The sequence below is a fragment of the Roseivirga pacifica genome (assembly GCF_900111145.1).
Classification (GTDB): domain Bacteria; phylum Bacteroidota; class Bacteroidia; order Cytophagales; family Cyclobacteriaceae; genus Roseivirga; species Roseivirga pacifica.
In genome coordinates this window covers 1-57,671 of the sequence record NZ_FOIR01000004.1, presented here as the reverse complement: position 1 = coordinate 57,671, position 57,671 = coordinate 1, and the positions used below count along the sequence as shown (strand labels likewise).

The following is a 57,671-nucleotide window of genomic DNA, read 5'->3' as shown; positions in this document are numbered from 1 at the left end:
CCGCCACTCTTCTTGCAGCGCCATTATGTTGGAATCCTCAAACCGAAGTTCGGTTCTGCCTGTAAAAAAGTCGATGTCGGCTCCAATTTCGGCATAGTTGCCACTGCTTTCTTGGTTAATGTTTTGTCTAAAGTCAATATGGGTGCCATCCCAAACCGCCTCAACTGTTAGGTTCTCAGTTTCTGTTTTATCGCCATAATATTGTTTCTCAGAGAATAGGTAGCCGAGCATAAATACCTTCTCATTATTTCTCATGGCCTTGGCGTCAATATCTATTTCATTGCCTAAAAGCCTCACGTTTTTAACTTTTATTTCCTCTGATTGAGCATTGATAGTGAAATCCTCGGTGTTGGATCGGCTAAACTTCCCGTTTATGCTACTGTTTTCGGCCACAAAAATGGTGGAATCGAAAAGGTGGATGATTGGGCTAATGTTCTTTAAGTCTAGTTGGTAGCTTAGGTCGAATTGCTCGGTTGGCCGGCCCTCGCCTTTACTAAATAGATTAGATGCATCTAGCTGGCTCGAGAGCAGTAGCTCGTATTGCTGCCCTATGTTTTGCCACTCTTTTATGAGCGAACCATACTGAAACTTGCCGTCCAAGGTTAAGTCAATCGGGTCTGATTTTAGTTCTACAAAACGATTGTCGTCTGTCTTTTGCGAGATAAACCGAAGTGAGTCCATGGTTAGATCTCTTCCTTCGTATTTAAAAAGGGTATTGGATAGAAAGGCTTCACCAATCAGGTTTTCAATTTTAAGCCCTTCAATGTCTACATTAAAATCGGTTGAAAGCTGCATTGGGCGCTTGGCTAGTTTTATGCTGTCCAAGTTTGCTTTTGCCAAGGTTCCAGTAATGTTGATCATCTTGCTAGTATCGCGCAGGTCAATCGATCCGTTAGCAAAAAGGTCAAAATTGGGGTCTGAAACGCTTATTTCCCCAGAGAAGAAGGATTGTGCAAATGCTCCATCCGTATCGATATTGATGTATTGATAACCATTGATTCCGATTTTTGGAATATTGGCGACTAGATTGAATCGGGTTTCTTCCAATGTTACACCCTCTCCACTAATGCTTCCGTTTAGGTCCACTTTCTGAAACATTGGTTCTTCAATAAAGAAACCGAGATCAAAGTTTTGCATGGAGAGTTCTCCTCTGTATTCCGGAATGTCTTCCGTTTCTCTAATCTGCACGTTGGAGCTAATGTTGCCTATAGACGTGCGAAAGTCACCATCTGCTACAAAGTCATTTACAAGGCCATCGAATTGGCCATTGAAGTAAACTTGTCCAAACTTATCTGAGATCTGGAAGCTTCGGGTGCCTATCAGGTTTTGGATGTCGGTGGCTTTGAGCTCCGAGTTTTCAAAGTTTAGGTCGAAGAAGGTGGCATCAACATTTGGTAGGCCTTCAATGTCCATTGCCCCCCGTAGTTTAGTGTTTTTGCCAAGCGATATCTCGAATTTGTCTGACATAAAGCCGTTCACTTTCCCTTCGAAAAGTCCATTGATGCCAACCGCCTGATTGTACTTTTTGAATTCTGGGACAAAGTAGCTCAGTTCATCTGTGTGAATCACTGTTTCATTAAAATCGGCCTTTACATCAACGCTATCTACAAAGCTGCCCATGTAGGATGGCTTGTCGTGCCGAAACTCTATATGGTCTCTAATGCGAGTCTTGCCCATTTGCAAATCCAGATCCATAAAGGTGAGCCCCTTACTGCTGTTTCTGAAAAAGGTCTCCATTTTATCTATTTGCAGGCCCGTAACACTATCGCGGGTAGAAAGAGAAACTACATCAATCTCGAAAGTGTCCTGAACACTTTTGAGGTTTAGTAGGTCAGCATTAATGTCAAGCAGTTGGAATTGGTTGTAGTTAAACCCCGTTTTTACAGAGTCCTTCCGAGTGTCTGCAATACTAAAGCTCGATTCGAGCAGAGTTATCTTATCTATTACAAATGCAGCGGTATTGGCCGTAGTATCACCCGAAGCAGTAAGCGAAGTGATTTTTCTTGCCCAATCGTCAATGTTTAGGCCATTATCTCCGTTGTTACGCAGGTTAACATCAGCATTTCTTACCCATGCTTCTTTGGTTTTAATGTCCTTTTTACCAAGGATAGTGCGTAAATCGAAGGTTACGGCCACTTCCTCAATACCAATCATGGTAATGTCGTTCTGGTCGAAAATGCGTGCGCCTTCAACGGTAATGGAATTGAACCAACGAATATTGATGTAGTCTATTTCGGTATTGTAGCCGGTGCCCTCAGTTAAATAATTGGTGGCTTTATCCGTAATATAGTTTTGGATAGGGGGTAAGTGAATAAGGCCTACCGCTAGGCCTAAAAGAATAAAGGGAGTCAATACCAACCAGAGTATTGATTTGACAATCCGTTTTTTAATAACTTGCGACTTTTTAATCTTCACCGTATATGCCCACCTCGGATATCGTAATATTAGCCATTGAATCTTCTTGTGATGAGACTTCCGCAGCTATTATAGCTAACGGCAAAGTACTTAATAATTATATAGCTACGCAATCGGTGCACGAAATTTATGGCGGTGTGGTACCCGAATTGGCTAGTCGTGCGCATCAGCAAAATATTGTGCCGGTGGTAGACTTGGCTATGAAGAATGCCGGGATAAAAAAAGAAGACCTTTCGGCTATAGCCTTTACCCGTGGCCCAGGTTTGCTTGGTGCTCTGTTGGTTGGTGCCTCTTTTGCCAAATCTATGGCATTAGCATTGGGTATTCCACTGATTGAGGTAAACCACATGGAGGCGCACATTATGGCGCACTTTATTGAAGATCCTAAACCTAGCTTTCCTTTTCTGTGCCTAACCGTAAGTGGAGGCCATACACAAATTGTTTTGGTGGAAGATCATTTGAAAATGCAGGTGATTGGCGAAACAAGGGACGATGCGGTGGGAGAGGCTTTCGATAAGTCCGCTAAAATATTGGGGCTAGGCTACCCGGGTGGGCCAAAAATTGATAAACTGGCCAAGGATGGTAACCCTACCCGATTTAATTTCCCTGAAACAGAAATGCCAGGCTTCGATTATAGCTTTAGCGGAATAAAAACGGCCATTCTCTACTTTTTGAGAGATGAGGTGAAGAAGGATCCAGATTTTGTAGAGAAGAACTTAAACGATATTACGGCCAGTATTCAGCATGCGTTAATTAATATGTTGCTGCAGAAATTCAGAAAGGCTGCACGCAAACACAAAGTCAAGGAGGTTGCTTTGGCGGGTGGTGTTTCGGCCAATTCTGGTTTGCGCAATGCCCTGACCGAAATGGCTGCGAAGGAAGGCTGGCAAACTTTTATTCCCGCTTTTGAATATTGTACTGATAATGCTGGAATGATTGCCATGGCCGCGCACTACAAGTTTCTGGCGAATGAGTTTGTGGGGCAAGAAGTGAGCGCATTGCCGAGAATGAAAATTGGTATTAAGTGAAAAAAGTATTCAACCCAGGCGATGTAAAAGTGCATAAATGCACTGTAGAGCAGACGCATACGGCAACCTTCGATGCAGGAATGGTGCACCCAGTTTGCAGCACCTTTTTTCTAGCCAAAGAAATGGAATGGGCTAGCAGGCTTTTTGTGCTAGAGATGACCGAAGCCGATGAGGAGGGGATAGGCACCATGCTACAAATAGAGCATAGAAGCCCGGCCTTGGTGGGCGATCAACTCGAAATTAGTGCAACAGTAAACAGCTTTGACCGAAATGAACTGATTTGCGATATTTTGGTTAAAGTGGGGGATAGAATTATTGCTGAGGGAAAAACAGGGCAAAAAATTCTGAAGAAGGAAAAATTAAATCGAATATTCAGTAGTTTAGGCAGATAGATGGCAAAGCAGAAGGAAAGATTTTCTAAGAATATCAGTATTAAAAATAGAAAGGCGAGCTACGAGTTTGAGTTTATTGATGACTACGTGGCGGGCATGCAGTTGATGGGTACTGAAATAAAGTCGATTCGTGAAGGGAAGGTGAACTTGCAGGATGCTTACTGCTACTTTAAAAATGGTGAACTTTTTGTGAAGCAAATGCACATTTCGCCATACGTGCAGGGCACCCACTATAACCACGAAATTGATAGGGAAAGAAAGTTGTTGTTGAATAAAAGAGAGCTTTCGCGTTTGGAAGATAAGTCGAAGGAAAAAGGACTTTCTATAATACCTACTAAGCTCTTTATTAACGATAGGGGCTTTGCCAAACTGGCCATTGTGCTGGCGCGCGGTAAAAAACTGCACGACAAGCGCGATAGCATCAAAGAAAAGGATGTAAAACGAGACTTAGAAAGGATCAGGTTTTGATAGAAACAATTGGGTATGGAGTTATTCGGCTACCGCTAATTCCGGTTAGGTCTGAACCTGCCGATGCTGCCGAGATGATTACCCAATTACTCTTTGGTGAGCATTATCGTGTGCTCGAAATATCCGATAACAAGAAATGGGTTCGTATTCAGAATGCGGCTGATAACTACTTGGGCTGGATTGACAAGAAGCAGCACTACGACATATCGCGCGAATACTTTGACCAAATAAGCAATACGGAGTACCGAATTTGCACCGACCTTTTTTCTCCTGTGTTCTTTCAGAAAAAAAGATTGAACATCACTTTTGGTGCGGTGCTGCCATTGCTTAACAATCCGCTTTTTCGCGATGAGGAAAGCCTGGCCTTTAATGGTGAATCAAAAAGCCTTTTTCAAAAACTAGATGCTGAAGCTTTGGTGGAGTTTGCCAAAAAGTTACAGTTTAGTCCGTATCTGTGGGGCGGCAAGTCTCCGCTAGGCATTGATTGTTCTGGGCTAACACAGCTAGTTTACAAGGTGGCAGGCTTCGATTTGCCACGCGATTCTTCTCAGCAGATTTTGGAAGGTAAAGAAGTGTCTTTTGATGAGGCCAAAGCTGGTGACTTGGCATTCTTCACCAATGCGGAAGGTAAAATGAACCATGTGGGAATGGTTGTGGCACCCGGTGAAATAATTCATGCCTCGGGCTATGTGCGTATTGACAGATTGGATACAAAGGGTATCTTTAATGATGAACAAAAAGTGTATACACACACTTATTTTAAGTTAAAAAGATATTTGAAGGAATAATGAAACGCGTTCTCGTACTGAATCAGGATTACAGCCCTATCTCAGTTTGCTCTGCAGAACGCGCCTTCTTACTGCTCTATCTCCAAAAAGCAGAGCTTGTACATGACGATCCCGAAAACAAGATCCGCAGTATCAATACCGCCTATCCCATGCCCTCTGTAATTCGCCTGCAGCAATACATTAGCATTCCTTATAAAAGTGTGTTGCTGTCAAGGCAAAACGTGTTTAAGCGTGACTCAAACCAGTGCCTGTATTGTGGTAATGGTAAAGATCTAACCTTAGACCATGTTTTACCGAAATCGCGTGGAGGCCAAAGCACTTGGACGAACCTGGCCACAGCCTGCAAAAAATGTAACTCAATAAAAGGAGATAAAACCCCAGAAGAAGCAAAAATGCCTTTAGCACAAAAGCCTTTTAGACCAACCTATGTAATGTTCGTGCGCAACTTTAGTGGTTTTACTTCTAAAGATTGGCTGAAGTATTTGGGGGTGAATTAGGGTGCAGTAAAGTACTATTTTAGTCTTAGTCTGTCTGACAGCAGGCAGAAGTTTTTTTGGATTACACCAAATCTTTAAGAGCTATTTTAAAATGATGTTATGAGATATTCAATAGTGTTTTTTTATTGCTTCATTGGCGTGGTTAAAGGGTATAGTCAAAATTTTGAGCAATTAGCCTATACCTACTTTTGTGAAAATATTTATGGAAGTAAAATCAAAGAATTTGTGATTCCGCTTGAAAGAGATGATTCCAAAATATTCTTGTTACCACCATCAAACTTGTCTCCTGAATTTTATGAAAACGGGCTATTTAAAGGAGTTTCAATTTATGCCGATTTACGCATTTCAGAATTTAGTTTACCAAGGTTTAATAAAAGCTCATTAAACCTATATTTTGACGGAAATGAAGAGTCTGATGAATACCAGATGGAGAAAGGGTTTTTGGATTATTTTTTGAGTAACTCCAAAAAACAAGTTTCAACTAAGATGTTGTCAAAATTGAATGTTGCTGGTGTAGACTCTAGCGATCCTCAACAACTAGATAGCATCCTTGAGAGAGACTTTTTTTTATTGCGAATTGGTAGAAGTCTTAATTTTCAGGATAAGAACCTCGTTCAGCTGAACATTGATGACAATAGAGATAATTCAATCAAAATATATATATTATTTAATTCCAAAGCCGAAGTCTTAGAAGTTCACTATTAGTTTTCCCCCGCTAGTCTTAGCGTCACGCTGAGACCAATTCTTAAGTATTTAGATATCTTTTTATACCGGCAATTTATAAGGTTATGCAATATCTGGCTGGTAGAAGGCCGGTCTAAGTAGTCATCTTGGGTTGTACTAAACTGGCTGTACTTCAATTAGTTTGGTATGTAGTTATTTGTTATTTGAATTAAATAATTTAATATTTACAACAAATAACCAATCATCATGAAGCTTCACACACGCTTTTTGGCTGTTATGCTATTGGCCATTTGTTGCCTGTCTTCTTGCGAAGGACCTATAGAAGATGTTACTCCTGAAGATATGGAGTTAAGGGTTTCCACTCAGGAGCCTGTTATTGGTGAATCCACTGTTACATTCAAAGGAACATTAGAAAACTTACCACCAGATACTCAGGTAGAGTATGGGTTTATGTGGTATGCAAAAGATAATGATGAAGATGTAAAGCGGGTAGTAATTGGTAAGCGTGTGGTAAAAGGTGCTTTTCAATCTACGCTGGTAGACCTGCCAAAAGAGAAGGACTTGGTGGTTTGTGCTTACGTAATTAACTCGCACACCACTTGGGACGAAGAAGTAACCGGTGAAGAGCGCGACTTCTGGTGGAATCTTTAGTGTTTATGGTTTTACTTATGCTCACCCTGATTTTCTAAAGGGATGCCAATTATTTGTTTTAACTTCTCCGAATTAGCTTTAGTCCTCGGCCACCTGTCTTCCGTTATCTAGCTTCCGACTTCCGACTTCGGACTCCTGTCTTCCGTCTTCCGTCTCCCCGCTAATTCCTCCATCAACTACTTTATTTTCAAATAATTCCTTACCTTTGCACTCCATTTCGGGTGAAGTGGGCTTTTCGCACAGAAAAGTAATGTAAAACAAAAGGCCAACGGAGCGCCTTGCTCAGCCTCCGACTGGTGTAAAACCTAGAGCAACTGAATATCATGTCAGAAGAAAAAAAAGCGCCTGAAGCTGAAGTAGAAAACACAGCAGCTGAGGCAACCCCTGCAGCAGAAACTGCAAAAGCTCCTGAGAAACCTGCTAAAAAAGCCGCCCCTGCTCAAGAAGAGTTTGACTGGGAAGCGTTTGAAACAAAAGGTTTTGGTGAGGGCTACAACAAAAAGCAAAGAGAAGAATTAGCTTCTGTTTACGAAGAAACGCTTACTACTATTGAAGAGAAGCGCGTTGTTCACGGTAAAGTTGTTTCTATCAGCGATAGAGACGTAGTGTTGAACATTGGCTTCAAATCTGATGGTTTGGTGAGTTCATCTGAATTCAGAGATACTCCAGACCTAAAAGTAGGTGATGAAGTAGAAGTTTACATCGAAGAGCAAGAAAACGCTCAAGGACAATTGGTGCTTTCTAGAAGAAAAGCAAAGATTGTTCGTGCTTGGGAATTGATTCAGGATGCCTTGGAGAACGACAAAGTAATCGAAGGTTACGTGAAGAGAAGAACAAAAGGTGGTTTGATCGTAGACGTTTACGGTGTAGAATCATTCTTGCCAGGTTCTCAAATCGATGTGAAGCCTATCAGAGACTTTGATGTTTTTGTAGGTAAGAAAATGGAAGTAAAAGTTGTGAAGATAAACTACGCTAACGATAACGTAGTAGTATCTCACAAAGTATTGATCGAGAAAGATCTAGAGCAGCAAAAAGCTGAAATCCTTGAAAACCTTGAAAAAGGACAGGTACTAGAAGGTGTGATCAAGAACATGACCAACTTCGGTGTATTCATCGACCTTGGTGGTGTAGATGGTCTACTTCACATTACAGACATTTCATGGGGTAGAATTAACGACCCAGCTGAGGTATTGAGCCTTGACGAGAAAGTGAATGTAGTAGTACTTGACTTTGACGATGACAAGAAGCGTATCTCATTGGGTATGAAGCAGCTTACTGAGCACCCTTGGGATAAATTGGAAGCAACTGTTGAGGTTGGATCAAAAGTTAAAGGTACAATTGTTAATGTTGCCGATTACGGTGCATTCCTTGAGTTGTTCCCTGGCGTTGAAGGTCTAATCCACGTTTCTGAAATGTCTTGGTCTCAGCACTTGAGAAACCCTCAAGACTTCATTAGCGTTGGCGATGAGCTAGAAGCTGTTGTATTGACTATCGACAGAGAAGAAAGAAAAATGTCTCTTGGTATCAAGCAATTGACTGAAGATCCTTGGACTAAGCAAGATGTATTGACTAAGTACGGAGTAGGTACAAACCACACTGGTATTGTAAGAAACCTAACCAACTTCGGTCTATTCATTGAGCTTGAAGAAGGTATCGATGGTTTGGTACACGTTTCTGACCTTTCTTGGACTAAGAAAATCAAGCACCCATCTGAGTTTGTTAAGGTAGGTGATGAACTAGAAGTTCAAGTACTTGAGTTGGATATCGACAACAGAAGATTGGCACTAGGTCACAAACAATTGGAAGAAAACCCTTGGGATACTTTCGAGTCAGTGTTTACACCTGGTAGCACTCATAAATGTTCTGTGATTTCTAAGAACGACAAAGGCGCTACTTTGGAGCTCCCTTACGGTATCGAAGGTATCGCTACGAACAAAAACTTGAAGAAAGAAGACGGTTCTTACGCTGAAGTAGGAGAGACTTTGGACTTTGTAGTTGTTGAGTTCTCTAAAGAAGATAAGCGAATCGTTCTTTCTCACGTGTACACTTATGCTGCTCCTGCAGAGAAGTTGACTAAGAAGAAGCCTACAGGCGGTTCTGCTAAAGCTAAAGCTAAATTGAGAAACACTGGTGCAGAAGAAGTTGCTACACTAGGAGATCTTGATGCACTTTCTGCTCTTAAAGCTGAAATGGAAGATAACACCAAGAAAGCTAATGAGAAGAAAGCAGCTGCAGCTAAGAAAAAAGCTGAGCCTAAAGCTGAGGAAGCCTCTGAAGAGGAGTCTAAAGAAGAGTCTTCTGAGGAAGAAAAATAAGATAAAGCTACATAAAGCTTAGAATTGAAAGCGCCCACTGGTTGGGCGCTTTTTTTATGTGTTTAAAACTGAATGAATTACTGAAAGTAATGCCTTTTTTACTACAGAAAGGTTTGTGCTATAAGGGTAATTTAATACCTTTGCGCTTCGCAAATGGCGCTGTGGCCGAGTGGCTAGGCAGAGGTCTGCAAAACCTTGTACAGCGGTTCGAATCCGCTCAGCGCCTCAACTTATCAAAAGCAACCTCAAAAGGGTTGCTTTTTTTGTTTTGGGGCGGCTTTCGTTAGGTTTAGCTTACTTCTTGTTTTTCGTCTTGAAGAGCTGTTCTAAAGGCTAAAAGCGTTTCTATTCTGAGGGAAAGTATGCGGGTACTTCTTTCTCTTTACTAGTGCAGAAGAGAAGGGGAGAGGAGTTATATAAGGACTGTCCTTCTTGTGTTTTTAGTCTCTTCCGTAGGTAAGTAGGAGTGGTTTAGTGCTGGTTGTTCAATGATAATAATGGTTTTCCATTGGTCAGATGTTCAATAGGGGCTAATATCAGGTTTTCAGTTGGTTAGCTATTTGTATATGACGTTTATCCCAGAAATCTGCGCTATCTCCCTTGTATCGGCTTTTTAGCTTTCATTTAACTTAAATTCTACTTGCTTATTTCAAAAGGTTTCAAATAGCCCTTATAAGGGCTTTATTTATATTTGTTCTAAATAAGAATTGATCCTATTTATTTGATGTAACTACCTGATATAAAGGAGTATAAAAGAGCTTTCGTGGAAACTTATCACCCGTTTTTGTCGCAGATATTTTGTTTGAAAAACGGGCTTCCAATACTACCTTTGCCAACAGATTTGAAGGAAAAGTCCGTCCGTGATTAAAACTACGAATTACATGTTAGCAAAAAGGATTATAGTACGCTTCGCGGCAGCATGCTTGTTTGTATGCTGTTTTGTTTTTTCTGGGGTGCAAGCCTACGCCCAGAGAGATGCCGTACCTACTGATGAGGCGATCATTGCAGAAGGGGAGAAACTCTTTAGCGAATGGGCGTGTAACACTTGTCACAGGGTAGATCAAAAACTTGTTGGTCCAGCCCTTAAAGGTGTTTACGACAGAAGAAGTATTGATTGGATTTATCAGTTCGTTCAGAACTCTCAGCGTTTAATTGCTTCGGGCGATGCTCAGGCAAACGCTATTTACGAAGAGTTCGGTGGTTTGCAGATGCCGTCTCACGATTTGACAGACGATCAGGTTTTGTCAATCATGGCTTATGTGCGCCACACAGAGGAGAATCCTCCTGCTGCCGCAGCTGCTACCGATACTGCTGGTGACGGAACACAGGTTGCTGCCGAAGGCGGTATCCCTTCTAAATACTTGAACATTATTATAGGTGCGCTCATTGTGGTGCTAGTGCTTATTCTTATAGTGCTAGGCCTAATCATTGGTGTGCTGAAGAAATATCTTCAGGATAAAGCTGATTTGGACGAGGAAGACCAAGAGGTGGTGAACGAGAAGTTCGACCTTATGGCCTTTGTAAAAAGCCCAACAGTAATTGGTATTATTACCTTCTTGGTAATTGTATTGGCTGCCAAAAACGTAATCGATGGTTTGTATACTGTAGGTGTACAGCAAGGTTATCAGCCAACGCAACCAATTGCTTTCTCTCACAAAATTCACGCTGGTCAGTACGAAATCGACTGTCAGTACTGCCATACTGGTGTTGAGATTGGCAAGAATGCCAACATTCCTTCAGTAAACATCTGTATGAATTGCCACAGCGCTATTAAGACGGATTCTCCTGAAATTCAAAAACTTTATGCTGCTCAAGAAAGCGGAGAGCCTATTGAGTGGGTAAGAATTCACAACCTTCCTGACTTGGCTTACTTTAATCACTCTCAACACGTAAATGTGGGTGGTATTGCTTGTCAAACTTGCCACGGTGAGATTCAGGAAATGGAAGTGGTAAAACAACATGCTCCATTAACTATGGGATGGTGTATCGACTGTCATAGAAACACTAGCCTTAATACTAAGGGCAATGGTTACTACGACAAGTTGGTTGAGCTACATAACTCAAACGCTGCTACACCTATGAAAGTGACCGATATTGGCGGACTTGAATGTGCTAAGTGTCACTATTAATTAAAGAATTCTCGATTTCTGATTGATATAAGATGAAAGAAAATCAAAAGACCTACTGGAAGGGAATTGAACAACTAAAGAACGATCCTGAATTCGTTAAGAAGAATGAAGGTGAGTTTCCGGAGTATCTTCCAATTAATGAGCAAAGCTCTGAAGCTAATGGCCGAAGAGACTTCTTAAAGTTAATGGGATTTGGTATCGCAGCAGCTTCTTTAGCAGCTTGTGAGGCTCCGGTAAGAAAAGCTATCCCTTACTTGAACAAACCAGTTGATGTTGACCCTTCTGTACCTAACTACTACGCTTCTACCTATGTAAATGGTGGAGATGCCGTAAGTGTTGTGGTAAAAACAAGAGAAGGTAGACCAATTAAAGTTGAGGGTAACAAATATTCATCAGTATTTAAAGGTTGTACATCTTCTCACGTAGAAGCTTCTGTACTTTCTCTATACGATAAAGAGCGTTTAGTAGGGCCAACAAAAGGCGGTGCTGAAGTTGATTGGAATACTTTAGATAAAGAAGTAACTGCTCAGCTAGGTAAAATTGCTGCTTCAGGTGGACAGATCAGAATTGTGAGTAACACAGTTTTGAGCCCAACTACTAAAAAGGCAATCGAAGAATTTAAGGCGAAATACCCAACTACGCAGCATGTAGCCTACGATCAGGTTTCTGCGTACGGAATCACTAAGGCTAACGAAGCTTCGTTTGGTCAGGCAATTGTTCCTTCTTACGATTTTAGTAAGGCGAAAACAATTGTGGGTGTTGCTGCTGATTTCTTGGGAACTTGGTTCTCTCACGTTGAATTCAACAGGCAATATGCCGAGACTAGAAGAATCAGTGCGGAGCACAGAGAAATGTCTAGGCATTTTCAATTCGAAACAAACCTGTCTCTTACAGGTGCAAATGCTGACTACAGAACGCCAGTTAAACCTTCTCAGGTAGGTGGTGTAGTAGCAGCTATATATAATGGTATCGCTAAGTTGGCTGGTCAGGCGAGCGTAAGCTCTAGCTTTAAGGCTAGCGATGTGCAATACCTAGACAAAGCTATTAAAGAGCTTTGGGCAAATAGAGGTAAGTCTTTACTAGTATCAGGGTCTAACGACTCGGCTGTTCAGATTTTGGTTAACGGTATTAACCAAATGTTGGGCAACTACGGTACTACTATCGATCTTGCTCAGCCAATGCTTTACCGTCAAGGTAATGACATGGCAATGAATACTTTTGCTAAAGATTTAAGTGCAGGTAGAATCGGTGGTGTTATCTTCTTTAACTGTAACCCAGTATACGATTCTGCAGAAGGCGCAGCTATTGCCAAAGGATTGGCTAAAGCTAGCCTAACAGTTTCTACTTCGGACAGAATGGATGAGACTGCTGCCGCTGTTACTTACGTAGCACCAGACCACCACTATTTAGAGCAGTGGAACGATGTAGAGGTTAAGCCAGGTAAATTCAGCATGGTTCAGCCTACAATTGCTCCTTTGTTCAAAACACGTCAGGCTCCTGAGTCTTTCTTGAAGTGGGCAGGTCAAACAGTAGAATATTACACTTACCTTCAGAATAACTGGAAAGAGACCTTCTTTGCTCAGCAGAGCGTGACCTCAGACTTCCAGACTTTCTGGGATAAAACATTGTTCGATGGTGTATTCGAGGTTGCAGTAGAAGCTCGTGACGTTACTTACAGCGCTGAGCCGGTTGCTCAAGCCGCCAACAGCATTGCGCAGAACTACAAAGTACAAGGTCAAGGTTTAGAGCTAGCCCTTTACGAAAAAGTAGGTTTGGGTAACGGTACAATGGCTAACAACCCTTGGTTGCAAGAGCTTTCTGACCCAATTTCTAAGGCAACTTGGGATAACTACTTGACTATTTCAATGGCTTACGCAAATGAGCTAGGAATTGAAATGGTAGATGGCGAAACTGAATTAGTGACCTTAACTGTAGGTGGTAATTCAGTAGAAGTGCCTGTTTTGATACAGCCAGGACAAGCTGACGGTACCGTTGGTTTGGCAATTGGTTACGGTAGAACAAGTGCCGGTAAAGTAGGTAATGGCGTGGGTGTAAATGCTTACCCTTTCATTACTAAGCTTAATGGTGCTAACACCATGGATGTACTTGCTGGTGTAAGCGTAGAAAAAACTGGTAAGAAATATAAGTTGGCGCAAACACAAACGCACCAGACTTATATGGAACGTGAAAACGTAATTCAAGAGGCAACACTACCTGAGTATAAGAAAGATACTGCTGCAGGTCGTTGGAGCCCGAAAATCTATAAAGAAGGTGAGTACATTAAGCCTTCAAAAATTACACTTTGGAGTGGTCACGAGTACAATAACCACCACTGGGCGCTTACAATCGACATGAATACATGTACAGGTTGTTCTGCTTGTGTGGTTGCTTGTCAGGCCGAAAACAACATTCCTGTTGTTGGTAAAGAAGAAGTGCTTAACCGCAGAGAAATGGCATGGTTGCGTATCGATAGATACTATTCTGCTGCTAACCCTGCTGGTAATAAGAAGGAATTGGAAGAAGCATCTGCTAACCCAGAGGTTACTTTCCAACCAATGATGTGTCAGCACTGTAACAATGCTCCTTGTGAAACTGTATGTCCGGTTGCAGCAACCACACACAGTACAGAAGGTCTAAACCAAATGACTTACAACAGATGTATTGGTACACGTTACTGTGCTAACAACTGTCCTTATAAAGTAAGACGATTCAACTGGTTTAAATACCACGATAATACACAGTTCGACAAGAACCTTTCAATGAACAACGACTTGGGTAAAATGGTATTGAACCCAGACGTTACAGTTCGTGCTAGAGGTGTAATGGAGAAATGTTCAATGTGTGTTCAGCGAATTCAAGCTGGTAAACTTCAGGCTAAGAAAGAAGGCAGAAAAGTGAAGGATGGCGATATCGAGATGGCTTGTGCTTCTGCTTGTTCTACTGATGCAATGGTATTTGGTGACCTGAACGATCCGAACTCTAAGATCTCTAAACTATTGAAAGTAGAAGAGAAGGAGCCGGGTGTGAAAGCTACTGACAGAGTAATTAACGAAGACAGAGCTTACCACGTGTTGGAAGAACTAAACGTGAACCCTAACGTGTGGTACATGACCAAGATTAGAAACAAGGATAAACAAGAAGCATAATTTATAAACCGAAAGAATATGCAGGTTACTTCAACAGTAAGAAAGCCTTTAGTTACAGGTGGCAAAACGGTTCATGATGTTACGGAAGACATCTGCCGCCATGTAGAAAGCAAGCCAAACAAGTTGTGGGGAATGGCCTTCGGTATTTCCGTGATAACCCTTCTTATCGGTTCCATTGCAGTAGTTGCTACTGTGTGGAATGGTATCGGAATGTGGGGACTTAACAAAACCGTAGGTTGGGCCTGGGATATTACCAACTTTGTATGGTGGGTAGGTATTGGTCACGCAGGAACGTTGATCTCTGCCGTACTTCTATTATTCCGTCAGAAGTGGAGAATGGCGATTAACCGTGCCTCTGAAGCGATGACTATCTTCGCTGTAATTTGTGCGGCTCAGTTCCCAATCCTTCACATGGGTAGACCTTGGTTAGGTGCTTATTGGGCACTTCCGCTACCAAACACTTTCGGTTCTTTGTGGGTAAACTTTAACTCACCGCTTCTTTGGGACGTTTTTGCAATTTCAACATACTTCTCTGTTTCTCTTGTTTTCTGGTACATCGGGCTTGTTCCTGACTTTGCTTCTATTCGTGATAGAGCAAAAGGTATTAGAAAAATGATTTACGGAGCACTTTCATTAGGTTGGAATGGTGCAGCTAAAACTTGGTCACGTTACGAGTCAGTTTCGCTTGTATTGGCTGGTTTGGCAACTCCACTAGTACTTTCAGTGCACACTATCGTATCTTTTGACTTTGCAACCTCTGTAATTCCAGGTTGGCACACTACCATTTTCCCTCCATACTTTGTGGCGGGTGCAATCTTCTCAGGATTCGCAATGGTACTAACGCTAATGATTGTTACAAGAGAGGTATTTAAACTACACGATTACATAACAATGGAACACATCGAACTGATGAACATTGTAATTATTGTAACAGGTTCTATTGTAGGTATTGCTTACATCACTGAGTTCTTTGTGGCTTGGTATTCTGGTGTACCTGCAGAACAATATGCTTTCTTTAACAGAATGCAAGGACCTTACTGGTGGGCTTACTGGTCTATGATGACATGTAACGTAATCTCTCCACAGTTATTCTGGTTCAAGAAAATTAGAACCAACATTGCCGCTACTTTCATCATCTCAATTATTGTAAACATTGGTATGTGGTTCGAGCGTTTCGTGATTATCGTAACCTCGCTTCACAGAGACTTCTTGCCATCTTCTTGGGCAATGTTCTACCCAACTGTTTACGATGCAGGGGTGTATTTATTCACATTCGGTTTGTTCTTTACATGTTTCTTCCTTTTCGCGAAGTTCTTCCCTGTGATCAACATGGCCGAGGTAAAAAGTATTATCAAATCTTCATCTGAAAAAACTGCTGAATAATGAGTGACTCTAAGAATTATATCCTTGGCGTATACGATGACGAAGACGTATTGCTAAAGGCAGTTGGCAAAATCAGAGGTGCCGGTATTAAGATTGACGAGGTTTATAGCCCATTCCCAGTTCACGGTTTGGACGAAGAGCTAGGCTATAAGAGATCTCGCCTTCCTATTGCGGCCTTCATGTTCGGTGCTTTGGGTACCACTTTGGCGCTCGTTATGCAGATTTGGATGTTGGGTGTTGACTGGCCAATGATTATTGGTGGTAAGAATCACGTGGCATTGCCTGATTTTGTACCGGTAACTTTCGAGCTTACCGTACTTTTGGCGGCCTTCGGTATGGTAGGTACTTTCTTTGTTTCGAGCGATTTGAAACCTTGGAAAAAGCCTAACCTTTTGGATATCCGAATTACAGATGATAAGCACATTATGGCAATTGACCTTAGTAAGAACGGGGCAATGGCAGAAGATGTGATTTCTTCTACCCTGAAAGATTCAGGCGCTGTAGAAGTGAATAATAAACAAGTTGAAGAATAAGCTGACAGTAGTTATGATCAATAGATTAAAACAATTTCTACCACTTCTCAGCATCGTATTATTAGGTGCTTGTGCTGCCAAAGGCGATAATCCAGGTTTGGAATACGCCCCGCAGATGTACCATTCTATACCTTACGAGCCACTTACTCAAATTAAAGACAAAGAGGCTGGTTCTTGGTTGAGCAACCGTGAAGATGGACTTGGAGAATTTTATAACTCAAATGATAACAATCCATATTCACAAAATGTAAGACAACCAGTAGCAGGTACAGTTAGAAGAACCAATAATGGAATGTTGCCTTACAGACTAGGAAAAGATGATATAGAAGCTGCAGCTTTAGTTGAAAACCCACTACCAGCTTCAGATGAAGTAATTGCAGAGGGAGGAAGACTTTATAATTTGTACTGTGACCACTGTCATGGCCCAGCAGGTAAAGCTGATGGCGCTGTGGCTCCAGTATTCTTAGGTGTGCCTTCGTACACTGCTCCAGCTCAAAAGAACTTATCGCAAGGACACGTTTTCCATGTAATTACTTGGGGAATTAGAAGAATGGGAGCACATGGTTCTCAGCTTAGCGAAGAAAAGAGATGGCAAATCGCCCGTTACGTTCAAACTTTACAACAACAATAACAGATAAAGATTTTTAGGCATGGCAAAAGAAATATTTGATTTTACCGCAGGTCTTAAGAAGAAGCTAACCATCGCTTTTGTGGTGGGTGCGGTGCTGTTATTGATTGGCGCAATGTTGCCAAGTGGTGGACACCATGAAGAAGGTGGAGACCATGGAAGCGATCATGTAGAAAATACGCATGGTACTGATGACCACGCAGCAGCCGATTCGCATGACGAAGGACACGGCAACGCCTTGGCAGAAGCTTCTGGCGAGGGAGATGCAGAAGCTGGTCACGGTGGTGGCTGGTTCAAGCGTTTTAAAATTGATTTCTGGATCAACAATGTATACTTTACTGGTTTAGCAATTATTGGCTTATTCTTCTTTGCTATTCAGTATGCTGCGCAAGCAGGTTGGTCTGCATATATTTTAAGAATTCCTTTAGCAATGTCTCACTGGATTTTGCCAGCAGGTATTCTTATGGTAATTACCTACTTCCTTTTCGGTCACGATATTTTCCACTGGACACACAGTGATTTATATCCACAGTTATTAGAGAATGGTCAGCCGAACCCTCACTATGATTCTATTATTGCTGGTAAGCAAGCTTACTTCTTCTGGCCTTTAGAAGGAGGTTCATTCCCAATTTTCTTCATTCTTAGAATGGTGATTTTCTTTGGGGCTTGGTACTTGCTTTTCAGAAAACTTAGAAGCCTTTCTTTGGCGGAAGATGAACTTGGTGGCGATAGCTACTGGTTTAAAATGAGAAAAGTATCTGCGGTATTCTTAGTGATCTTCGCAGTGTCTTCTTCAGTTTCTGCTTGGGACTGGATCATGTCAATCGATACGCACTGGTTCTCTACCATGTTCGGTTGGTATGTATTCGCTAGCTGGTTCGTGTCTGGTTTGGCTTTCATTACCTTGGTAACTGTATTGTTGAAAGAAGCTGGTTACCTACCGCAGGTTACTGCTAACCACTTGCACGACCTTGGTAAATTTGTATTCGCATTCAGTATTTTCTGGACATACGTGTGGTTCTCTCAATTCTTATTGATTTACTACGCAAACATTCCAGAAGAGTCGGTATACTTTGTGGAGAGATTCCTTAGCGATCATTACTCTCCATTCTTCTTCGCAAACATTGTAATTAACTTCTTCTTGCCATTCTTGGTATTGATGACAAGAGATGCAAAACGTTTGAACGTTTTCTTAAAGCTTGTTTGTGTAATTGTATTGGTTGGTCACTGGTTAGACTTCTACCTAATGATGACACCAGGTACGCTTGGTGCTGAGGGTAAATTTGGCCTGACTGAAGTAGGAATGTATATGATGTTCGGTTCTGTATTTGTGTTTGTGGTACTTAGTGCACTATCTAAGTTCAACTTGGTGCCTAAAAACCACCCAATGTTGCCAGAAGCAAAACATCACCATATTTAAGAAATATTTACTAGACAGATATGTTCGGTTTTTATATAGCATTAGCAGTATTCTTAGTAGTAGCGATTCTGTTGTTAATCTTCAGAATTAGCCGACTAATCAATGTAGTTAAAGGAAAAGGAGAGGAGACTACACGCTCCACAAACAATACAAATGCGATTTTGATGATCGTGTTTATGGTGGGCTTCTTTGGACTTTCAGCTTGGTATTCATGGGCGCATTTCGATGCCTACGATCCACCAGTAGCTTCAGATCACGGTGTTTTGACCGATAAGTTGTTCTGGAGAACCATGTGGATCACCGGTATTGTGTTCTTTATTACCAACGTGCTTCTTTTCGTATTTGCCTACAAATACCGTTTCGATAAGAATAGAAAGGCATTATTCTACCCACACAACAACAAGCTAGAGTACTTGTGGACAGGTGTACCTGCCATTGTACTTACTTGGTTGGTTATTTCGGGCTGGATGGCTTGGGACGGCATTATGAGCGAAGCTCCTGAGGATGCAGAACAAATTGAAATTATGGGTTACCAGTTTGCTTGGTCACTTCGCTACGGTGGAATGGACAACCAAGTAGGTGACTATGACTACCGCCTGATTGATGCAGTAAATAACCACGGTCAGGACTTTTCTGACAGAGCTGGTTTCGATGACTTCCAATACAGAGATTTGGTTATACCTAAGGGTAAGCCAGTATTGCTAAAAATCAGAGCGCGCGATGTACTGCACAGTGTATACATGCCGCACATGAGATTGAAGATGGATGCCGTACCAGGTATGCCTACTCAGTTCTGGTTTGTAGCGAATAAAACAACTGCCGAAATGAGAGTTGAAGAGGGTAACCCTGACTTTAACTACGAGTTGGCTTGTACAGAAATTTGCGGTGAAGGTCACTTCTCTATGAAGAAGACAGTGACTGTACTTGAGCCGGAAGAGTACGAAAAGTGGAAGGCAGAGCAAAAAGCATGGCTTTCTAAGAATCCTGAGTACATGAGTCAGGTTCCAGATAATTTGAAGGAGTTAGCAGTTGTTACTGCTGGAATTAACGAGTAAAGAAAATTTAGATATAGATTATGGCAACAGCAACAGCAGTAGATGTTCATGCGCATGATGATCACCACGATCATGACCATGAGCAGTCGTTCGTGTCAAAATACATTTTCTCAACAGACCACAAGACAATTGCCAAGCAATTCCTAATCACAGGTATTTTCTGGGCAATTATTGGGGCTGCAATGTCAGTTATCTTCCGTTTGCAATTAGGGTTTCCTGATGCAGACCTTAGCTGGCTACAACCAGTACTTGGTAAGTGGATCGATGCTCAGGGTAAGTTAGACCCTAGCTTCTACCTTGCTTTGGTAACCATGCACGGTACTATTATGGTATTCTTTGTGCTTACCGCTGGTTTGAGTGGTACATTCTCAAACTTCCTGATTCCATTGCAGATAGGTGCAAGAGATATGGCTTCAGGTTTCATGAACATGCTTTCATTCTGGTTCTTCTTTGTGTCAGGTGCTATAATGTTCGTTTCATTGTTCTTAGAGACAGGACCTGCCTCTGGTGGATGGGTGGTTTATCCTCCATTGTCAGCATTGCCACAAGCAATGGACGGTTCTGGAGCCGGTATGACGCTTTGGTTAGTAGCCATGGTATTCTTTATCGCTTCTCAGTTGTTAGGTGGTATTAACTACATTACTACCATTATTAACATGAGAACAAAAGGTATGTCTTTCTCAAGACTACCGCTTACAATCTGGGCATTCTTCCTAACTGCTGTTATTGGATTGTTGTCGTTCCCAGTATTGTTTGCTGCTGCATTGTTGCTAGTGTTCGATAGAAGTTTTGGTACTTCTTTCTACCTATCAGAGATTTATATTGGTGGTGAGGCATTGCCAAACGTAGGTGGTAGCCCTATCCTTTACCAGCACTTGTTCTGGTTCTTGGGTCACCCAGAGGTGTACATTGTACTACTTCCTGCACTAGGTATTACTTCAGAAATTATTGCTACCAACTCAAGAAAGCCGATCTTTGGTTACAAAGCGATGATCATTTCAATGATGGGAATTACCTTCCTTTCGTTCATCGTATGGGCACACCACATGTTCGTGTCTGGTTTGAATCCATTCTTAGGATCGATCTTCATGTTCTTAACATTGATCATTGCGATTCCTTCGGCCGTAAAAGTATTTAACTACCTAACAACATTGTGGAGAGGTAACATTGTGTTTACGCCTGCTATGTTGTTCTCAATTGGTCTTGTTTCTGTATTTATCTCAGGTGGTATTACGGGTATTTTCCTAGGTAACTCCGCTATCGATATTCAGTTGCACGATACTTACTTTGTTGTAGCTCACTTCCACTTAGTAATGGGAGCGGCTTCAGCATTCGGGCTACTAGCTGGTGTTTACCACTGGTTCCCTAAAATGTTTGGTAGAATGTTAGATAGCCGTTTAGGTTATATTCACTTCTGGTTAACCTTTATTGGTATTTACTCTGTGTTCTTCCCAATGCACTACATTGGTATTGCAGGTTTCCCAAGAAGATACTACTCATTCACCAACTTTGATGCGTTTAGTGGTTTCACCGACTTGAATATGTTCATTTCGGCTGCGGCTATCTTTACATTCCTAGGTCAGTTCATCTTCTTGTTCAACTTCTTCTACAGCATTTACAGAGGAAGAAAAGCAACAGAGAACCCTTGGAGATCAACTACACTAGAGTGGACTACACCGATCAACCCTGGTCACGGAAACTGGCCTGGAGAGATTCCTACGGTTTACAGATGGCCTTATGACTATTCTAAGCCGGGTGCAGCAGAAGACTTCATTCTTCAAACTGTTCCATTCTCAGAAACTATGGAATCTAACCTTCCTCATGAGAACGATTTGATTGCGCTGGAGAAAGAGGAGGCTGACGAAATAGTGGTTGATGAATCAAAAGCGCACTAACGGTAGATTATTCAGACGGTTTTCTGCCGTCACAATTATAGCTGTTTACTTACTGATTGCCGTTGGCGGTATAGTAAGAAGCACCGGGTCGGGGATGGGATGCCCAGACTGGCCCAAATGTTTCGGGAGTTGGGTTCCACCTACAGAGGTAGCCCAACTTCCGTCAAACTACAAAGATGTTTACGCTCAGCAGAGGGCTGAGAAGAATGTAAAGTTTGTAAAATACCTCAATGCATTGGGCTTTGAAGAACTGGCGCATCAGATTGAAAAGGATGAGTCGATTCTGATTGAAGCAGATTTCAATGCGGCAAAAACGTGGACAGAATATGTCAATCGTTTGGTTGGGGCACTAATAGGTTTGCTCATCTTCGGAACATTTGTGCTTTCATTGCGCTACTGGAAAGAAGATAGAACCATAACCGTTCTTTCATTTCTTGCATTTGTATTGGTCGGGTTCCAGGGATGGATTGGCTCAATAGTGGTAAGTACCAACTTGCTTCAGTGGATGATAACCGTGCACATGCTTTTGGCTTTGCTGATTGTATGCTTATTGATTTACGTTTATTTCCGAGCTGGTAAGCAACGTAGTTTCGGTGTTAGAATTGATAGAAAATTACCTTTAATCACCTTTGTTTGCTTGCTTTTAACTGTAGTGCAGATTGTACTCGGTACTGAAGTGAGAGAGGCGATAGACATGATTGCCGATGCTGTTCAGAATAGGGCAGAATGGGTGAGTCAATTAGGACTTACATTCTACATTCACAGGTCTTATTCGCTGTTGTTACTTGGCTTGCATGTTTACTTGTTTTATAAGTTGTGGAAGACTAACGACAACGGAGCATTTACAAAACCAATGTTGTTTTTGGTTTCCATTGTGGTAATCGAAATACTATCGGGCGTAATTATGGCCTACTTTGCCATTCCGGCATTTATTCAACCAATACATTTGTTACTCGGGTCGCTAATTGTGGGAGTTCAGTATTATCTGTTCCTGATTATGCGACAAAAAGGAAATGAAGCTATAGGAGGAATATGATTCAGGGGAATTCAGCAAATATTGATCTTTCTAACCTTTGGTTGAACAAAGCCAAGGCTTATGTGGAGTTGTTGAAAATGAGGCTTTCATTATTAGTTTCATTCTCTTCTGCTTTTGGTTACGCATTGGCTATGGGTGGTCAGGTTGACTGGCAGCAATTGGCTATGCTTTTTGTGGGCGGTTATTTAATCTCTGGTGCCTCTTGTACCATTAACCAAGTACTAGAAAAGGACTACGACAAGTTGATGAAGAGAACATCAACACGTCCGTTGCCAACGAACAGACTTACTAGCAGCGAAGCTATTTGGTTTGCGACCATTGTTGGTTTGTTAGGTTTGGTTGTGCTTTATCAGTGGACTAACATGTTAACAGTTGGCTTGGCTGTACTTTCTATGATCCTGTACAGTTTTGTTTATACACCGCTTAAAAGAGTAGGGCCTATTGCAGTATTTGTAGGAGCCATACCTGGTGCTTTACCACCACTTTTGGGGTGGACAGCAGCTACTGCAGCTATTTCTCACGAAGCATTGATAATTTTCGGTATACAGTTTATTTGGCAGTTCCCGCATTTTTGGGCAATTGCATGGGTAGCCGATGAAGATTATAAAAAGGCTGGCTTTAAACTTTTACCTGTTGAAGGACAGAAGGATTTGAAGACAGCTTTCCAAATAATGACTTACACACTGTTTTTGATTCCGCTTGGTTTGCTGCCTGCATACTTTGGCTTAACGGGAATCAACTCGGCAGTGGTGGTAACCATTTGTGGTGTGTTGTTCTTGGCATCTACCATTAAGTTGATGCAGGATCAATCTAGAAAATCGGCACTGAGAATCATGTTTGGTTCTTTCCTTTACTTGCCGATCGTTCAAATAGCGTTATTACTAGACATGGTGAAATGATGACGGAGGAGTATAAATTAGTAGACGCACCGGTTCAGCAACCGCTTTCAATGCACCCTAAAAAGTTTGCATTGTGGTTGTTCATTGTAACCGTAGTAATGATTTTCGCGGCCTTTACCAGTGCACACATTGTACGTCAGGCCGATGGTGACTGGTTACAGTACGATATTCCACAAATGTTGTGGGTAACATCAGGAATTATATTGGCAAGCAGTATTACCATGCAATGGGCATATATGGCTGCCAAGAAAGATAAATTTGAGCAGGTGAAATTGGCACTGTCAATCACAACTGTGCTCGGGATAGTATTTCTATTCGGTCAGTTCCAAGCTTGGGGCCAATTGGTAGACCAAGGGGTGTTCTTTGTAGGGAATCCGGCCGGAAGTTTTATGTATGTGTTTACAGGCATACATGGTGCACACCTTGTTAGTGGTGTGATTTATTTACTGTATATGCTAGTTTCTGCCTTTAAGTACAAGGTGCACTCAAAAAACATGCTGAACATGGAAATGAGTACAACTTACTGGCACTTTCTAGGAGGACTTTGGATATATTTGTTCATATTTTTGCTACTTAATCACTAATTATAATTGATCGTTTATGGCAACTACTGCTACAATGAGTAAAAGAAGCTTATGGGGCGGGGGCGCAGAGCCTTTCAAGGCCAGCTATGGAAAGCTAATGATGTGGTTTTTCTTGCTGTCTGATGCCTTTACATTTTCTGGCTTACTAATTACTTATGCCTTTTTAAGATGGAGCGCACCTCAGTATGAAGGTGACCCTTCTACGTTCACATTCTCAACAGAATATTGGCCAATTCCGGAAAAGGTATTCGAAGCGTTCCCAGGTTTGCATGGTATGGAGCTTCCATTGGTATTCGTTGGTTTGATGACTTTCATCCTTATTTTATCTTCTGTTACTATGGTATTGGCCGTAGAAGCAGGACAAAGAATGGATAAGAAAGCTGTAGTGAAATGGATGCTTTGGACGGTTATAGGTGGTATTGCATTCTTGAGCTGCCAAGCACTTGAGTGGAGTCACTTTATCTCTGGTACAGACACCGCTACTATTTCTGATGTAGTTGTAAACGGTATTTGGAAAGAGAATTATGAAATTTTCGGTGCTAACCTAACTTTCAACCAATACGGACCGCCAGCATTTGCTGCCTTGTTCTTCTTTATTACCGGTTTCCACGGTTTCCACGTGTTCTCTGGTGTTGTATTGAACGTAATCATCTTCTTTAATGCAGCCAATGGTTTGTATGAGAAGAGAGGACATTACGAAATGGTTGAGAAGGTTGGTTTGTACTGGCACTTTGTAGACCTTGTATGGGTATTCGTTTTCACATTTTTCTACTTAATCTGATAGACTAAGAACATGGAACAAGCAACAACTAGCGTAGCGGTTCAACCTGCTGATAGATCTAAAATATTGGGCATTTGGAAGATTGCAGGAATTCTTGCAATTGTAACGGCAATCGAATATGTATTCGCCTTTACTATGGATGCCGGAATGTTGAGAACAATAATCTTTATTGGACTTACCATTGTGAAAGCTTTCTACATTGTGAGTGAATTCATGCACCTTGGTCATGAGGTTAAGGGGTTGATCTATTCAATCTTACTTCCAATGTTATTCTTGGTATGGTTAATAGTAGCACTCGTTCAATTGGAAGGTGCAGCAATTAAGAAAGCCAGAGGAATTGAAAACTATGTTCCTGCAGGAACTGAACATGTAGATGATAGTCATTAGTGACTTTTAAATAATATCAATAAAGTCAGACCGGTGAAAATTGGTCTGACTTTTTAGTATATAACCATGAATAAAAAAGCGGTCTTTCTTTTCTTACTCATCATTCTACCCATAGCCATATTTCTTTTCTTGAAATCGTTTGGTAGAAATGAGTTTACCATTCCGGTTTACTACGAACAGGGTTTGGGTGATTCATTAAGCACTCCTTGCCTTAACAAGGCCAAAACACAATACTATGTAAGCAATAATCTTTTGCCCGATAATAAGGTGAAGGTGGTTCATTTTGAGCGAATGGATGGTCCGCTGCTTAAGCTGCGAATGGAAGAGCTAGAGCGAGTGCAGGATGTGTTTTACAATGACGAGGAAATAGCGCTTATGACCTTTGTGAATAGTGCTTCTTTGCCGCTTGAGGCCATTAACAATTACCAAAGCCGTATTCGCTTTATGGACGCATTTTGGAATCGTAGTGTGCTTGATTCTACCAACTGGACCAAACTTAAGTTTTGCGACATGGCCATGACACGCATAGACAACCGTGTGGTGCTGGTTGATAAACAGAATAAAATTAGAGGGTATTACAATATTACCGAGCGAGAGGAAACAGATCGCTTAATACTTGAGTTACGCATATTAAAAACTGAAATAGAAGAGTGATGGCAGCAGCATTGGATCAAAAGAAGTCGTTGGTGTGGATTAGGGTTTTGTCTGTGGCAATTCCTGTGGCCGTAGCAGTGTTATTGGGTTTGCCAACTAAGCTAGATTTGGGTGACTGGGTTTACACCCTGCCGCATATTATTGGTGCAGTAAATACACTTACTGCTATCTGTTTATTGGTGGCATTTATTGCTGTTAAAAAGAAGCTTATCGATGCACATAAAAGGTTCAACAGTTTGGCTTTTATTCTTGGTGCCATATTTCTTGTACTTTACGTGCTTTACCATGCCAGTGCAGAATCTACGCCATTTGGTGGCGAGGGAATTGTGCGACCGATCTATTACTTCTTATTGATCTCACACATTGTGTTGTCTATTGGTGTTGTTCCTTTGGTTTTATTGGCCTTCTACTATGCCCTAAATGGAATGATTGACAAGCATAAGAAGATTGTTAAATATACTTTTCCTATTTGGTTTTATGTATCTGTAACCGGAGTTACAGTTTACTTAATGATTAGTCCTTATTATGCACATTAATGGGAATTGAGGCGTTTAGATTGTAAATTTGAAGCATGAAAAGAATCGCGATACGCACGTTTTTAGGCCTGGCGCTTTTGCTTACTGTAAAGTTGCCTATGTTGGCACAGTGTGCCATGTGTAGAGGCTCGGTAGAGTCTTCTGTTAGTGCGGGCGATACTTCCATGGCTTCTAATCTTAACATCGGAATTCTCTATTTATTTTTCACCCCGTATATAGCAGCTGCGCTAATCGGGTATTTTTGGTACAGAGCCAGTAGAAAGAATAAGCATGTCAGAAAGGTCCAAGGTACAGGCAGTTTTGCAGGGTAGATGCCCGCAATGCAGAGAAGGAAAACTATTCAAACACGGAGCCTACAACCTCGCTAAGTTTACTAAAATCAACCAGGAGTGTACCTCATGTGGAGTTAAGTTCGAAAGAGAACCTCGCTTTTTCGATGGTGCCATGTATATAAGTTACGCGCTTTCTGTGGGCCTTTTTCTTGTGTCGGCTTTCATTATCTACATGTTTTTCCACCCAGTTTCGGAGAACGTCTACATGCTGGCAATCATTTCAGAAGTTATCTTACTCTACCCGATTATGTTTCGGACATCCCGCATCATCTACCTCTATGCTTTTGGTGGGTTAAAGTTTGGCGGGAATAAGAAGTAACTTAAATCAGAGCTTTCTATAAGTAGTTTGCTCCTTTTGTTATTTGGGTAGCATTTTTGCTTGGAATGTACTAATTCGCATCAAGTGAAAATTATTATTAGTTTCCATTCAGCAAAAGGGTAATTAGTTTGAGTCAAATCCTGAAAGTTTTCTCTTCACACAAGGCGTTGCTTATAAGTTTGGTGTTTGTGGTGGCTACTTTAACCATTGACGAAGCCATTTTTTCTGATGAAAAGCAGCGTGTAAACCCCAAGGAGGCCATAACAGAAAATACGCATGCTGAGTTAGACAGGCTGGACGATCACCTCCAAAACATCAGCAATAAGGCCATTGTCGATCTTAATCGTTTATTCAGCAGGTTTTCTGTAAATGAAGAAATGCCCTATTTCATCTTTGAGAATGGGGAAGTTATTTTTTGGAGTACCAACCGTTTTGTGCCAAAGTATGGAACGCTTGAGGGAGCCTACATTTACAGGTTTTTGCCGTTGCAAAGCGGGCAATATATAGTTAAGCGCAAAGTGATTAACAGTGCACAAAATCGCGTAGTCGAAATTTACGCCTTGTTGCCAGTATCATCTCAAGTGCCCATTGCACAGGAGTTTGAAGAGAGTGGATTGAACAGTAATATTTTTGGTCACTCCACTTTTGTTTTGTCGGGCGATCAGGCTGTGGAAGAAGCTAATGTGTACTCTAAGGAGGGTATTTTCCTCTTTTCTTTTGCAGGCACCAGCCGAATGAAGATAGATTACCCCACCTATTCGGCACTTATATTCACACTTTACCTACTTGCGATACTTAGCTTTTTATTTGCTGTTTGGCAGTATGCTAACCTTTTTGATGCAAGAGAAAGGCCATGGTTAAGCGTAGGTATATTGTTCGTTGGCCTTGTGGTGGTTCGCTATTTCATGATCTTGTACGAGTATCCTTTTAGCATTTTTGAGTGGACTATTTTTGATGCAAAACTCTATGCGCACGGCACTTGGCAGCCATCTTTAGGCGATTTGTTATTGAATGTTTTGTGGGTGCTCATTTTTGTGGGTTACGCCTACAGACTTTTTACGGTACGGCAAAAACTCCAATACAGCACAAGTCCTACTCGCGTGCTTATAACTGTGTTGTGTACCGCAATCACGGTTTTCTTTTTTGTGTTTACACTTAACTCCTTGCTTACAAATGGGCAATGGTCATTCGATATAGTGCAGGACGTAGGGTTTCCGTTGCATAAGGTGATTGCCTATGTAGTGGTTTTCCTTTGCGTAATTATGCCATTTTTATCGGTTCAATTTTTACTGGAAGAACTGAGCAAGCTGGTATATAAAAGGCGAGTTAACATTGTGTTGTCAGTTTTATTGATAGTAGCCTTGTTACTGGCCGTGCTGTTCGGCTACACTTACTGCATCTTATTGGTTCTGTTGGTCCTATACGTAATTGTGGCTTACAATTTTCAGCTTTCAGAGCAGCTAGAGCTGTTGAATTACAATACCTTTCTGTACTTCTTTTTAGCGGCCTTTATTTGGTCAGCAATAAGCTTAGTATTACTGAACGATAGGCTTGAACAAGAAGCTCTTTTGGACAAAATGAGCCTGTCCATAGATCTTCAAACCGAGAATGATTTAACAGCAGAGTTTTTGCTGTCAGAGGCTAAAAAAAACATACAGTCCGATATTCTTGTTCAAACCAATATTTCTAATCCGTTTTCTTCAAAGGAGCTTATTCGCCAAAAGGTTAGAAGGGTTTATTTGGGTGACTACTTCGATAAGTACGAGATAGAAGTGCTGCTTTTTAACGGTACAGGAAAGCCGATTGGTAATGCTTCTGCCATAAACTTTGAAGTACTAAAGGAGGTGTATGCTGTTCCTGAAAACAGCACCGATTTTGAAGGGCTTTACTTTTTGAACACCCAATTTCCGAGCCAGCTAAAGCAGTATTATTTGTTCTGTGATGTACTACGGTACAATACAGTAATTGGGCATGTACTCGTAAAACTCGATAGAAGAAAGCAGCTTAATAACAGCATTTTACCACAGCTTATTTTGGAACAAACCGAAAGCAGCGGTGACTCAGACAAGTATAGTTATGCCTTTTTTAGCAGCGAACTACTAGGCGATCATGCTGGCCATTTTAATTATAACAGAGATTTTAGTTGGCAGGCCGTTAATAGGGATTTACTGTTTGGGAGAGGCCAAGTGCTGGAGGGTTATCTCCATTTAGCATTTGAAACGAATGATGAAGATAAGGTGCTCATCATTTCCACTCCGGTTTATCCACTGCGTTACTTAATCACCAATTTCTCTCTTTTCTTCCTCTTTATGGTAGGGTTGATTATTGTGATTTTTGGAGGGTCAGCGGCATATGCCAATGCTAGAAAACAAGGCACCACCATATCAGCCAAAGTTCAGTTGCTGCTGAATTTTGCCTTCTTTTTACCCCTCATTATGGTAAGTATTGTGGTGCTCCGCTTGGTTAACGATACGGTAGAGCGTAACCTGGAGCAGCAATATATGGCGACTACTCAAAGTGCGGGAGAGAACATTGCCAATCAGTTGCAAATATTTTTGGAGGGGCAAAATGAGAACAATGAATACCTTGAAAATAGGATTTCGGAGATCAGCGAATACGCCCGTGCCGATATCAACTTGTTTACAATTAATGGCCGATTATTGGCTACAAACCAGAGACTGATTTTTGAGAATGAGTTATTGGCACCCTATGCCGAACCTAAGGCCATGGCCGGCATTGTTGAGTCTGGAAATACGGAGCAATTAGATGTTGAGACGGTGGGGTCCCTTTCGTATAAGTCCACTTATTATGGTGTGCGCTCGCGAGAAGATAACCGACTGCTGGGCGTACTGAGTATGCCGTTTTTCGATTCGCAAGAGCAGCTGGATATGGAGCAGCGCGAGATCCTTTCGAACATCTTAAACTCATTCACTTTTATCTTTGTGATTTTCGTGGTGCTTTCATTCTTGGCATCTCAAATCATTACTTACCCATTTACCTACCTTACGCAAAAGATTAAATCGACTACCCTTACGCGCGAAAATGAGCCGCTGAATTGGCCTACAGATGATGAGATTGGCCTAATGGTACGCGAGTACAACAAAATGTTGCAGAATCTTGAAAAGAGTAAAAAGGAGCTGGCCATGCGAGAGAAGGAGTCGGCTTGGCGAGAAATGGCGCAACAAGTAGCGCACGAAATCAAAAACCCCCTTACTCCTATGAAGCTCAAGCTGCAGCATTTAAAGCGCGTATTGAACGCTGCGCCAGCACTAGGGCAAGAGTTTGACAAACCGATTGATAACTTGCTAGGCCAGGTAGAAACCTTGAGCGACATAGCCACTTCGTTCTCTTCGTTCGCCAAAATGCCAATTCCTCAAAGTGAACGGATGAACCTTACAGAGGTGCTACGGAAATCTGTCAATTTGTTTCATGAAGATCAGATCAATATTAGAACAAACATCCCAAAACAAGCCGTTTGGGTTTTGGGTGATGAGAAGCTTTTAGGACGAATTTTCAATAACCTGATTCTGAATGCGGCACAAGCTGCCAAGTCCGGAACTGTTACCAACCTGTTGGTTGAACTTGAAGAAACGCATAACAAGGCTAGAGTTACTTTTAACGATGATGGTTTGGGGATTCCTGCTGAGCTTAAAGACAAAATTTTTATACCTAAATTTAGCACCAAAGAACAAGGCTCCGGTATTGGTTTGGCCATAGCAAAACGTGGGGTAGAACATGCCGGAGGGAGTATATGGTTTGAATCTGAAGAGATGAATGGAACCACCTTCTTCCTTGAATTCCCATTAATTGATTAGATGTGCTCCGAACTTTACTGGTCGGTTTTTTATTGCTCTTAACTCCAGCTGTGCTCGCGCAACAGGGGGGAGAGAATTGCCGATGGATTAGCACTTTCGATCAGGAATTAGTGCTTGATTCACTGACTGTATTTCCAGAGTCAATTCGATTCGATGCGGCCAATCAGCCAGCGTACAACTTTAATCTACAAGCCAATACCATTAAAGTAAGTAAGCCTACTGGGTTAGACTCCATCAGGGTTTGCTACCGAACCTTACCCTACGACTTGCACACTCCCAAGGCTAATAAAACGCTCGATATTTATGATTCTACGGCTTTGTTTAAAGATGCTGTGCTGTACCAGCAAAAGCTGGCGATACCTAAACGTGTTGAAGTGGTTAAAACCGAAGATATCGCAAAAACAGGGAGCATAAGTAGGGGCATATCGTTTGGTAATAGGCAAGACGTTTTTGTTAACTCCACACTCAACCTGCAAATGGAAGGCCGGCTGAGTGATAACATGAACTTAAGGGCGGTGATAACCGATAGAAATGTGCCTTTTCAACCAGAAGGAAATACGCAGCAGTTACAAGATTTTGACAATGTATTTATTGAGCTTTTTAATGATGATTTTTCCTTGAGGGCGGGTGATGTAGTGCTGCAGAATGAGCCTACTAATTTTCTGAAATATTATAAGAATGTGCAGGGTGGGCAACTTAAAACTAGCTACGATATGCCAGGCGGTTTTAAGGCAAGTACTACCGTGGCTGGTTCGGTGGCTAAGGGTAGATTTGGTTCTGTGAGTGTTGAGCCAATTGAAGGAGTGCAAGGTCCGTACAGAGTGCGAGGGCCCAATAATGAGCGATTTATCATTATTCTAGCTGGTTCCGAAAAGGTTTATATCGATGGGCAGCTAATGCAACGTGGCTATGATTACGACTATGTAATAGACTACAACCTGGCTGAAATTACCTTTACCAATAAGGTACTTATTACCCAGTTTACGCGCATTAGAATAGACTACGAGTTCTCTGATCAGAACTACAGTCGATCGATCTTTTTGCTCGAGCATGAGCAGGCCAACGAAAAACTAAACTTTGGGGTGAATTACTATAGTGAAAAGGATAATAGAAACCGGCCTTTAGCTTTCGACTTAAGTTTTGATGAAAAGGAAATTCTGGCGAATGCTGGTGATAATCTCGATCAAGCTTTTACCAGCAGAGTAGATAGCGTTGCCTATGATGAAAACCTTATTTTGTATAGACAAACCAACGCACAAGATGCTCAGAATAATGTGTATCAGATATACGAGTACTCAACCAATCCTGATTCAGCTTTTTACAATGTGCAGTTTAGCGAAGTAGGTTCGGGCAACGGTAACTATGTACTTAAAAACACGACTGCAAATGGTCGAGTTTATGAATGGGTACCACCGGTGGCAGGCATTCCAAGCGGTAATTATGAGCCGGTTTCACCACTTTATGCGCCTAATCAGAAATCGATGTTTACCCTTAATGGCGGCTACAAACTTTCTAAGTTCGATAAGTTGGATGTGGAAGTGGCTTTTTCTAAAAACGATGTAAACCTATACTCTGATTTAGATAGTGAGGATGACAAAGGCATGGCCTATAAGGTAATTTATGAAGGTAAGGCTAGGCCGATTCGGGGGCTTGAAGGCTATAAGTTGAATACGGGGCTTTCATATGAATATGATGATGAGTCGTTCTCTTTTATAGATCGCATTCGGTACATAGAATTTGACCGAGACTGGAGTTTTAATGCAGCTGATTACACCGAACAATTTTCGGAGAATATTTTGAATGCCAACGTTTCGTTACAAAAAGACAGGTTGAACGGGCTTAGCTATAGACTGTTAGGTAGAAAGCGAGGAATTGCCGTTGACGGTTTTCAGCACTACATAAATGGAACAAAGGAGTTAGGGCGGTTTAGACTGCTTTTTGATGGCTTTTATATGCACAATAGCCAACCAGATGTTACATCAGAGTGGAATCGCTCTTCGGTAGACATTTCTTATAACTCCAAGTATTTCATTCCGGGCTATCGGTATAAAGTCGATCGGAATGCGGTGACTGATAACGTTACCAGCGAAGTGGAAAGCACCGCAATGAACTTTGAAGAGCATACCTTCTACCTTAAGAACGCTGATACCCTTAGAACAACCTACGGTGTTGATGTACAGCTCAGAGAAGATAGACTGCCGGTGAATGGTGCTTTGCTCAATAACACCCGTTCTAATACGTACAATGCATTTTTCAATACCCAAATAAATGAAGCTAATAGGTTGAGCATGCTGTTTACTTACCGCAATTTGGAGTATTTGGACGGTAGTGCTGAAGACGACCGAACCATAATGGGGAGGGTTGATTGGAACGGTAGTTTTTTTAAACGCATTATTCAGTCAGACCTCAATTACAATTTGGCCAATAGCCGAGAATTGAGAAGAGAGTTTATTTTTATTCCGGTGCCAACAGGGCAGGGTACACATACTTGGCGAGACGATAACGGTGATGGCGTTCAGGACCTGAATGAATTCTACTTAGCAATTAACCCTGATGAGAAGAACTATGCGAAAATATTTGTGCCAACTGATGATTTCGTAGAGGCATTTAATACCACAGTTTCGTACCGATTGAATGTGCAGTTTCCCCGAAACTGGAAAGAGGATGGCGGTTTGAAGAAATTCATCCAGCACTTTTCGAACGTAACGGCTTGGTCGGTCGACTCGAAAATAACGGATGATGATCTGCTCGCTAGGCTTTGGCCAACCAATGTGAGTGAAGAGGATATACTTTCGGCCAAAGAGAGTTTACGTTCCACACTCTTTTTTAATAGAACCAATGCCAAGTTTGGTGCTGATGTTGGTTTTACGAGGTTGGAAAACAAGCAGTTACTTTACAATGGTTTTGAGAAAAATGCCTCGAGAGATTTGCGCTCGCATGTACGCTGGTCTTTCAACCGAGGATTGGTGCTCGATGTGAATTACATACAGGGACTAAAAACCAGTATTTCGGATGTTTTGACCACGCGTAATTATACAATTGATGTAGAAACGTGGCAACCCTCAATCACATGGCAGCCTTTTACCACACTTAGGTTTACGGGAACCTACTCGCTCAAAAACAAAGTGAACGTGTTCGATGAGGCGAGCGATGAGGAAGCAACATTAAACGAACTAGGTTTAGAAACCCGATTCTCCAAAGCAGCTAAGGGGACGATTAGCGCACGTTTAAAGTGGGTAGAAATAGCTTTTAATGGCGAAGAAACTTCTCCCATTGGTTATGAAATGCTAGAAGCCTTAAGGCCAGGAAGTAATCTTACTTGGAACCTTAATTGGCAGCAGAGGTTAGGAAATGGTCTGCAATTGATTCTTAGTTATGACGGCCGTAAGTCGGGCGAAAATGATGCAATTCACTTAGGTAGGGTACAGGTGAGTGCTTTGTTTTAGTTTAATTAGGCCTCTCTTAAAATCTTTTCCATTTTTCGACCCTTGGCCAATTCGTCTACAAGTTTATCTAAATAGCGAACTTGTTGTGTTAGGGGAGTCTCTATTTCCTCAATGCGATAGCCACAAATGGTTCCTTTAATCAAAGGAGCATTTGGGTGTAGTGTGGCTTGTTTGAAGAAGTCAGCAAAGGTTACTTTTTCATCAATTAGGTTTTGAATCTTTGCATCATCAAAACCGGTAAGCCAAGTGATTACAGTGTGAAGTTCTTCTTTGGTTCGTCCTTTCTTTTCTACTTTGGTAACGTAGTGAGGGTAAACCGATGCGAATGTCATCTTGGCAATTTTGGCATCATGTGCTGGGGTCGTAGTCATTTACTTTTTCTTTCCTTCTTCAATAATAGCATAAAAAATGGCAATGGCAGTAATGGCAATGCATGCCCAGCCGAGTATGGATGTTGTGCTGTTAAAAGCAAGTCCGTATATAGCAACGCCTGCTCCGCCACCTACAATTGGCCCTACAATTGGCACCCAAACGTAGTTCCATTTAGAACTTCCTTTTCCCTTTATAGGCAGTAGAAAGTGTGCTAACCTAGGTCCAAAATCACGAGCAGGATTTATAGCATAACCAGTTGAACCGCCCTGAGCCATACCAATGAGTACGATGAGCCCACCAACAACCAATGGGTTTAGGCCTTCGGCAAATTGGTTGGCGCCAATCATTAGTAGGCCGAACATCAAGATCATGGTGCCGAGCATTTCGCTTACAAGGTTAGCGCTTTTCTGATCGATTGCACCTGCGGTGCAAAAAACACCGAGTTTGGCGCCTTGGTCTTCAGTTTTGCCCCAATGAGGTAGGTATTGCAGCCAAGCAAGGCTGGCACCAACTATCCCACCCAAAACTTGAGCAATGATATAACCAGGCACTTGAACCCACTCAAAGTCGCCCGAAATAGCGAGCGATACAGTAACGGCAGGGTTGATGTGTGCTCCGCTAACTGCGCTGGCGGCATATACGCCAAAAGTAACGGCTAGGCCCCAACCAACGGTGGTAACTATCCATCCTGCGCCATTGGCGTAAGAATATTTTAGGGTTGTGGCAGCATTTACGCTATTACCAAAGCATAGCAAAACGGCAGTGCCAATAAATTCAGCAACATAAGGAGACATAGGTGGTGATGAGATTGTTCGTATATAATGATACGAACTAGGAGGGAATAAAAAAAGGCATCAGGATGTCGCACCGCTACAACCGCCTACCCTTGCTCTGTTCCCAGCCTGGGGGAGTTCAGCAGGAGCTGGTCGCATCCCTTTGCCGGGTGCAAAGGTATTAAGATTTATTGCTTTCAAAAAAGAGAATGGGAAAAATTCTTTACGTTTTTCAAACGGGCTAAAAAGACTATTCTTTGTCTTCCTTTCGAGTAAAGAATTCCTTTTTCATATATAGCTGAAACTCAAGGGGACTGCTCTCTTTGAACTCATCAACTTCAAGATCATCATAGATGTCTTCATCGTATTGCATGTCGTTTTTTTCCACCTTTCCGTCTGGGTGAATGATCAATTCAGTGCCTGAATAGTCAATTGGGTTCAATGCAACCAATACTTGGAAGTCGTCAAACACACGTTTGAAGTACTTGTATACGATAGCGTCTTTCTTAGCCATAGTTCAATTTAAGCTTTCTTAATGTTAAGGGTTTGCTTTAGCCCAAAATTAATAATTAAGGCGGCTAAGTAACCAAGTATTCCTCCTACAATAATGTCGCCCGGAAAGTGCACTCCAAGATAAACGCGGCTATAGGCTACTACAGCGGCCCATACAATCAAAAACCACGTCCACTTAAACTTGTCTTTGAGTAAAAACCAGGTAAGGAAGGCAATGGCGAACGAGTTCGAGGCGTGTGAAGAAGCAAAACCAAATCGGCCTCCGCAACCTTTTAGTAAGTGTACGGTCTCCTTTATTTCAGGATCGTAACAAGGGCGGAACCTTTGAACCCATGGTTTGAGAATACCCGATGCGGCTTGGTCGCTCAAGAAAATGAGTAACACAATGCCGAGCAGAATCCAGTAGTACTTGTAACCAGAATGTTTGATTAATCCATAGAGGATTACTGCATAAAGGGGAATCCAAATGTATTTATCGCTAATCCATGGCATGAGAAAGTCCAAAAACTCATTATGTTGTCCATTTAAAAAACGGAAAAGCGATTTATCCCAAGCCTCTAATTGCTCTATCATACCCAGTTAATTCCCTTTTTAAGCAAGGCAAGGGTTTCTCCCTCTTTAGACTTTTTCGGAGGGTCATAATCGTACTCCCAGCCCGCGTTTGGCGGCAGGCTCATCAATATAGATTCTGTTCGGCCGTCTGTTTCTAAGCCAAATTTTGTTCCTCTATCCAGTACCAAGTTAAACTCTACATAGCGACCTCTGCGAATGTTCTGCCACTCCTGCTCTCGCGTGCCATAAGGTAATTTGGCGTTTTTGCTCATAAAGTGTGTGTAAATAGGAGCGAAGGCTAACCCAACATCTTTTACAAAGTTGAACCGCTCTTCTTTTGTATGATCCTCATCTTCACTTAAATGATCAAAGAAAATACCACCAATACCACGGGTTTCTTTTCGGTGCTTTATGTAGAAATAATCATCGGCCCAATTCTTAAATTCAGCATGATAATTAGGACTATGCTTATCGCAAACGGCTTTTAGTTTTTCGTGGAAGAAGATGGCATCCTCTTTATCTACATAATGAGGGGTAAGGTCTATGCCACCGCCAAACCAATAGGTGCCAGAAGACATTTCGAAGTAGCGGATGTTCATGTGGATGATGGGAACCCACGGATTTTCTGGATGAAGCACAATACTCACCCCAGTCGCAAAAAAGTCACCTTCCGTAAGGCCAAAAGACTTGAGGATTTTCTCTGGTGTTTTGCCGTGCACTTCAGAAAAGTTCACCCCGCCTTTTTCAATAATGCTTCCATGGCGCATTACACGACTGCGGCCACCGCCACCGCCTGGGCGCTGCCATTTGTCTTGAATAAACTCACCTGTACCATCTACACGTTCTAGTTCTTTGCAGATGTGGTCTTGAATATTTTTAAATACACTTGCTATGTGGGCTTTGTCAATTGCTGGCATGGCGCAAAATTATCATATTCTCTAAGAACATAAAGCATATTATAGTTCCTGAAACCAAACATTGAAAAGGATTCCCTCGTTCTTTAAATGGTTTTACTACCGAACGTTAGTTTTTTCTGTAATCGATTGAATAATTGGTTAAGTTTGTTCTGTAAATTGATAGTAGCCGAATGGAATTAAAAGAGAAGAAGTCGACCACAAATACATCAAATAAAAACATCAACATACCTAAAAAAACACTGGAGAAAGCGTATCGCTTAATGCAAACTGCCTACCAAATGGCGGTTACATACGATGAAAATCGTGCGGTATGCAGCAAGTATGTGCACAGTACTTCTCGTGGGCATGAAGCCATTCAGTTGGCGGCTGCTTTCCAATTACAACCATTCGATTTTGCCGCTCCTTACTATCGCGATGAGTCTATACTTTTGGGGATAGGCATGCAGCCATATGAACTTATGCTGCAGCTTATGGGTAAAAAAGATGATCCCTTTTCTGGAGGTAGAACCTATTATGGTCACCCATCTTTAAAGCGTGAAGGCTTTCCTACTATTCCTCATCAGAGTTCGGCAACGGGTATGCAGGCCATTCCGGCAACAGGTATGGCGCACGGTTTACATTACTTAGAAGGCCAAGGACTGTTAAAGGGAAACAATAAACCAGTTGTAGTATGTTCTTTGGGTGACGGTTCCGTTACTGAAGGCGAAGTTTCTGAAGCCATGCAAATGGCCGTTTTGCATAAACTGCCTATTGTCTATTTGATTCAGGACAACGAATGGGGGATTAGTGCCACGGGTAAAGAAATGCGCGCCATGGATGCTTATGAATTCGTTGCTGGTTTTAAGGGGATGGAGCGTATGCGCGTGGATGGTTCTGACTTTGTGGGATCTTTCGAAGGCATGAAAAAGGCCTTTGACTATGTGAGAAAAAACAGAGGGCCGATTTTGGTACATGCTACCACACCATTGTTGGGGCACCATACTTCGGGTGTTCGAAAGGAATGGTACCGTGGCGATTTCGATTTGAATGAGCATCAAAAGTCGGACCCAATACCGAAGCTGAGAAAGGCACTAAAAGCTGCTGGTTATAAAGAAAAAGATATTGTTGGTTTAGAAGATGATGTGCGTGCTTTCGTGCAATCTGAATATGCTCGTGCATTAAATGCTGAAGATCCTGATCCGGCTACTGTTGAGAATCACGAGTTTGCTCCAACACCAATTACCGAAGAAAAAGGCCAACGTAAACCACGTGGTGCCGAAAAAGTAGTGATGGTTGATGCTGCTTTGCATGCCGTTGACGATATTTTGAAACAGCATCCTGAGGCTTTGTTTTATGGGCAGGATGTTGGTGGGACATTGGGAGGCGTGTTTAGAGAAGCCGCTACTTTAGCGCAAAAATATGGCGATGGTAGGGTTTTCAATACGCCAATTCAAGAGGCTTACATTGTGGGGTCTACCGCAGGTATGTCGGCAGTGGGCGCTAAGGCAATAGTGGAGATTCAATTTGCCGACTACATTTGGCCGGGCATCAACCAGTTGGTAGAGGAGCTTTCTAAAAGTTGCTATTTGTCGCAGGGGCAGTTTCCAATTCAATCGCTTATTCGTGTACCGATTGGTGCTTATGGTGGAGGTGGCCCTTATCACTCAGGCAGTGTAGAATCTACTTTACTGAATATTCGCGGCATTAAGGTGGTTTGTCCTTCTAATGCGGCCGATATGAAAGGCTTAATGAAGGCTGCTTTCCACGATCCTAACCCAGTTGTAATGCTTGAGCACAAAGGCTTGTACTGGTCTAAAGTGCCAGGAACTGAAGAAGCAAAAACTTTTGAGCCTGATGGGGAGTACATCGTGCCATTGGGTAAGGCAAGAGTAGATCAATACGCTGCTGATGAGGTCATGGAAAATGGTGAGTCGTGTTTGGTAATTACCTATGGAATGGGGGTTTACTGGGCAAAGGCAGCTAGCAAAAAGTTTGAAGGCCGCGTAGAGATTCTGGACTTAAGAACGCTTAATCCAATAGATTGGGAGGGAGTTATTGAGGCTGTAAAGCGACACAATAAGGCTTTGGTGCTTACTGAGGAGCCATTGCAGAATTCTTTTGCAGAATCTTTGGCTGGTCGTATTTCACAGGAGTGTTTTGAAATATTGGACGCCCCAGTAATGACTTACGGAGCACTTAATCTGCCGGCTATTGCACTAAATGTGGACTTAGAAAAAGCCATGTTACCTACAGCCGAAAAAGTGGAGGCTCAATTAGAAAAGCTATTGAACTATTAAAGGTTAGAAAGGATAGCCCACGGCAATGTTCCATGTGGCTTGATCTCTACGAATAAAAGGCATCTGCCATCGATCCCCGGCATCAAATCGGGGATCTTTTATTTGTATTCCGTAATCAAATCGGAAAACAAGGAAGGAAAAGTCCATTCTTAAACCAGCCCCAACACCAACGGCAATTTCTTTATAAAACCTATCGAATGAGAACTTTGCTCCTGGGGAAACGCGGATTACACCGTTAGGATCTTGCACTGAGTATTCATTAAAGTTCCAAACATTCCCTGCATCAACAAAAACAGCGTAGTCCAAGAATCCGGTAATATTGCCACGATACTCCGCATTTAACTCAATCAGAATCTCCCCTGGTTGTTCAAATAGATAGTTGCCTCGGTCTGGAACTAACTCACCATTCTCGTCCAACTCATTCTGACCATTCTCATCTAGTTTATATGGGTATGCAGAGCCAGGCCCAAGGCGTCTAGGGCTCCAAGCACGGATGCTGCTACTACCACCGCTAAAAAAGTACTTTTCGTACGGCAGTGCACTGTTTTCACCTTCTGCACTTTCGCCATATGGCACTGCTGCACCTGCGTTAGCACGTAGCACCCAGGCATCACCGTTTGGTCGTGGTAAGTATCTGCGGAAGTCCAATTGCACTTTGCTGAATTCGTAAAATTGCAAATCGTTGTTTTCCAGAAGACCGGTGCCGAATATGTTGTTCAGGTTTCCACCAGATTCAAGGAAAACCCTTACAAAACTCGATGGCGTGTTTGGGTCAGAATAATCGAAGTTATAGGTGGCATTAAAGGAGGTACTTGAAACAAACGATCGCCTGAAAGAGAGGTAGAGGGTGTTTCCTTGCGACTGTAAATCTTCTAGCAACTCACGGAATGAGTCCGAGATAGAATAGGTGTTGATCAGGTTTATGTCGGCTACGTTTAAGGTGTAACTTCTTGCTCCCTTTTTATTCTGCCATAAATAACTGAATCGGCCGTTGAGGTTAGAACGCGTATACTCGCCTGGCCTTTTAGTAAAGTTGTAACCGAGCGAAATTGTATTGCGCGGATTGTAGGTGGTTTTATTAATTAGGCGTGAGTTTAAAAGCGGAATATTGAACCTAGGGAAAGTAAGCGAAACATTCCCACCATACTGAAAACTACCGTATAGCCTATCCTGATTGGTAATTGGGCTTACACCTTCTTGGGAAACAAAAGCGCCTATTTCAAGAACTTCAGCAGCACCAAATGCATTCCTGTTTTGTAACGATACGTTATAAAATGGCCCGGGAACACCTTCCGTCATGTTTAGTCCCAACTCTTGATTTAGCTGGAATTTTTTCAACGGTGCGGTATATATGGTGGCTACAAACTTGTCTTTGAGTTGCGTAGTGTCAAAGTTTATGTTCACGTAGCGGAACATATTCATGTTAAGCAATTGCTTTTGTGTATTGACAATCTGGGTGTAGTTATAAAGGCTGTCTGGCCAAAACTTGGTCCGAGCATCTAAAACTTTGGGGTTATAATGCTGCAGGCCGCTGTTATAGGTTACGCCCTCATAAGTTTCGGTTTTTTGAATAGGCGTATTGCCCTGTGTGTTTATTACGATAGAGTCTAGCGTAAATACTTTGTGCTTGTCTCTGTTGGCTGGTTTGTTTATTACCGTGGTTACCCAAAGGTCTGTTTCATCGGGGGCGTAAAGTATCTCAAAGTTGATGTACTGCTCGTTGAACTCGAAGTAGCCATTGTCTTTGAGCAAAAGGTTCAGTCTATTTCTTTCTTGATCAATCTTCGATCTGTCATAACCTTCGCCAACTATTAGAAATGATTCGTCCTGATATTTGTTGATCAAATTGGTAATGGCCGAATCGCCCGTTCTTAAATTCAGGCTATCGATAAAGCTTCTAGGGCCTTCTTCGACAACGAAGTCTTGGAATATCTTTCTGCCTCGCTGTTTCTTTTCTACCTCAACTTCCGCCTTTAGGTAGCCTTTTCCTTTTAAATAAGATTCTATTCGCGAGCGAGAGTATTCAATTTCAGCACTGTCGTATACGGCTAAAGGAGAACCTGTTCGCATTCGTAGGTTACCCAGTTTTAACTTTTTGTCTATTCTTTCAAGTTTTCGGGTTTTTCTGGCTTCTAATTTTTTCGTTTTTCTACCGTCAGCTTCACGTTCCTCAATTTTTTTATCTAGGCTAGCAACAATTTCGGCTCGCTTTGCTTCAATTCTAGCAGTATCGAAGTTATTTTCGCCCGATTCGTAGATTACCGCACCAATGGGGCCAAGTATGGGCACGCGAGTGTTTGGTGTAAGGGTTATTACTTCCCTCATTTCGCGCTTATTGGCTGTTTCTACGTTTTTAAGATTTTGTTTGTACAGCCATTTTTCGCCATCTTCCAAGTACCTCACGCCCGAACAGGCAGAGACTGCAAGAATGATGCACACAAAGAAAAAGAGTTGATGGGTTACCTTCACTGAATATTAAGCGACTGCTATGCTTTCTAAACGTAAAATAAAGTATTTTAAATCTCTGCAATTAAAGAAATATCGCATTCAAGAACGAATGTTTTTGGTAGAAGGGAGCAAAGGTGTAACAGAAGCATTGGGTTCTAAATTTAAGGTTAAACACTTGCTGGCTACCGAAAGTTTTCTTTCAACCTGCGATTCCACAAAAATAAGCAGAGCCGAAGAGGTTTTAGAGGCTTCTGAAAAAGATTTAGAGCAAGTAGGTAGTTTTAAGTCGAATAATGCGGCAATAGCAGTGGTAGAAATGCCTGAAAATCATGGTGATTTCATACCGAAAACGGGTTTGGTTTTGGCGCTAGATGATGTGCGTGACCCTGGGAACCTTGGAACCATTATTCGTATTGCCGATTGGTATGGCATTACGGATATTATTTGTTCTGAAGAGACTGCGGATGTTTTTAATCCCAAGGTTATTAATGCTACAATGGGCTCTTTTACAAGGGTGAGTATTCATTATCAGAACCTAACGGAAACGCTCGCTAAAACAGGTTTGCCAGTTTATGGAGCCTTGCTCTCGGGTGAGTCGATTTATGATAAAAAGCTATCGCAGAACGGAATTGTGTTAATGGGGAATGAGTCGAAAGGAATATCTGATGACTTACTGCCATTGGTGAGTGAACCAATAAAAATACCGGGTAGAGGAGGAGCTGAGTCGCTAAATGTGGCAATTGCTACGGCTGTAGTGCTCGATAATTTCTTCCGTTAAAAAAAGGAGTCCTAGCTTTCCCGACTGGCGCTTTCCATCATTTCATGGGCAGTTTCTTTGCCTAAGTAATTATCGATAATGTAATGGGCAATGTAAAGTAATGGCGTAAGCCCCACGGCAATTACAAATTTGTAGATGTAGTTTGTAATGCCCACGGCCAAAACCTGCGTAATAGACCAAGGTCCGAGAAAGTAAAAGGCCACGAATAGCACCACAAAGCTATCGATTAGCTGAGAGACCAGAGTGGAGCCAGTGGCACGTAACCAAATTTTCTTTTTACCGGTAATCCTTCTGAGTTTGTGGAAAACAAACACATCTACAAATTGCCCAATTACAAAAGCTACTAGCGATGCAAAAATGATATTCAACCCTTGTGTGAGTACTTTTTCGAAAGCATAATTAATGTCAAATGCTTCACCGTTTTCGTTTACAGCATTCACGTTTAGCCAAAATTCTGCCGGCACCAGCTTCATGGCTAAGTAGATGGCCACAAAGGCATAGGCGATTAGTCCCACGGTTATAAAGGTGATTTTACGAACGCCCTTTTTGCCAAAGTATTCGTTAATAATATCCGTAGTAATGAAAACAACTGGCCAAAGCAGCACTCCGGCTGTCATATTAAACTGAATAAGGAAATCGCCAAAAAGAGGAATGTCGAGCGGCTCAAAGCCCAATGTTTGTTCAAAAGAGAATATTTTTCCTCCAATTATTTCGGCTATAAGGGCATTTGTAATGAATATGCCGCTCAGCACCATAAAGAGCATTGTTTTCTTATCGCTGAGTAGGGATTTGGCGTTCATATTATTCTTCTAATATGAAGTCTTCTCCTTCCAATGCCAAATGCGATTCAGGAAAAACTGTACGTGCTTCTTCGGCTATTGGCTCCAATTCTTTGTAGCGAACCGAAAAATGGCCTAACAGCAACCGGCCTGCATTCGCTTTTAAGGCTATTGTAGCGGCTTCTTTGGCCGTACTGTGGTAAGTGTTACTTGCTCTGTCCATGTGCTCATCCAAAAATGTAGCTTCATGGTAAAGCATGTCTACATCCTTAATAATTGGAACAATGGACTCATCGTATTTGGTGTCGGAACAGAAAGCATAAGAAAAGGATTTGCGCGGAGGTTTGGTAACCAAGTTATTCTGAAATATCACATTGCCATCTTCATCAATGGCGTCTTCACCATTTTTTAAGCGAACAATGTTCCTTATCGAAATATCTTCGGGTAGTGAAGCACGAACAACCCTGCGTTTTTTCTTTTTCTCTTCGAATAAAAAACCACTACACGGAATTCGGTGATTTAGCGGAATGCTGGTAACCGTTACAAAATCATCTTCGTGAATCACTTTGCTTGTGGTGGCGTCAACTTCGTGAAAAGTGAGGGGGTAGTTGAAAACTGTTTCGGAGTATTTCAACTGTAAGGTAATGATTTCTGAAAGGCCTTTGGGGCCGTAAAGGGTTAAAGGAGTTTTTCTGCCCATTAAATGCATGGTGGAAAGTAGCCCCATTAAACCGAGGTAATGATCGCCATGTAAATGGCTAATGAAAATGGTTTTAATACGTTGGGCTCTAATTTTGTAACGCTTTAGCTGAAGCTGTGTAGCTTCTCCACAGTCGACCAAATAATACTGCCCTTCGATGTTGACGAGTTGCGAAGTATGGTGTCTTCTGTGAGCTGGCGCTGCAGAATTAGAGCCCAGTATTTTTACACGAATGCCCAAATGTTATTCCTCCTCTTCCTCAGGGCTATTGGCTAAAACGAGGTCTTTGGCCGCTTCGTCACTCGACAAAATTGTCAATACATTGTTTAGCTGAGAGATAGTTAAAAGCTTATCTACAAAAGCAGTTACTTCAGAAAGAATGAAAGCACCACCAGCTTCAGTGTAAGTTCTGTTGCCTGTTAACAAGGCGCTAAGTCCTGAAGAATCGGCATACTTGGTATGCGAAAGGTTAAGGATTAGGTTTTGGGTACCTTGTGTTTGTAGGGCTACAAGCTCCGATTTCAACTCTGGAGAAAGTGTAGAATCTAGCTTCTCTTCTTCCAAAGTGAAAACGGTATATAATTCATGTTTATCAATCTGATACTTCATATGATTAATTTTCTTTTTCTAAGTATGCTTGAACGTTGTTATAAATGCGATCGGAGGTGTTAGAAGTTTCATCCTTCACAAATTTTTCTCCTGTCACTTTTTCAAACAGCTCAATATATCGCTCGGAGATAGATTTTACAACATCCGGAGTCATTTCAGGGATTTGTTGGCCGTCTTTGCCCTGAAAACCATTCTCAATAAGCCATTGGCGAACAAATTCTTTCGAAAGCTGTTTTTGCTTTTCTCCCAACTCTTGGCGCTCTTCATAACCTTCTTTATAAAAATAGCGCGAAGAATCTGGTGTGTGAATTTCGTCTATCAGGTAGATTTCATTGTTGTACTTACCAAATTCGTATTTGGTGTCAACTAGAATTAAACCTTGTTCCGAAGCAATTTCAGTTCCTCTTTCAAAAAGGTAACGGGTGTAAGTTTCCAACTGCTCGTAGTCCTTTTCAGACACAATGCCTTGCTTAAGAATTTCTTCACGAGAAATATCCTCATCGTGACCTTCTTTCGCTTTGGTAGTTGGTGTAATGATCGGCTCAGGTAGTTTGTCGTTTTCCCTTAAACCTTCGGGTAAAGCTACACCGCAAACTTCTCGTTTTCCATCACGGTATTCTCTCCACGCATGGCCTGCCAAGTAGCCTCTAATTACCATTTCTACAGCAAAGGGTTCGCATTTTAGACCAACGCTCACATTTGGGTCGGGCGTAGCCACAATCCAGTTCGGAACAATGTCGGCTGTTGCTTTTAAGAATTTAGAGGCAATTTGGTTGAGTACCTGTCCTTTGTATGGGATTGGCTCTGGCAGAATTACGTCAAAAGCGGAAATTCTGTCGCTGGCTACCATTACCAGTTGGTCTTCAAAAAAGTAAATGTCTCGAACCTTTCCGCGGTAGAAATCGACCTGATTTGGAAAGGTGAATTCAGTTTGTTTGATCCCTTCAGTCATTGCTTCAAAATTAGTTAAAAAAATATTTGTGGAGCGCTTCTGCGTAATTTATTGCCAATGTGGGTTTCGAAAGAAGGCTTGATTTATTGAGATGCTTTAAGCAGTCAACATAAACCTAGATTAAAATAGCATATAATGCTTCAAACTGAGCGAGTTTGAGGGCTAAGGTTTGACGAATAACAAATCACTCGAAGCAGTTCTTAATTATCCGAGCTGCTAATGAGTTTGCCTTCTGAGTAGGATTCGGATTTTAGCAGTTCACCAGTTTGGTTGTAAAACTCCCAAACGCCATGCTGCTGGTTGTAGTAGTGGTTGCCTTTAACTTTTACATTGCCATTTTCGAAGTATTCGTAATAGCGACCCGATTTAATGTCGTTGTGGTAGCTGGTTACATAATGTTTCTTTCCGCTAGGGTAGAAGATGGTTTCGAGCCCCGTTTTCTTTCCAAACTGATATTGTTCTTGCTTAGTAAGTTGTCCGTTTTCAGCAAAGTGTTTCTGCAGTCCATTGATAAATCCATTCTGATAAGGGCTCTCTACCTTTACCTGTCCGTTTTCATAAAAGGTTTTCCAGGTTTTTACCTTGGTGGCGTTCTCATAGTATTGAACGGATTTTTCTTGACCACTTTTATAGTAGTTGGTATAGGTTACATCCTTGGTAATACGGGTGTAGTTCTCTACCACCATCACTTCACCTGTTTCGTAATAGTGAATGTTTTTGCCCGATTTAGCGCCTTTTTGATAGTGGAGCTCCATTCTTATTTTGCCGCTATCATAATACTGAAAGGCATCACCATGGTTTAGCCCGTCTAGATAATTGCCTTTTGCAATTAGCACCTCATCGGTGTTGTAATGCTCATATGGGCCATTTTTGTAGCCATTGTTGTAATTATAAACCCACTCTTTATTTCCATTGCTGTAGAAGGTTTCATATTTACCTTCAACGTGGCCCATGTTATAGTTAAATCGGCTCGAAAGTTCTCCATTGTCGTAGTAGGTTGTGGCTTGACCATGCTGGGTACCTTTAACGTAAGTGAACTCTTGCAGCTTTTTACCATTGCGGTAATACTCTACAAAGGGGCCATTTGGGGTTCCGCTTTCAAAAGTAGTTTGCTTTCTTACCGAACCGTCTTCAAAGTAGGTGGTAACTTTTCCATTCAATTGCCCTTCCACAAACTCTCCTTTTTGAATGGGGATTTCATTTTTGGAGTATACTTCGAAAGGCCCTGTCTTAACTCCGTTTTCAAAAGTTACTTTCGACATTAAAGTGCCGTTTTCATAGTACTCATTGTATTCTCCCGAAGGTTTTCCTTTATCGAAAGTGCCCTTGGCAGCCACAGAACCACTTTCAAAGTACTTGGTATAAGCACCGTCTATTTTTGTGGAGTCTCCATCTAAAATGGTGTAAACCTCTTTTACCAACTTGAATTCTGGTGGATAGTAAGTTTTCACTGTGTCCTGACCATAAAGGGCCAAGGGTAAAGAACATATGAAGAATAAGAATAGGTGTCGCATAAAAAAGCCTTACGTAAAAGTACGTAAGGCTCAATGAAATAGTATAATCTCAACTACATTTTCTCAATAACAATGGCCGATGCGCCACCGCCACCGTTGCAAATACCGGCTACGCCAATTTTACCATTGTTTTGGGCCAATACATTGCAAAGTGTAGCTAAAATTCTGTTGCCCGAAGCACCTAGCGGGTGACCTAAGGCAACTGCACCACCATTTACGTTTACTTTTGCTGCATCTAAGCCAAGTTCTTTGTTGTTGGCCAAAGCCACTGCAGAAAAGGCTTCGTTGATTTCGTAATAATCTACTTGCTCTTTAGAAACGCCTGCCATAGCCATTGCTTTCGGAATGGCTTTACTTGGTGCTGTAGTAAACCAAAGCGGGTCTTGAGCAGCATCGCCAAAGCCTAAAATTTTGGCAATTGGTTTTACGCCAAGCTCTTCCGCTTTCTTTTTGCTCATAAGTACCATGGCCGAAGCACCATCATTAATAGTCGATGCGTTTGCTGCGGTTACAGTGCCTTCTTTGCTAAACACAGGGCGAAGTGAAGGGATTTTTTCGAAGAACACGTTTTTGAATTCTTCGTCTTCATCCATAATGATTGGGTCGCCTTTACGCTGTGGAATGGCTACCGGAACAATTTCTTCTTTGAATTTACCAGCTTCGGTTGCTGCTGCAGCTCGCTTGTATGAATTAATGGCGTATTCATCCTGCATTTCGCGGGTTAAGCCCATTTCTTTTGCGGTATTGTCTGCACAGTTCCCCATCGGGAATTGGTTGTAAACTTCCCAAAGGCCATCTTTCACAAGGCCATCTACAAGCTCTCCATTTCCATACTTGTAGCCATACCTTGCTTTTGGAATGTAATATGGAATGTTCGACATGCTCTCCATGCCACCGGCAATCATTACATCGTTGGCACCAACCATGATTGACTGAGCGGCTAGCATAACCGTTTTCATACCAGAAGAACAAACCTTGTTAACTGTGGTACAAGGTACTTCGTTGCTTATACCGGCACCAAGCGCAGCCTGGCGGGCAGGGGCTTGACCAAGGCCAGCAGAAACAACATTGCCCATGTATACTTCTTGAACTTCTGAGGCGTCTACTCCGGCTTTTTCCAAAGCGCCCTTAATGGCAAACGAACCTAACTGTGTGGCGGTGAAGCCAGCTAATTTTCCTCCAAAGCTACCAATTGGTGTACGGGCAGCCGATACAATATATACTTCGTTCATAATCGATTTATAGTTTACCTAACGAGTGTTAGCAAATATAAAGATTAACACGAAGAATCGAAGGGAAAGTTCAGGATTCGGGGACTGGGGTAAATGGGGATTTGTTGATTAGGGAATTTGTTTAATGGTGGGTGATTCGTCACCAAAAACGAGAATAGCTTCTCCGTTTTCACAGATTACTCCTTTTGGTGTTGGAGGAATGGAGCAATCGCTAAACAGCCCCCACTTTTTATTAAAAGCTTCTTGTGCCACTTTGTGTTCTTCAACCTTTTGTAAGAATGTTTCTGTATCTATGTTTAAGGAGTAAGCAATAAAGCCACTTGGGCCTCCGCAAGGTTTATTACCTACACTGGTAAATGTCCACTCTTCAGGGTTCTCACATTCGACACTTGAGGCTAAAGCTTCAATCTCTGAAAGTAGCTCTTCCAAATACTTCGCTTCTTGTTCTTGGGTGCTTATTTGTTCATCGCTGCATCCAAAAACTAATAATAGAATGATAGATAGTATAGGTTGCTTAAGAAGTTTCATGTCGATCTAATGGACAGGAGAGCTAACGCTCTCGTTTTTATAGTGATTTGACACTTCTAGCTAATAAAAGGTTGGGAGAATGTTTATTGGTTTACACCATCCCTCTAAACTTGCGCATCATTTTATTGGCGAAAACAAAATCGTCTAGCTCTTCAATGCCGCTGTGTGCAATCCCTTCATTGTTGCCTTCCCATAGCTTTCTGGTGTTGCAAATAAAGATAATGTATTCGCCAATCTCCATTACAGAGTTCATGTCGTGGGTTACGATTACCGTGGTTATCTGGTATTCTTCGGTTATTTCAGCCAGCAGCTGATCAATTTTAATAGATGTTCTCGGGTCTAGGCCAGAGTTGGGCTCATCGCAAAACAAGTACTTTGAGTTGTTTACAATTGCTCGTGCAATGCCCACACGTTTTTGCATACCACCACTAATTTCCGAGGGCATTTTGGTGTTTGTGTTCTCAAGCTTTACACGCGCTAAAACCTCGTTCACACGATCGAGTTTTTCATCTTCTGGCATTTTGGTGAGCACATCTAGCGGAAACTTTACGTTTTGCTCCACATTCATTGAATCGAACAAGGCACCACCCTGAAAAAGCATGCCTATTTCTCTTCTAATGTCGGTTTTAAGGTCTCTATCGGCCGTTACTAGGTTTCTGTTATCGTAAAGAATTTCTCCTTCATCGGGTTTGAATAGCCCGACAATGTTTTTAAGCAACACGCTTTTTCCTGAACCACTTGCGCCAATAATCAGGTTAGTTTTTCCTTTCTCAAAAGTGGCATCAATGCCATTGAGCACTTGTTTGTCGCCAAAAGACTTCGATACGTTTTTTAACTCTATCATGACCCTAGCATTAATTGAGCAAGAATAAAATCACTTAAAAGAATAGCAATACAGCTTACGGTTACCGCTTTGGTACTCGATTGACCAACTTCTAATGCACCACCTTTAGTGTAGTAGCCCATGTATGCCGAAATGGACGAGATGAGAAAGCCAAAGACTACTGACTTAATGAGTGCGAAGAATACACCAAACTCGTTAAAGCTCGATTGTAAGCCCGATAGGTAGTCGGCCGGAGCCAATGCTCCCGCAAATTCAGCGGCCAAATAACCACCGCCAATAGCAAGCACACCTGCTAATATTACCAAAAACGGATACATGAAAATGGTGGCAATCACTTTCGGTAGCACTAAATATGAAGCCGAGTTGATGCCCATTACCTCAAGTGCATCAATCTGCTCGGTAATGCGCATGGTGCCTAAATTACCGGCTATGCTCGAACCAACCTTTCCGGCAAAAACTATGGCCGTAATTGTTGGTGCCAACTCCAAAATTGTCAGGTCTCTTACTACCAAGCCTATTACTGAATCGGGAATAAGAGGAGAAATAAGGTTATAAGCCGTTTGTACGGTAGAAACAGCCCCCATAAAAACCGATACGATTGCCACAATGGTAATACTGTTCAGCCCAATGTAAACGCACTCATCTACCGTAAGCCTGAAATATGTTCTGAACGATTCGGGGTTTTTAAAGAGCGCCCCGAGGAATAAAATGTACTGACCAATTTTGCTCATGAAAAATCGTGATGCGGTTTTGCGCTATAGCAGCAACGGTAAAATAACAAAACTTGTATGAATGGTTCCGCCTTGGGCATTAAAAAGATGTATAAACTAAAAACTAAGAGCGCCATTGAAGGTTTAGCGAAAAGCCAATTAACTTAACAGCCCAAATAATTACCATGAGGAAATTAGCAGTTATTACCAGCGGAACAAAAGGAATAGGGCGCGCTACTGTAGAGAAGTTTTACGAATCGGGCTTTGATGTGGTAACATGTGCCAGAAACGAAAAAGACCTTAAAGCCTTGAAGGAAGATCTATCCGCGAAAAGCGAAGGAGAGGTGTTTATTCGTCCAACCGATATGTCTAAGAAGGAAGAGGTGCTAGCTTTTGCCAAGTTTGTGCAAGACCTTAATCGCCCAGTCGATATGCTGCTTAATAATACTGGGGTTTTTATTCCAGGAGCTGTACACGAGGAGGCAGACGGTAGCTTGGAACAAATGATTGAGACGAACTTATATAGTGCTTATTACCTCACCAGAGCATTAATAGGCAATATGAAAACACGTAAATCTGGCCATATTTTTACCACAGGTTCAATCGCTGGTATTACTGCTTATGCAAATGGAGGCTCTTACTCCATCTCAAAATTTGCTTTGTTGGGCTTCACCAAGGCCATTCGTGAGGAAATGAAGCCGTACGGTGTACGCGTAACTTCTGTGCTTCCTGGTGCTACATTTACGGCCAGTTGGGAAGGAGTGGACCTGCCGAAAGAGCGTTTTATGAAAGCAACCGATATTGCCGATGCAATTTACGGAGCGCATGCCCTTTCGCCTCAAACTGTGGTGGAAGAAATTGTGCTTAGGCCACAAGAGGGAGATATTTAAGGGTTGTCTCGAAGGCTAAACTCCCCCTTTTTGGACCGGGGTAATTACCTTATTTAAAATGAGAAAAAACCACCCTTCAGGGCTGGGGTAAACATAACCCTTTAGGGCTGGGGTAAATGTCTTATTTATGTAGGAAGCGCATTAAGAATCTTCAAATCAAAAAAGTAATCGAATGCCAAAAATGGATAGAAAGGAAAAACGCTTTTGGGAGCTATTTCATGGTTTTAAAAATGAAAAAGCAATCCCTGAAGTAACAGATAGGCTTTTCTACAAAGAAATGGAGCTTTACGATGAGCATCTGGAATACATTTCACGGAGAGTAAAAAAGGTAGATAGGCTGGAGATGAACGAAACGTATGTGACAGACACTGGGCTTGAAGCACTGACAAAAATGGAGAGAATTAAGGAACTTCAGTTAAAGAGCTTGGAAGGCGTAACTGATGCTGCTATTCCTGTTTTGTCGCAAATCAAAGGGCTTGAATTACTGCACTTAGGCGGAACAAGCGTTACAGTAAACGGAGCTAAAGGCTTGTCTGCTGCTGCCAACCTTAATAGATTAATCCTCAGCCGAGGCAATGCTACCGATGCGGAAATAGAGGCATTGAAAGCAGCACTACCAAACTGCGATGTGGCGGTGAACCCTTAAACATAAGTTCCTTTCGTCATTACTAACAATTTCACTCATTTCAAGTTACCTTTGAGGCAAGCAAAAAGTACATGGAAATTACCTTAGCTTCAGCAAAAAAATATTGTAACAGTCCGGTTGAATATAGCCGCAGAAAGACCATTCCTGTGCGTGTGGGCGATGTGGTAATTGGCGGAGACAATCCAATTGTGGTTCAGTCTATGACCACCGTTGATACCATGGATACCATGGGCACTGTGGAGGAAACCCTCCGTATGGTGGAGTCTGGCTGTGAGTTGGTTCGCATTACTGCACCAAGTCTTAAAGAGGCAGAAAACCTTCGTAACATCAAAGCCGAACTTAGAAAGCGTGGCTGTAACGTGCCTTTGGTGGCCGACATTCACTTTACCCCAAATGCGGCAGAGCTAGCGGCTCAAATTGTAGAGAAGGTAAGGATTAATCCAGGTAATTTTGCCGATAAAAAGCGCTTCGAGTCGATTGAATATACTGATGAGACATATCAAGAAGAGCTAGAAAGAATTAGAGAGCGTTTTACTCCGCTAGTTGAATTATGCAAAAAGCATGGTACGGCTATGCGTATTGGCACCAATCACGGATCGCTGTCTGACCGTATTATGAGCCGCTATGGCGATACGGCTTTGGGAATGGTAGAATCGGCCCTAGAGTTTTTGCGTATTTGCGAAGACCTGAACTACGACCAAATTGTGCTTTCCATGAAGTCGAGCAATGCGCAGGTAATGGTAGAAGCTTACCGTTTGCTGGCACAAAAGCTCGATGAAGAAGGGCTGAAGCCTTATCCTTTGCACCTTGGGGTAACCGAGGCAGGCGAGGCTGAAGATGGCCGAATTAAATCGGCAGTGGGTATCGGTACGCTTTTAGAAGATGGTTTGGGCGATACCGTTCGTGTGTCCCTAACCGAGGCACCAGAGTATGAAGCTCCCGTAGCACGCAAGCTTATTGAAAGGTATGCGGATAGGGCGGGGCATGCTGCTATCGAACCAATAGAAGAAATTCCTATCGATCCATTTCAATACCATAAAAGAGACTCTTTAGAGGTACTGAATTTTGGTGATTTAAATGTGCCACGCGTAATCGCTGACTTGAGTCAATTAAACGCAGTGGAGGTTAAAGACCTGAAGGCAATCGGACATTTCTATTTGCCAGAACCCGATAAATGGCGCATGAACGATCAGGGTGCTGACTATGTCTATTCGGGCGATAAGGTGATTCCTTTTATGTTGCCAAATGGCCTGAAAGAGTTGGTGAATTATAATGCATGGAATACGCTGGATGATAAAAGCAGTCGTTTCCCTGTTTATACTTTTGCCGAGTTGGCCGAAGCAGAAAACTGCTCTGATGAACTCAACTTTTTAAGGTTGAATGCGGCTGATATCAATGAGGCTGTGCTGGCTGTTCTGGAAGCCGATAACATTGTGGTATTGCTAGAAACAGACAATGCCCATGCCATGCCGGCCATGAGAAGGTTCTTTTACGAATTAGTGGAAAGAAAACTTCGCTGCCCAGTGGTGATTGTTCGCCCTTATGATGTTACAGACGAAGAGCAATTGCTGATAGACGCTTCAACGGATATTGGCGGCTTAATAGTGGATGGTTTTGGTGATGGAGTAATGCTTCAGGTGGCGAATAACGCGAACAAAGAAGCCTACCTGAAGGAGGCGAAATTAAAGAACGAAACGGCATTTGGTATTCTACAAGCAGGTAGAACCAGAATGACCAAAACGGAATATATCTCGTGCCCAAGCTGTGGCAGAACCCTTTTCGATCTGCAAGAAACCACCGCAATGATTCGTAAACGTACCGATCACCTCAAAGGAGTAAAGATCGGGATTATGGGCTGCATTGTAAACGGACCAGGCGAAATGGCCGATGCCGACTATGGCTATGTTGGTTCGGGTAGAGGTAAAATCACTTTGTATCGTGGACAAGAAGTTGTGAAACGAGGAGTGCCTTCCGCACAAGCTGTTGACGAACTGATTGAAATTATACGCACAGACGGCAAATGGTTAGAGCCTGAGTTGGTTGAACGTTTTGAAAATTAAATTTTGAGCTATGGTTGATGATAAAGAAAAAAATGAAAGAGGGGAGAAGGTAAAGCTATCGGCAAAAGAGGCCTTCGATTTTAGTCCTGTTTTGGGTTATTTCTTTAGAAAGAAAGACCCTAACAACAGACCAAACTTCAACCTAAGAGTAATGCATGGCATAAATAAAATATCCATCATTATGTTCTTAATTGCCCTTACCGTAATGATTGCTCGCTACTTTACGCGCTAATAATATGTATATAGACGAGTATCGGGAATACTGCCTTTCTAAACCAGGAACTTCTGAAGAAACTCCTTTCGGACCCGATACTTTAGTGTTCAAATGTTACGGGAAAATGTTCGCGCTTACCGGCATCGATTCATTCGAATATGTAAACCTAAAATGTGACCCTGAGCGCGCTGCTGAACTTCGTGAACAAAACGAAGGCATTAAGCCTGGTTGGCACATGAATAAAACGCATTGGAACTCTGTCTTTACAGATAATCGCGTATCCGAAAAGCTATTAAAAGAGCTCACAGATCATTCCTATGAGCTCGTAGTTAAAAGTCTTCCTAAAAAAGTAAAGGTCGAAAATGGCCTGATTTAAGGTACCGATTTTAGCACAAAGTTATGGAAGCTGTGGTTGTCGTAGTCTGTTACGGTAAACTCAATCCAAGCTAAGAAACGGTTGTTGTTAATGTCGATCTTTACGGCAACGTAGTGACTTGTTAAGCCATTCCATAGGCCGGTGGTAGTTCCCCCGGTAGAAACAGCAAGTGGTAATACGCTATTGGCGCCTCCCCAAGTTTCAGAGTCGATACTTACTTTTACTCCTGCTTCCTTTGGTAGAATGTCACCATCTCCATCTACCGAAAAAGTGGTGGTTCCATTTAATGATTCTAGGGTGAGTCCTTTATCTCCATTAAACTCTTGGTAGGCTCTTATTTCCACATCGTCTTCACCATCTACATTTACATCAAGGGATAGCGTCCAACTATGAACGTTGTCGTTGTTTGTGGTAATTGGGGCGGTAAGTCCAAAGGAATAAACATCGCTGCCCTCATAGCCCATTTCTAGCTCTCGCTGCTCTTGGGTTATACCTGGGCCATCGTCTCCACTACATGCCAAGAAAACGATTGCAGGTAGAATTAAAAAGAATATTTTTTTACACATAATTCTAAAATTAATAATAACAGTTAAGTCTGCCAGTATAATGTTTGTGCTTTTATCGGATTTTCGAAAGGAATTTTTTCCTCTTGGCACTTTTCATAACGTATACGAATGGCATTGTACCATTTTGCTTGCATGTCGGGGTCGCCCATAAGCATTAATGGTGGGTTGTTATTCAAACCTTCTTTCAACTTTTTAAATACATCAACATCTTGTTGAATAAAGGTTTCAGCAAACTTGTAGAAGACAGGTTTAAGTGGTTTAAACCACTTTATGTCTGTATAAATGAATTGCGTAAGCTCCGTTTCGTGTTCATTTACCGGGGTCAGGGTAGTCATGATCACAATGTCGTTTTCGCCAACTTTAATGTGTTCAATCCGAATACCAGGGATTTGAAAACTGATTTCAGTGGTTTGCTCTTTCTTTAGGATTTTATAGGCCGCAGAGTTTTTTGAAGGCTCGTGCCTAACCATAGTGAAACCTAAGTGCGATGGTGCGAAGTTCTTTGTCTTCAACTTCAGGTTAGTCTTCTTTCTGAAAAACCAAGATTGGTGTACAAAAGGAACGTGTGCTGGGTCAATTAGACCAATAACCGAATGGTCCAGTCCGCAATCCATGCGCTTGGCTGTTACCAAATCAAACTTCTGATCTTCCTTAAGTGGAAACTGAGGCATCAAGCTTTCATCAAAGTCCTCAGGCTTACGCATGTCTTTAGGTAAGTAAATAAGCACTAGACCATGAATTTCTTTGAGCAGATAATATGGAGCCCTGATCTTTGAAACATCTAGTGATGACTGAGGAGGAAGTGCCGGTATTTTGGAGCAAACTCCATCGGGCTTAAAACGCCAACCGTGATAGCAGCACTCAATTTCGCAGCCGTCAAAATTTCCGTAGGTCAGCGGGATGCCACGGTGAGGGCACTGATTTTTGAGTGCAAAGACCTTCCCATCTTTGTCTCGGCCAAAGCAAATCTTCTCTCCATCAATCTCCTTCTCAATCGTTTCGCCTTGCTTTAGGGCGCTGCTGTGACAAGCCAGGTACCAGATGTTCCGTAGGTTTTTCGACTTTTGAGTACTCATATTGCTACAAACATAATCATTCCTATGTGATGAGGAGAATAAAAAAGGCTACTAGTGTAGCCCTTTTGATTATCTTATTATAGCTTTTAAAATGCTACGGTACTTTTGATCCTGAGCGACTCGGATAAAGTATAGTCCTGAAGCGTATAAAGAGGTTTGAATGGTATGCTCGAAACTCAGACCATTCTTAGCCTTATTTACTTGATATATTACTTTTCCGTCCTTATTTACCATTGTAATGCTTACAGGCGCATAAACTTCATTTTCAAGGGAAATTGTTATTTCGTCAGTAGATGGGTTCGGATGAAGCCCCAGTTTGCTCGATACTTCAGAAAGGTCTATGGAGGTAACCTCGGTAACTGTAAAAGCTATTTCAAATGTGTTACTATTGGTTTCGCCATCATTCACGGATACGTTAACCGCTAATGAGCCAACAAAATCGATGGTTGGAGTTACCGTGGTGCCATTAAGAGTGTAGTTGTCGCCTTCTTGTACAGTCAAGGTGAAGTCGGTTGGATAGTCGTTATCCACATCTGTCACGGTTAAATCGGCAAGTGTTATTTCTACAGATGTTTCGCTGTCAATAGTAGTGTTGAGCGTTGTGCCTTCAATTATTGGTGCATCGTTTACTGCGGTTACGGAAACTGATGCTTCAAAAACTGCGGAGTTAGCCTGATCTGTATCTTGAATTATTACGTTTACGGCCAGTGTTCCAAAGAAGTCTTGTGCCGGAGTTATGGTTAACCCATCAAAAGTATAGTCTTCACCTTCTTGAATTACTAGCGCGTGATCATTAGGGAAGTCGTTGTCAACATCAGTGGCCGTAAACTGGTCTATAGATAACTCAAAAGAAGTATCTTCTTCTGTGTTAACTGTTGCCTCAAAGCTCTCAAGAATAGGTGCATCGTTAATTGGCAGTACTTCTATTTCAATATTGAAAGGTTCGCTATCATCTTCTCCATCGTTGGCTATTACAGGCACTGTTAATGTGCCATAGAAGTCTTGAGCAGGGGTGATGGTTAGTTTGTCAAATGTGTAGTTCTCACCTTCTTGAATTACTAGCGTATGATCAGCTGGGAAAACATTATCAACATCTGTGACAGTAAAATGGTTGATGGATAGGTCAAAAG

54 protein-coding genes, 1 tRNA gene and 1 other RNA gene (1 of these 56 running past the window's edge) are annotated in these 57,671 nt (G+C 42.0%); 35 read left to right on the top strand and 21 right to left on the bottom strand.

Annotated features, from left to right (window positions below; translation table 11 throughout):
* On the bottom strand, window positions 1-2,352 hold the 5' portion of the coding sequence (locus BMW98_RS17350) for a translocation/assembly module TamB domain-containing protein (protein ID WP_090260255.1). 2,136 nt of this gene lie to the left of the window's left edge; the window shows 2,352 of its 4,488 coding nt (coding positions 1-2,352); the start codon lies at window positions 2,350-2,352; its stop codon lies beyond the left edge, outside the window.
* Window positions 2,353-2,420: 68 nt separating this feature from the next.
* On the opposite strand from BMW98_RS17350, the gene tsaD reads away from it, so the two are divergent.
* The 7 genes from tsaD (at window position 2,421) to BMW98_RS17315 (ending at window position 6,923) form a co-directional block, all read left to right on the top strand.
* Window positions 2,421-3,443: a tRNA (adenosine(37)-N6)-threonylcarbamoyltransferase complex transferase subunit TsaD gene (tsaD, locus tag BMW98_RS17345; RefSeq protein WP_090260254.1), complete on the top strand. Its 1,023-nt coding sequence runs from the start codon at window positions 2,421-2,423 to the stop codon at window positions 3,441-3,443.
* Window positions 3,440-3,835, top strand: a complete 396-nt coding sequence (locus tag BMW98_RS17340) for a thioesterase family protein (RefSeq protein WP_090260253.1) — start codon at window positions 3,440-3,442, stop codon at window positions 3,833-3,835. The genes tsaD and BMW98_RS17340 overlap by 4 nt, the downstream gene beginning before the upstream one ends.
* On the top strand, window positions 3,836-4,303 hold the full coding sequence (gene smpB, locus BMW98_RS17335) for an SsrA-binding protein SmpB (protein ID WP_090260252.1): 468 nt from the start codon (window positions 3,836-3,838) through the stop codon (window positions 4,301-4,303).
* Window positions 4,300-5,091: a C40 family peptidase gene (locus tag BMW98_RS17330; RefSeq protein ID WP_245733639.1), complete on the top strand. Its 792-nt coding sequence runs from the start codon at window positions 4,300-4,302 to the stop codon at window positions 5,089-5,091. The genes smpB and BMW98_RS17330 overlap by 4 nt, the downstream gene beginning before the upstream one ends.
* Window positions 5,088-5,588, top strand: a complete 501-nt coding sequence (locus BMW98_RS17325) for an HNH endonuclease (RefSeq protein ID WP_090260251.1) — start codon at window positions 5,088-5,090, stop codon at window positions 5,586-5,588. The genes BMW98_RS17330 and BMW98_RS17325 overlap by 4 nt, the downstream gene beginning before the upstream one ends.
* Window positions 5,589-5,687: 99 nt before the next feature.
* Window positions 5,688-6,293: a hypothetical protein gene (locus BMW98_RS17320; protein WP_090260250.1), complete on the top strand. Its 606-nt coding sequence runs from the start codon at window positions 5,688-5,690 to the stop codon at window positions 6,291-6,293.
* A 225-nt stretch (window positions 6,294-6,518) separates the two neighbouring features.
* Complete coding sequence (locus tag BMW98_RS17315) at window positions 6,519-6,923, top strand: hypothetical protein (RefSeq protein ID WP_090260249.1); 405 nt, start codon at window positions 6,519-6,521, stop codon at window positions 6,921-6,923.
* A gap of 78 nt (window positions 6,924-7,001) precedes the next feature.
* On the opposite strand, the gene BMW98_RS20520 is transcribed toward BMW98_RS17315, so the two are convergent.
* The gene (locus BMW98_RS20520; RefSeq protein ID WP_162844609.1) at window positions 7,002-7,139 is read right to left on the bottom strand and encodes a hypothetical protein; all 138 of its coding nucleotides are present in this window, start codon (window positions 7,137-7,139) and stop codon (window positions 7,002-7,004) included.
* A 107-nt stretch (window positions 7,140-7,246) separates the two neighbouring features.
* Between BMW98_RS20520 and rpsA the strand changes: the two genes are divergently transcribed.
* From rpsA to BMW98_RS17210, 21 genes are all read left to right on the top strand, one after another.
* A complete protein-coding gene (rpsA, locus tag BMW98_RS17310) occupies window positions 7,247-9,238 on the top strand; it encodes a 30S ribosomal protein S1 (protein WP_090260248.1) in 1,992 nt (663 codons plus the stop codon).
* A 155-nt stretch (window positions 9,239-9,393) separates the two neighbouring features.
* Window positions 9,394-9,464, top strand: a tRNA-Cys gene (locus tag BMW98_RS17305).
* A 655-nt stretch (window positions 9,465-10,119) separates the two neighbouring features.
* Entirely contained in the window at window positions 10,120-11,367 is a 1,248-nt protein-coding gene (locus BMW98_RS17300; RefSeq protein ID WP_090260247.1) for a c-type cytochrome, read from the top strand.
* Window positions 11,368-11,399: 32 nt separating this feature from the next.
* Window positions 11,400-14,513 carry a TAT-variant-translocated molybdopterin oxidoreductase gene (locus BMW98_RS17295; RefSeq protein ID WP_090260246.1) on the top strand — a complete coding sequence of 1,038 codons (3,114 nt, stop codon included), beginning with the start codon at window positions 11,400-11,402 and terminating at the stop codon, window positions 14,511-14,513.
* Between the two features lie 18 nt (window positions 14,514-14,531).
* Window positions 14,532-15,896: an NrfD/PsrC family molybdoenzyme membrane anchor subunit gene (gene nrfD / locus BMW98_RS17290; RefSeq protein WP_090260245.1), complete on the top strand. Its 1,365-nt coding sequence runs from the start codon at window positions 14,532-14,534 to the stop codon at window positions 15,894-15,896.
* Window positions 15,896-16,429 (top strand): DUF3341 domain-containing protein, encoded by a 534-nt coding sequence (locus BMW98_RS17285; RefSeq protein WP_090260244.1) that lies wholly within the window; start codon window positions 15,896-15,898, stop codon window positions 16,427-16,429. The genes nrfD and BMW98_RS17285 overlap by 1 nt, the downstream gene beginning before the upstream one ends.
* 13 nt (window positions 16,430-16,442) lie before the next feature.
* Window positions 16,443-17,060 (top strand): c-type cytochrome, encoded by a 618-nt coding sequence (locus tag BMW98_RS17280; protein ID WP_090260243.1) that lies wholly within the window; start codon window positions 16,443-16,445, stop codon window positions 17,058-17,060.
* A gap of 19 nt (window positions 17,061-17,079) precedes the next feature.
* Window positions 17,080-18,477 carry a quinol:cytochrome C oxidoreductase gene (locus tag BMW98_RS17275; protein WP_090260242.1) on the top strand — a complete coding sequence of 466 codons (1,398 nt, stop codon included), beginning with the start codon at window positions 17,080-17,082 and terminating at the stop codon, window positions 18,475-18,477.
* Window positions 18,478-18,497: 20 nt separating this feature from the next.
* Window positions 18,498-19,532 carry a cytochrome c oxidase subunit II gene (locus BMW98_RS17270; RefSeq protein WP_090260241.1) on the top strand — a complete coding sequence of 345 codons (1,035 nt, stop codon included), beginning with the start codon at window positions 18,498-18,500 and terminating at the stop codon, window positions 19,530-19,532.
* A gap of 20 nt (window positions 19,533-19,552) precedes the next feature.
* Window positions 19,553-21,427 (top strand): cytochrome c oxidase subunit I, encoded by a 1,875-nt coding sequence (locus BMW98_RS17265; protein WP_090260240.1) that lies wholly within the window; start codon window positions 19,553-19,555, stop codon window positions 21,425-21,427.
* Window positions 21,408-22,463 (top strand): COX15/CtaA family protein, encoded by a 1,056-nt coding sequence (locus BMW98_RS17260; protein ID WP_090260239.1) that lies wholly within the window; start codon window positions 21,408-21,410, stop codon window positions 22,461-22,463. Before BMW98_RS17265 ends, BMW98_RS17260 begins: the two co-directional genes overlap by 20 nt.
* Entirely contained in the window at window positions 22,460-23,362 is a 903-nt protein-coding gene (cyoE, locus tag BMW98_RS17255) for a heme o synthase (RefSeq protein ID WP_090260238.1), read from the top strand. The genes BMW98_RS17260 and cyoE overlap by 4 nt, the downstream gene beginning before the upstream one ends.
* A complete protein-coding gene (locus BMW98_RS17250; RefSeq protein ID WP_090260237.1) occupies window positions 23,362-23,946 on the top strand; it encodes a cytochrome c oxidase subunit 3 in 585 nt (194 codons plus the stop codon). The genes cyoE and BMW98_RS17250 overlap by 1 nt, the downstream gene beginning before the upstream one ends.
* A 16-nt stretch (window positions 23,947-23,962) precedes the next feature.
* Window positions 23,963-24,727, top strand: coding sequence for a cytochrome c oxidase subunit 3 (locus BMW98_RS17245; RefSeq protein ID WP_090260236.1), 765 nt, complete (start codon window positions 23,963-23,965; stop codon window positions 24,725-24,727).
* A gap of 12 nt (window positions 24,728-24,739) precedes the next feature.
* Window positions 24,740-25,114, top strand: a complete 375-nt coding sequence (locus BMW98_RS17240; RefSeq protein WP_090260235.1) for a cytochrome C oxidase subunit IV family protein — start codon at window positions 24,740-24,742, stop codon at window positions 25,112-25,114.
* Window positions 25,115-25,180: 66 nt separating this feature from the next.
* Window positions 25,181-25,768: a hypothetical protein gene (locus BMW98_RS17235; protein WP_090260234.1), complete on the top strand. Its 588-nt coding sequence runs from the start codon at window positions 25,181-25,183 to the stop codon at window positions 25,766-25,768.
* Window positions 25,768-26,304 carry a DUF420 domain-containing protein gene (locus tag BMW98_RS17230; RefSeq protein ID WP_090260233.1) on the top strand — a complete coding sequence of 179 codons (537 nt, stop codon included), beginning with the start codon at window positions 25,768-25,770 and terminating at the stop codon, window positions 26,302-26,304. The genes BMW98_RS17235 and BMW98_RS17230 overlap by 1 nt, the downstream gene beginning before the upstream one ends.
* 35 nt (window positions 26,305-26,339) lie before the next feature.
* Entirely contained in the window at window positions 26,340-26,615 is a 276-nt protein-coding gene (locus BMW98_RS17225; protein ID WP_090260232.1) for a hypothetical protein, read from the top strand.
* Entirely contained in the window at window positions 26,575-26,955 is a 381-nt protein-coding gene (locus BMW98_RS20725; protein ID WP_090260231.1) for a DUF983 domain-containing protein, read from the top strand. The genes BMW98_RS17225 and BMW98_RS20725 overlap by 41 nt, the downstream gene beginning before the upstream one ends.
* A gap of 128 nt (window positions 26,956-27,083) precedes the next feature.
* Entirely contained in the window at window positions 27,084-30,770 is a 3,687-nt protein-coding gene (locus tag BMW98_RS17215) for a sensor histidine kinase (protein WP_139177648.1), read from the top strand.
* Window positions 30,771-30,820: 50 nt separating this feature from the next.
* Complete coding sequence (locus BMW98_RS17210; RefSeq protein WP_139177646.1) at window positions 30,821-34,216, top strand: hypothetical protein; 3,396 nt, start codon at window positions 30,821-30,823, stop codon at window positions 34,214-34,216.
* 5 nt (window positions 34,217-34,221) lie between these two features.
* Here BMW98_RS17210 and BMW98_RS17205 read toward each other — a convergent pair whose 3' ends face one another.
* From BMW98_RS17205 to hemF, 6 genes are all read right to left on the bottom strand, one after another.
* A complete protein-coding gene (locus BMW98_RS17205) occupies window positions 34,222-34,587 on the bottom strand; it encodes a DUF2200 domain-containing protein (RefSeq protein ID WP_090260228.1) in 366 nt (121 codons plus the stop codon).
* Window positions 34,588-35,382, bottom strand: a complete 795-nt coding sequence (locus tag BMW98_RS17200; RefSeq protein ID WP_090260227.1) for an MIP/aquaporin family protein — start codon at window positions 35,380-35,382, stop codon at window positions 34,588-34,590.
* A 56-nt stretch (window positions 35,383-35,438) separates the two neighbouring features.
* Window positions 35,439-35,526: signal recognition particle sRNA small type (gene ffs / locus BMW98_RS17195), an RNA gene on the bottom strand.
* Window positions 35,527-35,611: 85 nt separating this feature from the next.
* A complete protein-coding gene (locus BMW98_RS17190; protein WP_090260226.1) occupies window positions 35,612-35,875 on the bottom strand; it encodes a hypothetical protein in 264 nt (87 codons plus the stop codon).
* Between the two features lie 8 nt (window positions 35,876-35,883).
* The gene (locus BMW98_RS17185) at window positions 35,884-36,447 is read right to left on the bottom strand and encodes a phosphatase PAP2 family protein (RefSeq protein ID WP_090260225.1); all 564 of its coding nucleotides are present in this window, start codon (window positions 36,445-36,447) and stop codon (window positions 35,884-35,886) included.
* Window positions 36,444-37,343, bottom strand: coding sequence for an oxygen-dependent coproporphyrinogen oxidase (gene hemF / locus BMW98_RS17180; protein WP_090260224.1), 900 nt, complete (start codon window positions 37,341-37,343; stop codon window positions 36,444-36,446). Before hemF ends, BMW98_RS17185 begins: the two co-directional genes overlap by 4 nt.
* Window positions 37,344-37,513: 170 nt before the next feature.
* Between hemF and BMW98_RS17175 the strand changes: the two genes are divergently transcribed.
* Complete coding sequence (locus tag BMW98_RS17175; protein ID WP_090260223.1) at window positions 37,514-39,619, top strand: alpha-ketoacid dehydrogenase subunit alpha/beta; 2,106 nt, start codon at window positions 37,514-37,516, stop codon at window positions 39,617-39,619.
* Window positions 39,620-39,622: 3 nt separating this feature from the next.
* Here BMW98_RS17175 and tamL read toward each other — a convergent pair whose 3' ends face one another.
* Window positions 39,623-42,058 (bottom strand): translocation and assembly module lipoprotein TamL, encoded by a 2,436-nt coding sequence (gene tamL / locus BMW98_RS17170; protein ID WP_476727118.1) that lies wholly within the window; start codon window positions 42,056-42,058, stop codon window positions 39,623-39,625.
* A gap of 49 nt (window positions 42,059-42,107) precedes the next feature.
* Here tamL and BMW98_RS17165 point away from each other — a divergent pair, with 49 nt between their 5' ends.
* Window positions 42,108-42,845 carry a TrmH family RNA methyltransferase gene (locus tag BMW98_RS17165; RefSeq protein WP_090260221.1) on the top strand — a complete coding sequence of 246 codons (738 nt, stop codon included), beginning with the start codon at window positions 42,108-42,110 and terminating at the stop codon, window positions 42,843-42,845.
* Between the two features lie 11 nt (window positions 42,846-42,856).
* Here BMW98_RS17165 and BMW98_RS17160 read toward each other — a convergent pair whose 3' ends face one another.
* From BMW98_RS17160 to BMW98_RS17120, 9 genes are all read right to left on the bottom strand, one after another.
* Window positions 42,857-43,645: a queuosine precursor transporter gene (locus tag BMW98_RS17160; RefSeq protein WP_090260220.1), complete on the bottom strand. Its 789-nt coding sequence runs from the start codon at window positions 43,643-43,645 to the stop codon at window positions 42,857-42,859.
* Window position 43,646: 1 nt separating this feature from the next.
* Window positions 43,647-44,564 (bottom strand): ribonuclease Z, encoded by a 918-nt coding sequence (locus BMW98_RS17155; RefSeq protein WP_090260219.1) that lies wholly within the window; start codon window positions 44,562-44,564, stop codon window positions 43,647-43,649.
* A 3-nt stretch (window positions 44,565-44,567) separates the two neighbouring features.
* On the bottom strand, window positions 44,568-44,933 hold the full coding sequence (locus BMW98_RS17150; protein ID WP_090260218.1) for an STAS domain-containing protein: 366 nt from the start codon (window positions 44,931-44,933) through the stop codon (window positions 44,568-44,570).
* 4 nt (window positions 44,934-44,937) lie between these two features.
* The gene (locus tag BMW98_RS17145; RefSeq protein ID WP_090260216.1) at window positions 44,938-45,885 is read right to left on the bottom strand and encodes a phosphoribosylaminoimidazolesuccinocarboxamide synthase; all 948 of its coding nucleotides are present in this window, start codon (window positions 45,883-45,885) and stop codon (window positions 44,938-44,940) included.
* A 200-nt stretch (window positions 45,886-46,085) separates the two neighbouring features.
* The gene (locus BMW98_RS17140; protein ID WP_090260214.1) at window positions 46,086-47,399 is read right to left on the bottom strand and encodes a toxin-antitoxin system YwqK family antitoxin; all 1,314 of its coding nucleotides are present in this window, start codon (window positions 47,397-47,399) and stop codon (window positions 46,086-46,088) included.
* 53 nt (window positions 47,400-47,452) lie between these two features.
* Window positions 47,453-48,631 carry an acetyl-CoA C-acyltransferase gene (locus tag BMW98_RS17135; RefSeq protein ID WP_090260213.1) on the bottom strand — a complete coding sequence of 393 codons (1,179 nt, stop codon included), beginning with the start codon at window positions 48,629-48,631 and terminating at the stop codon, window positions 47,453-47,455.
* A gap of 108 nt (window positions 48,632-48,739) precedes the next feature.
* The gene (locus BMW98_RS17130) at window positions 48,740-49,159 is read right to left on the bottom strand and encodes a hypothetical protein (RefSeq protein ID WP_090260212.1); all 420 of its coding nucleotides are present in this window, start codon (window positions 49,157-49,159) and stop codon (window positions 48,740-48,742) included.
* Window positions 49,160-49,250: 91 nt separating this feature from the next.
* Window positions 49,251-50,003 (bottom strand): ABC transporter ATP-binding protein, encoded by a 753-nt coding sequence (locus tag BMW98_RS17125; protein WP_090260210.1) that lies wholly within the window; start codon window positions 50,001-50,003, stop codon window positions 49,251-49,253.
* The gene (locus BMW98_RS17120) at window positions 50,000-50,734 is read right to left on the bottom strand and encodes an MlaE family ABC transporter permease (RefSeq protein WP_090260208.1); all 735 of its coding nucleotides are present in this window, start codon (window positions 50,732-50,734) and stop codon (window positions 50,000-50,002) included. The genes BMW98_RS17125 and BMW98_RS17120 overlap by 4 nt, the downstream gene beginning before the upstream one ends.
* Before the next feature lie 164 nt (window positions 50,735-50,898).
* Here BMW98_RS17120 and BMW98_RS17115 point away from each other — a divergent pair, with 164 nt between their 5' ends.
* The 5 genes from BMW98_RS17115 to BMW98_RS17095 all read left to right on the top strand — a co-directional run bounded on the left by BMW98_RS17115 (window position 50,899) and on the right by BMW98_RS17095 (window position 54,899).
* The gene (locus BMW98_RS17115; RefSeq protein WP_090260207.1) at window positions 50,899-51,603 is read left to right on the top strand and encodes an SDR family oxidoreductase; all 705 of its coding nucleotides are present in this window, start codon (window positions 50,899-50,901) and stop codon (window positions 51,601-51,603) included.
* A 181-nt stretch (window positions 51,604-51,784) separates the two neighbouring features.
* Window positions 51,785-52,249: a leucine-rich repeat domain-containing protein gene (locus tag BMW98_RS17110; RefSeq protein WP_139177642.1), complete on the top strand. Its 465-nt coding sequence runs from the start codon at window positions 51,785-51,787 to the stop codon at window positions 52,247-52,249.
* Between the two features lie 71 nt (window positions 52,250-52,320).
* Complete coding sequence (ispG, locus tag BMW98_RS17105; protein WP_090260204.1) at window positions 52,321-54,309, top strand: (E)-4-hydroxy-3-methylbut-2-enyl-diphosphate synthase; 1,989 nt, start codon at window positions 52,321-52,323, stop codon at window positions 54,307-54,309.
* 10 nt (window positions 54,310-54,319) lie between these two features.
* Window positions 54,320-54,541, top strand: coding sequence for a DUF6728 family protein (locus tag BMW98_RS17100; RefSeq protein ID WP_090260202.1), 222 nt, complete (start codon window positions 54,320-54,322; stop codon window positions 54,539-54,541).
* Between the two features lie 4 nt (window positions 54,542-54,545).
* Window positions 54,546-54,899: an MmcQ/YjbR family DNA-binding protein gene (locus tag BMW98_RS17095; RefSeq protein ID WP_090260200.1), complete on the top strand. Its 354-nt coding sequence runs from the start codon at window positions 54,546-54,548 to the stop codon at window positions 54,897-54,899.
* Here BMW98_RS17095 and BMW98_RS17090 read toward each other — a convergent pair.
* The 3 genes from BMW98_RS17090 to BMW98_RS17080 form a co-directional block, all read right to left on the bottom strand.
* Window positions 54,896-55,465: a hypothetical protein gene (locus tag BMW98_RS17090; RefSeq protein ID WP_090260198.1), complete on the bottom strand. Its 570-nt coding sequence runs from the start codon at window positions 55,463-55,465 to the stop codon at window positions 54,896-54,898. The genes BMW98_RS17095 and BMW98_RS17090 overlap by 4 nt on opposite strands.
* Window positions 55,466-55,488: 23 nt before the next feature.
* Entirely contained in the window at window positions 55,489-56,541 is a 1,053-nt protein-coding gene (locus BMW98_RS17085) for an aromatic ring-hydroxylating oxygenase subunit alpha (RefSeq protein ID WP_090260196.1), read from the bottom strand.
* 69 nt (window positions 56,542-56,610) lie between these two features.
* Window positions 56,611-57,671 (bottom strand): T9SS type A sorting domain-containing protein (locus BMW98_RS17080; protein WP_139177640.1); only part of this gene is annotated, 1,061 nt, incomplete at its 5' end.

Coding starts and splice junctions, on each gene's coding strand:
- tsaD (WP_090260254.1), top strand. CDS start 2,421: ATGCCCACCTCGGATATCGTAATATTAGCCATTGAATCTTCTTGTGAT.
- BMW98_RS17270 (WP_090260241.1), top strand. CDS start 18,498: ATGTTCGGTTTTTATATAGCATTAGCAGTATTCTTAGTAGTAGCGATT.
- BMW98_RS17230 (WP_090260233.1), top strand. CDS start 25,768: ATGGCAGCAGCATTGGATCAAAAGAAGTCGTTGGTGTGGATTAGGGTT.
- BMW98_RS17295 (WP_090260246.1), top strand. CDS start 11,400: ATGAAAGAAAATCAAAAGACCTACTGGAAGGGAATTGAACAACTAAAG.
- BMW98_RS17190 (WP_090260226.1), bottom strand. CDS start 35,875: ATGGCTAAGAAAGACGCTATCGTATACAAGTACTTCAAACGTGTGTTT.
- BMW98_RS17225 (WP_090260232.1), top strand. CDS start 26,340: ATGAAAAGAATCGCGATACGCACGTTTTTAGGCCTGGCGCTTTTGCTT.
- hemF (WP_090260224.1), bottom strand. CDS start 37,343: ATGCCAGCAATTGACAAAGCCCACATAGCAAGTGTATTTAAAAATATT.
- BMW98_RS17315 (WP_090260249.1), top strand. CDS start 6,519: ATGAAGCTTCACACACGCTTTTTGGCTGTTATGCTATTGGCCATTTGT.
- BMW98_RS17285 (WP_090260244.1), top strand. CDS start 15,896: ATGAGTGACTCTAAGAATTATATCCTTGGCGTATACGATGACGAAGAC.
- BMW98_RS20725 (WP_090260231.1), top strand. CDS start 26,575: ATGTCAGAAAGGTCCAAGGTACAGGCAGTTTTGCAGGGTAGATGCCCG.
- BMW98_RS17095 (WP_090260200.1), top strand. CDS start 54,546: ATGTATATAGACGAGTATCGGGAATACTGCCTTTCTAAACCAGGAACT.
- BMW98_RS17185 (WP_090260225.1), bottom strand. CDS start 36,447: ATGATAGAGCAATTAGAGGCTTGGGATAAATCGCTTTTCCGTTTTTTA.
- BMW98_RS17250 (WP_090260237.1), top strand. CDS start 23,362: ATGACGGAGGAGTATAAATTAGTAGACGCACCGGTTCAGCAACCGCTT.
- BMW98_RS17265 (WP_090260240.1), top strand. CDS start 19,553: ATGGCAACAGCAACAGCAGTAGATGTTCATGCGCATGATGATCACCAC.
- BMW98_RS17200 (WP_090260227.1), bottom strand. CDS start 35,382: ATGTCTCCTTATGTTGCTGAATTTATTGGCACTGCCGTTTTGCTATGC.
- BMW98_RS17110 (WP_139177642.1), top strand. CDS start 51,785: ATGGATAGAAAGGAAAAACGCTTTTGGGAGCTATTTCATGGTTTTAAA.
- BMW98_RS17275 (WP_090260242.1), top strand. CDS start 17,080: ATGGCAAAAGAAATATTTGATTTTACCGCAGGTCTTAAGAAGAAGCTA.
- BMW98_RS17145 (WP_090260216.1), bottom strand. CDS start 45,885: ATGACTGAAGGGATCAAACAAACTGAATTCACCTTTCCAAATCAGGTC.
- BMW98_RS17260 (WP_090260239.1), top strand. CDS start 21,408: ATGAATCAAAAGCGCACTAACGGTAGATTATTCAGACGGTTTTCTGCC.
- BMW98_RS20520 (WP_162844609.1), bottom strand. CDS start 7,139: ATGGAGTGCAAAGGTAAGGAATTATTTGAAAATAAAGTAGTTGATGGA.
- BMW98_RS17160 (WP_090260220.1), bottom strand. CDS start 43,645: ATGAACGCCAAATCCCTACTCAGCGATAAGAAAACAATGCTCTTTATG.
- BMW98_RS17300 (WP_090260247.1), top strand. CDS start 10,120: ATGTTAGCAAAAAGGATTATAGTACGCTTCGCGGCAGCATGCTTGTTT.
- BMW98_RS17150 (WP_090260218.1), bottom strand. CDS start 44,933: ATGAAGTATCAGATTGATAAACATGAATTATATACCGTTTTCACTTTG.
- BMW98_RS17120 (WP_090260208.1), bottom strand. CDS start 50,734: ATGAGCAAAATTGGTCAGTACATTTTATTCCTCGGGGCGCTCTTTAAA.
- BMW98_RS17090 (WP_090260198.1), bottom strand. CDS start 55,465: ATGTGTAAAAAAATATTCTTTTTAATTCTACCTGCAATCGTTTTCTTG.
- BMW98_RS17320 (WP_090260250.1), top strand. CDS start 5,688: ATGAGATATTCAATAGTGTTTTTTTATTGCTTCATTGGCGTGGTTAAA.
- nrfD (WP_090260245.1), top strand. CDS start 14,532: ATGCAGGTTACTTCAACAGTAAGAAAGCCTTTAGTTACAGGTGGCAAA.
- rpsA (WP_090260248.1), top strand. CDS start 7,247: ATGTCAGAAGAAAAAAAAGCGCCTGAAGCTGAAGTAGAAAACACAGCA.
- BMW98_RS17115 (WP_090260207.1), top strand. CDS start 50,899: ATGAGGAAATTAGCAGTTATTACCAGCGGAACAAAAGGAATAGGGCGC.
- BMW98_RS17085 (WP_090260196.1), bottom strand. CDS start 56,541: ATGAGTACTCAAAAGTCGAAAAACCTACGGAACATCTGGTACCTGGCT.
- cyoE (WP_090260238.1), top strand. CDS start 22,460: ATGATTCAGGGGAATTCAGCAAATATTGATCTTTCTAACCTTTGGTTG.
- smpB (WP_090260252.1), top strand. CDS start 3,836: ATGGCAAAGCAGAAGGAAAGATTTTCTAAGAATATCAGTATTAAAAAT.
- BMW98_RS17245 (WP_090260236.1), top strand. CDS start 23,963: ATGGCAACTACTGCTACAATGAGTAAAAGAAGCTTATGGGGCGGGGGC.
- BMW98_RS17130 (WP_090260212.1), bottom strand. CDS start 49,159: ATGAAACTTCTTAAGCAACCTATACTATCTATCATTCTATTATTAGTT.
- BMW98_RS17175 (WP_090260223.1), top strand. CDS start 37,514: ATGGAATTAAAAGAGAAGAAGTCGACCACAAATACATCAAATAAAAAC.
- BMW98_RS17205 (WP_090260228.1), bottom strand. CDS start 34,587: ATGACTACGACCCCAGCACATGATGCCAAAATTGCCAAGATGACATTC.
- BMW98_RS17235 (WP_090260234.1), top strand. CDS start 25,181: ATGAATAAAAAAGCGGTCTTTCTTTTCTTACTCATCATTCTACCCATA.
- BMW98_RS17165 (WP_090260221.1), top strand. CDS start 42,108: ATGCTTTCTAAACGTAAAATAAAGTATTTTAAATCTCTGCAATTAAAG.
- BMW98_RS17100 (WP_090260202.1), top strand. CDS start 54,320: ATGGTTGATGATAAAGAAAAAAATGAAAGAGGGGAGAAGGTAAAGCTA.
- BMW98_RS17135 (WP_090260213.1), bottom strand. CDS start 48,631: ATGAACGAAGTATATATTGTATCGGCTGCCCGTACACCAATTGGTAGC.
- BMW98_RS17125 (WP_090260210.1), bottom strand. CDS start 50,003: ATGATAGAGTTAAAAAACGTATCGAAGTCTTTTGGCGACAAACAAGTG.
- ispG (WP_090260204.1), top strand. CDS start 52,321: ATGGAAATTACCTTAGCTTCAGCAAAAAAATATTGTAACAGTCCGGTT.
- BMW98_RS17280 (WP_090260243.1), top strand. CDS start 16,443: ATGATCAATAGATTAAAACAATTTCTACCACTTCTCAGCATCGTATTA.
- BMW98_RS17240 (WP_090260235.1), top strand. CDS start 24,740: ATGGAACAAGCAACAACTAGCGTAGCGGTTCAACCTGCTGATAGATCT.
- BMW98_RS17140 (WP_090260214.1), bottom strand. CDS start 47,399: ATGCGACACCTATTCTTATTCTTCATATGTTCTTTACCCTTGGCCCTT.